Genomic DNA, 57,671 nt, shown 5'->3' on the forward strand with positions numbered 1-57,671 from the left:
GCGATCGACGAGTGGACCTCACACTGGAACGAGGACCCGCGACCGTTCGTGTGGACCAAGCCGGCCAACGACATCATCACCAAAGTCCGACGAGGCCGCGCCGCCCTGACCCACCAGACCAATTCCGCGACGGACCACTAGTTGCCCAAATGAGAATCCTAATCCGGTCGTTAGGGTTCCAAGGTATGTAGGAAGCGCCATTTTCGTCGCCTCAGGGCCGAGCTCGGCAAAGAACGTCCGCGTCAAGGCTTGAGTACCGAGGCCACCAAGGCCGACGGACGCAAGCCCCACAGTACCCTGAAACACGAGGCTTTCGTCGTCGGTTCGTATCCCCTCGGCGACCTGCACGGCACCAGCACCAAGGCTAGTGTATAGGACTGCCGGACCCACGACAGCTGCGCAAGTACCAGCTGTTACTACAAGACAAGCGGCTATTCCAGCGACGGCTGCTGTGAGTCCAACATAACCAGCGACTTCACCGACGCTGTCCACGTTGCATGTCCAGCTTCCGCTGCACTTGGTCTGGAGTGATTTCCAGTCGCCCGTTCCTTGGAGGTCGCATGCGAGGTTTTGGAAGTCGGCGCCGTAGAGGTTGTTGTTGCAGGCGGCGTTTACGTCGTTAGCGGAGACGTTGCCATCGTACCAGTCGGCAAGTAGGTCATTCGTGACGGCACCACCGTATTCGCTGGCCTGCCGTGCAGTGTCCAGGCGGATCACGTTGATGAGACCGACCAGAGTGCTGACGATGTCTTTGGCTGCGGCTTGGGTGGGATTGAGTAGCCGGTCTGTGTCCTGGATGCACTTGGCTTGCGCCCCAAGATCTGAGATCCGCTTGCATTCGGCGTAAGCTTCGCTCGCTATCTGGGCCGACGTGAGACCGGCGCCGCTTTGCGTCGTCGCTGGCTTCGGGGCTGCTGTTTCTGGTGGGCTCGTGTCGGGGGCCGCGTCGCGGGTGTCAACCGTGCCTTTCGGCAGCGGGTCTTCGAGTTTGCCGAGCTCCTCAGTTGCCCAGCCGGGTCCCTTCGCCGGCGACGCGGCAGCTATCCCGGTGACGTTGGCGAGGTAGTCACGCTTTGCGCATGCGCTTGAGCTCAACCCGGCCGTACATAGCGAGTGGCAGGATGCGAAGTCGTTGGCAGAACACCTGTCGAGTTTGTCGCGGAACTGCTTGTCGTTGGATTCACACAGGTCGAATGTCCCGCCGTTGGCGAGGCACTGTTCCATCGGCTGAGCTGCCATGCCGGTGGGGTCCCAGTGTTTGTTGGGGTTGGCGTTGCCGTAGAGGTACCGGTTCGTGGTCTTGGGCGAGCCGGTGTCGCCGGAGTAGGTGTCGCGGCTGGTGAAGGTGCCGGTGTCGGGGTCATACCAGCGGGCGCCCATGTTGACGAGGCCGGTTTCGGGGTCGGTGTAGTCGCCTTGGTAGCCGATGTCGGGGTTGGTGCCGGTGGATGTGACTGGTGTGCCCCACGGGTCGGTGATCTGTGTTGCGTCGGGGTTGCCGTTGGCGGGGTCGGTGAGATGTTGGAGGTCGCCGTGACGGTTCAACACTGCAAGGTTGGCGTCGGTGCCGTCATCGACCGCGAACAGCGTCCCTCCGGGCAGGCGGCTGTACCTACTGTCGCCGTCATAGGTCGGGTCGGCGTCGAAGCCGGCGAATTCGAATTCGGCTGAGGCGCCGTTTCGTTCCGCGAGGCGTCCGAGCCCGTCGTAGGTGTAGTTGACGGTCGCGGTGGGGGTTTGGACGGTGGCGAGTTCGCCGAGGCCGTTGTAGGCGTAGACGGTCTGGTCGACTCCGTCGTCGAACTCCAACAGGGTCCCGCGGGCGGTCCAGGTGTAGTCACCGTCAGGATCGGACAGGACCCGGTTGCGTTGGTCGTAGGTGAACGTTTCCACGGTCGTGTCCGGGAGCGTGACGGAGGTGCGGTTGCCGACGTCATCGTAGGCGTAGGTGGTGATGTCGGCGGTGTCGGGGTCGGCGAGGGCCCAGGCGACCGCGTTGTCGAAGAGCCGCCAGCCGGCGTCGCTCAACAGGTCGATCGCGTAGTCGCCGAGGAACCGTCCGTAGCCGACCGCTGCCCGCCTGGCGGGGGCGTTCGAGTTGTCGGCGAGCTTCTTGCCGGTGTCGTAGGTGAACGCGAGGGCTTCGCTGTTGGCGGGGTCGTGGTGGATCGCGACTTTGGCGCCGGATCCGAGGTCGGTGAGGGCGGCGTGTTGCATCGCACGGACCGTCGTGGTGGCGTCTTCGGCGCCGACGAGCGACGCGGCGAGGGGGTGGGCGGCGTCGGCGACGATGACTTCGCGTTCTGCGGCGGAGTAGGTGGCCTGGGTGTCGGTGAGTTCGTGTTCGTCCCAGGTGTGCCCCGCCAGGTTCACGACCGCGATGTCGGCGTTCTTGCCGTATTTGGTGCCGAGGTCGGCTTCGAGGACAGAGGTGGCGACCACGACGAGGTCGTAACCCGCGATCGTCTGTGACGAGTTGTCGTCGCGCACCGTCACGTTCGCCGCGAAGGACTCCTCGAGACGTGCCTGCAGGTCGTCGTCGGAGCTGTCAGGGCTCGACGCGTTGCCGACCACCAACAACACCTCGGGGGCGTCAGTGCGGGCCCACTGCGTCAACCTGTCCGCTGGGTCATAGCCATACGACGAGACGCCGCCGGCGGCCGAGTTGGCGGGCAGGTCGAGGGTTTCGTAGGTGAGGTCGCCGCGGGGGTCGAAGGCCATCCGGGTGCGGGCCTCGACGTTCGCTGCGGTGTCGGTTTGGGTGTCTTCGACGAGACGACCCACGGCGTCGTAGCCGAAGCTGCGGTCGAACGTGGTGCTGCCGTTGTCGTATTCAATGTTGGTCACGTCACCGGCGGTGTTGTATGTCCAGTCCGCGTCGAGGCCGGTCAGCGGGTCCGACAGCGTGTCGAGGAGACCGGCTGGGGTCCACGTGTAGGTGTGGGTGCCGGCGGCGTCGTCGCGTCCGGTCACACGCGCCGCGTCGTCGTAGTCGTAGGTGACGTCACCGGCGGGGCCCTTCGCGACGGCGAGCAGGCCCCGGTCGTCATAGACGAACTCCTGGTCCCCGGTGCCGGGGTGTGACACGGTAAGGATCCGTCCGACGAGGTCGTGGGTGAACTCTCGGTCACCGCCTGACAGCGAGGACTGGTCATAGAGCCGTCCGAGGCCGTCATAGACGTTGACGACGGTGACGGGGCCGGGTTGGATCTGGCTGGTGGGGAGCCCGCCGCCGTCATAGACGGTCGTGAAGGTCCGGTCCGCGACGTTGGGGTGCGCGGTCGTGGAGGGTTCGACGGTGGTTTCGGGGAGGTTCCACACGTTGTAGGTGTAGGTGGTGGTGTTGGAGTTGGCGTCGACCATGCGGGTCATGTTCCCCGCGGCGTCATAGCCGTAGCTGGTGGTCGCGGTGCCCGATGTGAGGGGTTCGTCGACGGCGGTGAGCCGTCCCAGGGCGTCGTAGGTGTAGTCGGTGTCGTTGCCCAACGGATCGGTCACCGTTGTGGGGTTGCCGTCCGCGTCGTAGGTGAAGGTCGTTTCGGCTGCGGTGTCGCCATCGGCGTCTTCGCGGCGGATCACGGTTTGGCGTCCGGCCATGTCGTAGTCGTACTCGGTGGCGCGGCCGAGGGCGTCTTCGACGTCTTGGAGCCGCCCGAGACGGTCGTAGCGGTAGTCGACGGTGCGCCCGTCGGGGTCCGTCACCGACGCGGGGTAGCCCAACGAGTCGTAGGTGGTGGTGGTCCACACCGCGGTGCCCGACACCCGTGGGACTGACTCGCCGGTGGGGCGGCCCAAGATGTCGTAGGTGTAGTCGGTGATGAAGTCTTCGTCGGCCACGGTGTGGGTGCCGCCGCCGACTGCGATGGATTGGGGGCGGACTTCTTGGGTCATCGATGTGCGGCGATACAGCGTGTCGTAGGTGTAGGTGGTGACCGCCCCGGTGGGGTCGGTGACCGATTCGACGTTGCCCAACAGGTCATAGGTGAACGTGGTGACGCCGCGGCCGTCGCCGACACGGGCTTCGGGGTCGGTCTGGGTCAATCTGTGACCGAGGTCGTCGTAGGTGAAGTCGGTCGTGTACCCGCGGCGGTCGGTGAACGCGGTGACCCGGCCGACGTCGTCGTAGTCGTAGCCCTCGGTTGGGGTGATGTTCGATCCGCCGCCGGGCGGGCTGTAGGTCGGACACGTGACCACGTCGGGGCGGCCCGCGTCGTCGAAGTCGGTGACGACCGTGTTGCCGTTGGGGTCGGTCGTATGGGTGCGCTCGGACCACCACTACCTCGGCGAACTCATCGGCGCCCTCCAACACGAACCCAGGTCCGGCGCGGACAACGAAGACGGCCTGTAGGGCCACCCGCACGCCACAAACCGGCCGATCGCGAGGGAGCGTCCGGCGCTCCCATCACCGGCGAGTAGCACCATCGACGCTGGCGGGGTCCGCCCGGCGTCAGGGCTGCAGACCGGCCCGCACCCGGGCTGAGCGTGGGATCCGTCTCAGGCCCCAGCGCTCGGAAAATACGTGCTGGGGGAAGCCCGCTGTTCAGCCCCAGCCGAGCTCGTGGAGACGGTCGTCCTCGATCCCGAAGTGGTGGGCGACCTCGTGCACCACGGTCACGCCGACCTCGTCCACGACGTCCTGTTCGGTCTCGCAGATCGCACAGATGGCGAGGCGGTAGATGGTGATGCGGTCGGGCATCGCGAGGCCGCCGTACTCGCCGCGTTCGGTGAGGGGGATCCCCTCGTAGAGACCGAGCAGGGTCGGGTCGTCGGCAGCGTCCTCGATGAACACGGCGACGTTGTCCATGAGCTCCCACAGCGCGTCCGGGATGGCGTCGAGTGCCTCGCTCACCAGTTCGTTGAAGCGGGCCTCCGGTACGACGAGCACGGCCGACAGGTTACGGCGCCCCTCGCTAGTGTCGACGTCGATGACGGACGCGCCCATCCACCCCGGTTTCCTCGACGGGCTCGACCGCCACCAACTCGAAGCCGTGACCGATCCGGCCACGCCCATGCGCATCATCGCCGGCGCCGGGAGCGGGAAGACCCGCGTGCTGACCCGCCGCATCGCCCACAGCGTCCAGAGGGGAGCCGCCGACGCGAACCACGTCGTCGCCGTGACGTTCACGCGCCGCGCCGCGCTCGAACTGCGACGGCGGCTCAACTCGCTGGGGCTGCGCGACGACGTGACCGCCGGGACCTTCCACTCCCTGGCCTGGGCCCAGCTCCACGACCTGTGGGACGAGCGCAACATCCGAGCGCCCGAACTGATCGAACGCCCCACGCGCACGATCGCGAAGTTGATGCCCGCCGCGCTGCGGGACCACGCGGGCGAGGTCGCCGCCGAGATCTCCTGGGCCGGCGCGCGGGCGATCGAACCCGACGGCCTCGCGGAGGCACGGCGCATCACCGGCCGCGACGCCAAGCTGCCGGCCGAGACCGTCGCCGCCGTCTGGCGGGACTACGCGGAGACCAAACGTGTCGGTCGCCTCATCGACTTCGACGACGTCCTACGGCTCGCCACCGCCGCGGTGATGGGCGACGAGGACCATGCCCGGACCCTGCGGTGGCGTTGGCGGCACTTCTTCGTCGACGAGTTCCAGGACCTCAACCGCCGCCAGCTGCGACTCCTGCGGGCCTGGCTCGGCGACCGCTCGGATCTGTGCGTCGTCGGCGATCCGCGCCAGGCCATCTACTCGTGGAACGGGGCCGACGCCCGCTATCTCACCCGCCTCGACGAGATGCTCCCGGGGCTCACGACCATCGAGCTGGGCACCAACCACCGCTCCAGCGCCCAGGTCGTGGCCTGCGGCCACGCCGTGGTCTCGCCCCACGGCGGCATCCCCCCGACGGCGAGCTCGGGACCGGGGCCGATACCGGTGGTCCACCGCTACGACAACGACCAGTCCGAGGCGACCCACCTGGCGCGGCGAATCCGGGACCGGCACCGCCCCTCGGAGCCGTGGTCGATCCAGGCGGTCCTCGTGCGGACCCACGCCCAGGCCGCGCCGATCGTGACCGCTCTGTCGCGGGCACGGATACCCCACCGCCTGCGGGGCACCCGTGCGTTGCTCGCGCGACCGGCCGTCGCGCGCTGGCTCCGCGACGACGGGTCAGCGAGACGGCCACTCGTCGAAGCCCTGCGCGACCTGACCGACGATGTCGCCGCCCTCAGCCGCGACGGGGACGAGGAGGCGGCCGCCGACCTCGGCCTCATCGCCGAGTTGGCCTCCGAGCACCTGATCGGCGACCCCGACGCCACCGTCGCCGCGTTCGCCGCGCTCCTACGCGCCGGCGCCGAACCCGACCTCGCCCCCGGCTCCACCGACGCCGTCGACGTCGTGACGTTCCACTCGGCGAAGGGCCTCGAGTGGCCGATAGTGCACATCGCCGGCCTCGAGGTCGGATTCTGTCCCATCTCCCACGCCCGCACCGACGCGCAACTCGAGGAGGAACGACGACTCGTCCACGTGGCGATCACGCGCGCCGAGCGGGAACTCCATCTCTCCTGGGCGGCGAACCGGCGCTTCGGCGATCACACGGTCGAACGACGGCGGTCGCCCTACCTCGACGACGTGGACCGGGCCCTGGCGCGGATGGGGGTCGGGGCGGCCACGGCGGACCGTGGAGCCGTACGGCGCGCGCGGCGACGCATGGACGAACGGGTCGCCGCCACCGAGACCGCACCGACGCCGTCCTCGGCAATCCTCGAAGAGCTGATCGACTGGCGTTCGCGTGTGGCGCGCGGCGCGGATGTCGCGGCCGGCGCGGTCATCGACGACGGCGCCCTGGCGGCGATCGCCCGGGCCATGCCGGACACGACCGAGACGCTCGCAACCGTCGCCGGGCTGGGCGCTCCCCGACTGCGACGGCTGGGCCCGGCGATCCTCGAGATCGTGGAACGCCACCGCTGAGGCGGGCGGCGGTTCAGGCGAAGTCGGCGACCACCGGGGCGTGGTCCGATGGCTTGGTGCCCTTGCGGGCGTTGCGGTCGACCATCACCCAGCGCAGGCGCTCGCGCAGCGGCGCCGTGACCAGGACGTGGTCGATGCGCATCCCCTCACGCTTGTGGAACCTGCCCGCCTTGTAGTCCCAGTAGGTGAACAGGCCCTCGGCGTCGGGATGGGTCTCGCGCAACGTGTCGTGCATGCCCCAGTCGAGGAGCGATTCGAAAGCGGACCGCTCGGGTTCGGAGACGTGGGTGAGCCCGTCGAAGACCCGCCGGTCCCAGACATCGACGTCCGAGGGGGCGATGTTGAAGTCGCCCACCACCGCGACCTCGTCGCGAGGGTCGAGTGCGGCGTCGAGGTGGGCGCGCAGGCGTGCGAGCCACTCGAGCTTGTAGGTGTAGTGGTCGTCGTCGAGCGCCCGGCCGTTCGGGACGTACGCGCTCGCGATCCTCACCCCACCACAGGTGGCCCAGACGATGCGTGCGTCGGTGTCGGCCCCTCCCCCGTCGGCGAAGTCCACCGCCGGGTCGCTCAGCCCGACCCGCGACAAGATGGCCACCCCGTTCCACTGTCCCTGACCGTGGTGGGTGGACGAGTAGCCCAGCGACTCGAAGGCCAGTGCCGGGAACGCGTCGTCGGCCAGTTTCGTCTCCTGGAGGCAGACGACGTCAGGCTGCACGGCCCGCAGCCACTCCTCGACACGGGGCATCCGGGCGTTCAGCGAGTTGACATTCCAGGTCACGATCCGCACGCCGCGGAGACTACCTGCGCCGGACCGGAAGAACCCGCCTCCGGGGAAACCTACACTCGGCCCCGTGACCGACCCAGCAGCCATCGGACCCAACGCCTGGCTCGTCGACGAGATGCGGGAGCGTTTCGACGCCGACCCGGCCTCCGTCGACGGAAGCTGGCGTGCGCTGTTCACCAACGGTGAGGGGCCAGCGGCGGACGACCCGAAGAACCCCGGCGCGTCGGCGCCGCAGCCTGTGGCGCCGACGACCGACCCGAAGAAGGACGCCTCCGCGCCGAAACCTGCGACGCCGGCCGGCGAACCCGCCCCCAGCGCCGATTCCACCCCCGGTGAGGTGATCCGGGGCGTCGGCGCCCGGATCGTCGAGAACATGGAGGCCAGCCTCGAGATCCCCACGGCCACCAGCTTCCGCGAGGTCCCCGCCCGGCTGCTCGAGGTCAACAGGGGCATCGTGAACGGCTACCTCGGGCGCTCCGGGGGCGGCAAGGTCTCCTACACCCACCTCATCGGCTACGCCGTCGTGCGCGCGGTCGCCGACCACGTCCCACGGATGAACGCCGTCTTCCACCGTGACGCGGAGGGCGCACCGCGCGTCGAGCGCCCCGAACACGTCGGACTCGGCATCGCCGTGGACATCGAGAAGTCCGACGGTTCACGGTCTCTGCTCGTGCCGTGCATCCGCGACGCGGACACGCTCGACTTCGCGGAGTTCGTGGACCGCTACGAGAAGCTGATCGGCAAGGTCCGGGCCAACAAGTTGAGCCCGGACGACTTCGCCGGGACCACCGTCACGCTCACCAACCCCGGGACGATCGGGACCTACCAGTCGGTGCCGCGCCTCATGCCCGGCCAGGGGCTCATCGTCGGCGTCGGTGCGATCAACTACCCGACCGGGTTCCAGGCGGCCGACCGCCACACGCTCGCGGAAATCGGCGTCTCCCGTGTGGTCACGCTCACCTCCACCTACGACCATCGGATCATCCAGGGGGCCGAGTCGGGCCTGTTCCTCAAGACCGTGCAGGAACTGCTCCTCGGCGACCATGACTTCTACGCCGACGCGTTCAGGGCCATCGGCGTCCCCTACGAGGCCGTCAAGTGGCGCACCGACGTCATGCCCACCGACCGCGAAGACGGCATGCTCGAAAAGCAGGTGATGGTCAACACCCTGGTCCACATGTACCGGGTGCGGGGTCATCTGATCGCGAATCTCGACCCGCTCGGCCTCAAGGGCCGCGGCATGCACGCCGAGTTGGACCCGGCCACCTACGGACTGACCATCTGGGACCTCGAACGGGAGTTCCTCGCGACCGGCCTGTTGGACTCACCCCACGGCGACGACAAGGAACGCCACCAGCTCGCCGACATCTTGAAGATCGTGCGCGACGCCTACTGCCGCAGCATCGGCGTCGAATACATGCACATCCAGGAGTACGACGAGAAGCGCTGGATCCAACAACAGGTCGAGGGCGTCGACACGAGCCTCGAGCTCGACGAGAAGTTGCACATCCTGGACCGCCTGAACGCCGCGGAGGCCTTCGAGAAGTTCCTCGCGGCCAAGTACGTCGGTCAGAAGCGGTTCGGTCTCGAGGGCGCCGAGAGCGCCATCCCGATCCTCGACGCGCTCCTGGGCGACGCCGCCGACGCAGGGCTCGACTCGGCGGTCATGGGTATGGCGCACCGGGGCCGTCTGAACGTGCTGGTGAACATCGTCGGCAAGTCCTTCGAGAAGCTCTTCGGCGAGTTCGAGGGACAGCTCGACGCCACGTCCATCCAGGGATCCGGCGACGTGAAGTACCACCTCGGCCAGACCGGGACGTTCCGGAGCCGCAACGACAACGAGATTCGGCTCGACCTCGCCGCCAACCCATCCCACCTCGAAGCCGTCGACCCTGTCGTGATAGGCATGGCGCGGGCCCGCCTCGATGAGCTCGACAACCCGCCGGGAGACCCCGTTCTGCCGCTGCTCGTCCACGGAGACGCCGCCTTCGCCGGCCAGGGGGTCGTGGCCGAGACACTGGCCATGTCGCAGATCCCGGGCTATCGCGTCGGGGGAACTGTGCACCTGATCGTGAACAACCAGGTCGGGTTCACGACGACGCCGGACGCCGCGCGCTCGAGCACGTACGCGACAGACGTCGCCCGGATGGTCCAGGCGCCGATCTTCCACGTGAACGGCGACGACCCCGAGGCGTGTGTGCGGGTCGCCCATCTCGCGTTCGAGTACCGCCAGAGGTTCCGCAAGGACGTCGTCATCGACATGTGGTGCTACCGGCGCCACGGCCACAACGAGGGCGACGACCCGAGCTACACCCAGCCGCTCATGTACCGCCGGATCGAGGAGAAGCGCACGGTCCGCGAGCTCTACGTCGAGTCGCTCGTCGCGCGCGGCGACATCTCCTCAGAAGAGGAGGAGCAGGCGATGGAGTCGTTCCGCTCCCTGCTCCAGAGCAAGCTCGAGATGACCCGGGACCGCCCCGACGAACCCTCCGTCCAGCTGCGTCAACCGAGACCCCGCGGTGTCCTCCCACCCGCGCAGACGGCGGTGTCACGCGAGGTCCTGGACCGGATCTACGCGGCCCTGGCGACGGTGCCGGACGATTTCACGGTCCATCCCAAGCTCGCCAGGCAGTTCGAGACGCGCGACGCACGTTTCCACGACGACGAGGTGGCCGACTGGGCGATGGGCGAGGCCTTCGCGTTCGGCTCCCTGCTCCTGGACGGTGTCTCGGTGCGCGTGGCCGGCCAGGACAGCCGACGCGGCACGTTCTCGCACCGCCACTCGACCCTCGTCGACAACCGTGACGAGACCGAATATCAGCCACTCACGGCCCTGGCCGAGCCCCCGACACGCTTCCGCATCTACGACTCGTTGCTGTCGGAGTACGCGGCCCTCGGTTTCGAGTACGGCTACACGGTGACCGACAAGAACTCACTGGTGGTGTGGGAGGCGCAGTTCGGCGATTTCGTCAACGGCGCCCAGATCATCATCGACCAGTTCATCGTCGCCGCCGAGGACAAGTGGAAGCAGACATCGGGCCTCGTGATGCTGCTCCCGCACGGCTACGAGGGGCAGGGGCCCGAACACTCCTCGGGCCGCATCGAGCGCTTCCTGATCCTGTGCGCCGAGGACAACATCCAGGTCGCGTACCCGTCGACCGCATCACAGCTCTTCCACGTCCTGCGCCGCCAGATGGTGCGGGACGTCCGCAAACCGCTCGTCATGTTCACCCCGAAATCGCTGCTGCGGGCACGCTCGGCGCAGTCGCCGCTGTCGGAGTTCACCCACGGGACCTTCCGCGAGGTGCTGCCCGACCCCCATGCGCCCGAGCCCGAGACGGTCGAACGGATCGTCTTCTGCACCGGCAAGGTCGGTCACGACGCCATCAGCGAACGCGACGAATCCGGAGCCGTCGCTGCGGTCGTGCGCGTCGAGCAGCTGTACCCGTGGCCGACGGGGTCCGTCGCCGAGCAACTCGCCGAGTACCCCAACGCTCGCGAGATCGTGTGGCTGCAGGAGGAACCCGAGAACATGGGGGCCTGGAACTTCGTCAAGGGGCACCTCTACGGCCCCTACGAGGACACGCACCGGATCTGGAGGGTCAGCCGGGCCGAGTCCGGCGCGCCCGCAACCGGCTCCGCCCGTATCCACGCAGCCGAGCAGAGCGACCTGCTCAGCCGGGCCTTCGCCGCGGACTGAACCGGTGCCGGTCGTGAACACGACACCAGCGCCCGCACACGGACGCGCCCGGCTGGTCGTCGCCGCGGCAGCGACCGCAGTCGTGTGGACGCTGGCGATCCTCGCGGTCACCACCGACGCAGTCATCGAGTGGACGGCCGACACGTGCGCGGACACCGCATGTGCGCCCGAAGCCGAGGCTTCGCTGGCCGATGCCCGCGCGACCGACCGCCTGTCCCGGGTCCTGGTGCTCGCCGCCGCCACGGCCGCCTCCGCTGTCATCGGAGGCGGCCTCGCCCGCACCGTGCGCTCGGAGCGCCGCCAGGAGGCCGAGACGCGCCGCGAGAGCGAGGCGGCTCGCCGACGGGCCCGCCGCGACTTCGACGATGCGGCCGCCACCCTTTCCGGCGTCGAACCCACGACGGCACGGGCCCTGCTCGAACGCCTCGACCGCGCCACGGACGCCGACCCGGTCCTCGACGGCGAGTTCGGTCGGATCACCTCTGGCGTCATCCGCCACTGGGACCGGTGCCGGCGAAGGTCCGATCCTGACGAAGCCGCCGAGTGGTGGGACACCCTCACCGAAGCCGTGGCGATGATCGCCGAGCGGGACCGCCCCACTCCGATCGACCTCTCCGACACCGACCTCGACGGGCTACGCCTCCAACCCGGAGGTTCACTGGCCGGTGCCGTCCTGCGGGACGTGGTCCTCACCGAGGCGGGTCTCGACGAGATCGACCTCTCCGGAGCGGACCTCACCGGGGCGCGCCTGACCGGCGCCCACCTGCAGCACTCACGACTCCACGGGGCCGTGCTGGAACGGGCCGACGTCGCCGTGGCCGTACTGCGCAACGCAGACCTCATGGCGATCGCGGCGACCCGGGCGGACTTCGACAGGTCCGACCTTCGGGACTGCGATCTCTCACTCGCGCACTGTCGCAACGCCTCGTTCCTGCGCGCCGACCTGTCGGGGGCGAACGCCTCGCACGCGGACTTCACCCGTTCGCGCCTGCACCGGGCCGACCTGACCCGAACGACGCTGACGGGCGCCACGCTGACCGAATGCGACCTCCGCGGTGCCATCCTCGTCGGCGCCGACCTGAGCGGAGCGGTACTCGTCGGTGCCGACCTCGCGGGCGCGGACCTGCGCGGCGCGGACCTGCGCGGGGCCGACCTCGGCGGTATCTGGCTCGGCGGGGCCGTCCACGACGGGACCACCCGCTGGCCCGCCGGATTCGTACCCGCCGGCTCGGCGGTCGCTGACGACCCACCGATCCCGACCGGTGTCGACGATCCCCTGCCACCGAACGAGTTCTGGGACGCGACGTCCGCCCCGGAACCGGAGGAGAACGGCGCCGGTCTCACCACCGACGCCGACCGGGCTGAACACATCTGACCTCCACCCGTCGGGTGGGACAGTGCCACCCAGATGGAAGACTGACGTCGTGAACGCCGAATACATCTTCACGATGCGCAACCTCAGCCGATTCGTCCCCCCGGATCGTGACGTCCTGCGCGACATCACCCTCGCCTTCATCCCGGGCGCCAAGATCGGCGTCATCGGCGCCAACGGATCGGGCAAGTCCACGCTGCTGCGGATCATGGCCGGCCTCGACGAGGACTTCACCGGAGAGGCACGGCTCAGCCCCGGATTCACCGTCGGACTCCTCGAACAGGAACCTGTCCTCGATCCGGACAAGACCGTTCACGGCAACGTCATGGACGGTGTCGGCGCCACCGCGGCGCTGCTCAGCGAGTACGACGAGGTCCTCGCCGGGTGGTCGGACCCCGACGCCGACTTCGACAAGCTCGGCGCCCGCCAGGCCGAGCTCGAGAAATCGATCGAAGCCGCCGGCGCCTGGGACCTGCAGCGGACCATCGAGATCGCCATGGACGCGCTGCGGCTGCCACCCGCCGACGCCGAGGTGACGACGCTGTCCGGCGGCGAGAGGAGGCGGGTCGCCCTGTGCCGCCTGCTTCTCGCCCGACCCGACCTCCTCCTGTTGGACGAGCCCACGAACCACCTCGACGCGGAGTCCGTCGCGTGGCTCGAACGAACGCTGCAGGACTATCCCGGCACCGTCGTCGCGATCACCCACGACCGGTACTTCCTCGACAACGTCGCCGAATGGATCCTCGAGCTCGAGAACGGTCGGGGACGGCCGTTCAAGGGCAACTACTCGCAGTGGCTGGACCAGACCAGGTCACGGCTCGAAGCCGAGGACAAGGCGGACTCGGCCCGGGCCAAGACGCTGCAGCGGGAACTCGAATGGGTGCGGATGGCCCCCCGGGCACGCCAGGCGAAGTCCAAGGCGCGCCTCGGTGCCTACGAGAAGCTCCTGGCCGAGGCCAAGGAGGCCGAGGGCCGATCCAGCAAGCTGGAGATCACGATCCCCGTCGACACCCGCCTCGGTGACCTGGTGGTCGAAGCCGAGAACGTGATGAAGGGCTACGACGACCGGCTCCTGATCGACGACCTGTCGTTCTCACTCCCACCGGCGGGCATCGTCGGCGTGGTCGGACCCAACGGTGCCGGCAAGACGACGCTGTTCAGAATGCTGACCGGATCGCCCGAAGGAGTCGAGGGAACGGTCGCCGAACCCGACGCCGGCACCATCCGCATCGGGCCCACGGTCGAGCTGGGCTACGTCGACCAGAGCCGCGACGCCCTCGTCGCCGACCGGACGGTGTACGAGGAGATCACCGACGGAGCCGACGTGCTCCACGTCGGCGGTCGTGAGGTCAACGGCCGCGCGTACGTCGCCTCGTTCAACTTCCGCGGCTCCGACCAACAGAAGCTCGTCGGTGACCTCTCCGGAGGCGAGCGCAACCGGGTCCAACTCGCCAAGGTGCTCAAGTCCGGCGCCAACCTGCTCCTGCTCGACGAGCCGACCAACGATCTCGACGTGGACACGCTGCGCGCGCTCGAGGACGGCCTCGAGGCGTTCCCGGGCTGCGCCGTCATCATCAGCCACGATCGCTGGTTCCTGGACCGCATCGCGACCCACATCCTCGCGTTCGAGGGCGACTCCCAGGTGCGCTGGTTCGAAGGCAACTACTCCGAGTACTCCGAGTTCCGACATCGCGAGCTCGGCGCCGAGGCCGACCAGCCCCACCGCATCGCCTACAAGCCGCTGACCCGGAACTGACCGTGGCGGCGGGTCCTGTGCGTGGACGGCGGGCGACGCCGTCGGGGCTCCACGCTGTGCGATCGACTGCGGCCCGCACCCTCGCAGACGCCGCCGGATCGCTCTCCCGCAGGCTCGGCCGGGGCGGCGGGACCGCCTTGCCGGGACGCATCCTGTTGGCACTGTCCCCTGACGCGGTCGAAGGTCTGAGCCGTTCGCTCGCCGACGGCGCGGTGGTCGTGTCCGCGACGAACGGCAAGACGACGACGACACGCCTCATCGTCGCCGCAGCTGAGGCCGACGGGCGCGTCGTGTCGACGAACAGGGCCGGTTCCAACCTTCTGCGCGGCGTCGCCACCACGCTCCTCGCGGATCGGCGGCGCCGACCACGACCCTCGCTCGGGGTGTTCGAGGTCGACGAGGCGGCCCTGCCGTCGGTCCTCGAGAGGGTGGACGTGCGCGTGGTCGTCCTCATGAATCTGTTCCGAGACCAGCTCGACCGGTACGGAGAACTCGAGAATCTGGTCACGCGGTGGCGGCATGCCGTCTCCTCGCTCGATCCGGGGACCCGGATCGTCGCCAACGCCGACGACCCGGCTGTGGCCACCATCGCCGCCCGTCACGATCTGGTCACGTGGTTCGGCATCGATGACCCCCGCGTCGGCCGCGACTCCCTGCCCCACGCAGCCGACGCCGTCCGGTGTCGCACCTGTGGGTCGCGGCTGGTCCACGACCTGGTCACCGTCGGACATCTCGGCCACTGGCGCTGCCCCGAAGGCCACGAACGCCGTCCCGACCCCGACGTGTCGGTCACCCGGGTGGGTCTGCACGGCGTGGAACGGGTGACCGCCACCATCGCCGTCGGGTCCGACCACGCCGAGATCGACGTCGCCCTCCCCGGCCTGCACAACGTCTACAACGTGGCGGCGGCGCTGGCGACGGCACACAGCCTCGGTATAGGCACCGACGTCGCCGCCGCGGCGATCGACGCGACGCCGGCCGCTTTCGGGCGCGCCGAGAGGATCAGCGTGGCGGACACGGACCTGGTGATCCTCCTCGCGAAGAACCCGACCGGGGCCAACGAGAACGTCCGCACCGTCGCATCGACCGACGGACCGCTCCACCTGCTCATCTCGCTCAACGACCGTACGGCGGACGGCCGCGACGTGTCGTGGATCTGGGATGTCGACTGGGAGCCGATTCTGGGCCGCGCCGCCCATGTCACCGTCACCGGAGACCGAGCCCACGACCTCGCGCTGCGGTTCCGCTACGCGGACACCCCTCCGGCGGCGGTGACGGTCGAACCGTCCGTCAGCGACGCGCTCGACAGCGCGCTCGCCCATGCCGGCCCCGGCGGGACCCTCTACGCCCTGCCCACCTACACCGCGATGTTGGACCTGCGCGCCGAACTGGTCCGTCGCGGCGTCGTCGACAACTTCTGGGCGGACCGGTGACGGCGACCATCCGGCTGTGCCACCTGTACCCCCGTGAGATGAACATCTACGCGGACCGCGGCAACATCGCCGTGTTCCGACGCCGGTCGCAGTGGCGCGACATCGCCCTCGAGGTGGTCGAGGCCGGACCCGGAGACCCGATCGACCCGGGGGCACACGACCTCTTCTACCTCGGCGGCGGCCAGGACCGCGACCAGGCGGCGGTCGCGGAGGACCTCGTCGCGACCAAGGCGGACGCGCTCCGATCCGCATTCGCGGACGGCGCCGTCGGGTTCTTCGTGTGTGGGGGCATCCAGCTCGCGGGCCACCGCTACGTGGCGGTCGACGGGTCGACGATGACCGGTATCGGTGTCCTGGACCTCGAGACGCGTGCCGAACCGGATCGACTCATCGGTGACGTCGTCGCCGAAGCGACGCTGAACGGCGAGACCGAGACGGTGGTCGGCTACGAGAACCACGCCGGGCGCACCGAGCTCGGCGCGGGCGCCGAACCGTTCGCTCGGGTGATCACCGGCCACGGCAACAACGGGGCCGACGGGACCGAGGGGGCGGTCTCGGGACGGGTGCTCGGCACCTACCTCCACGGCCCGCTGCTACCCAGGAACCCGTGGCTGGCCGACACGCTGCTCGGATGGGCGCTGCAGCACGGCACGGGCGAGACCGTCCATCTCACGGCACTCGACGACGACCTGGAACAGCGGGCCCGCGAGGTCGCCCGGCGCAGGGCCGGAGTCCGCCGCTGAGCGGGGTCCCACCGCTCACGCGTCGGGTTCGGTGATTCTCCTGACGGCCTCGATGACCATCGCCACCTGGGAATCCAGGTCTCCGTCGTCGGGCGTCAACCACAGTTCGGGGGCCTCCGGCGCCTCGTAGGGGTCGTCGATGCCGGTGAAACCGGTGATCTCGCCGGCCCGGGCCTTCGCGTAGAGGCCCTTCGGGTCCCGCCGTTCGCAGACTTCGATCGGGGTGTCGACGAAGACCTCGATGAAGTCGAGACCGGCGACCTCGTGTATCCGCCGCGCCCGACCTCGCGCATCGCGGTACGGGCTTATGAGCGGAACCAGTGCGACGACTCCGGCATCGGCGAAGAGTCGGGCGACCTCCGAGACGCGTCGTACGTTCTCGTCTCGATCCGACGCGGTGAAGCCGAGGTCCGCATTCAGGCCGTGACGGAGGTTGTCACCATCGAGCAGGTAGGCCGGCGCACCGCTGTCGACGAGGGCGGCCTCGACGGCGACGGCAAGGGTCGACTTCCCGGACCCCGAGAGACCGGTGAACCAGACCGTGGCGCCACGATGACCGATCGAGGTCCAGCGTCCGGCCCGCGGAAACGCAGACTCGTGCCATACGACGTTGGGGCTGCGGTCCCCCGTCGACGGCCCCGTCACGACGACGGCGGCAGGATCATCCCCGCACCCATCGTCGCGTGGGTCGTCTCGTCGACGAGGATGAAGCTCCCGGTCAGGCGATTGCGGCGGTACTCGTCGTGGAACAGCGGTTGAGTGGTCCTCAGCCGGACACGTCCGATCTCGTTCAGCGACAGCGAATCCGCCGCTTCGTCACGGTGCAGTGTGTTGACGTCCAGGCGGTATCGCAGATCCTCGACGAGGGCTCGCGCCCAGCGGGTCGTGTGCTTGATGGCGTACTTGGCACGGGGCCGGAGCTCGCTCTGTTCGCTCATCCAGCAGATCATCGCGTCGATGTCCTGACCGACGTGAGGCCGATTGTTCACCCGGCACAACATGTCGCCGCGCGAGATGTCGATGTCGTCGGTGAGGCGCACGGCGACGGACATGGGCGGAAAAGCCTCGTCGATCGGGCCGTCGGGGCCGTCGATGGCGGCGATGGTCGTCGTGAAACCGGATGGAAGCGCCACGACCTCGTCGCCCACCTTGAGGACCCCACCGGACACGCCGCCTGCGTAGCCGCGGTAGTCGTGGTGCTCGTCGCTCTGAGGGCGCAGGACGTACTGGACGGGGAAGCGGGTGTCGATGAGGTTGCGGTCCGAGGCGATGTGGACCTCCTCGAGGTGGTGCAGCAACGACGGCCCGTCGTACCACGCCATGTTGGCGGACCGTTCCACGACGTTGTCGCCGTGCAGAGCCGACACCGGCACGACGGTGAGGTCGTTGATGTCGAGCTTCATCGCGAAGGCCCGGAACTCCTCGCGCACCTTCTCGAACGCCGCGCGGTCGTAGTCGACGAGGTCCATCTTGTTGACGCAGAGCACGAGGTGCGGAATCCGCAGCAGCGACGACAGGAACGCGTGCCGCCGGGACTGTTCGACCACCCCGTTGCGCACGTCGACCAGCACCAGCGCGAGATCCGCCGTGGACGCCCCGGTGACCATGTTGCGGGTGTACTGAATGTGCCCCGGGGTGTCCGCGATGATGAACTTCCGGCGCGGCGTAGCGAAGTACCGGTAGGCGACGTCGATCGTGATCCCCTGCTCGCGCTCCGCCTTGAGGCCGTCGGTCAACAGGGCGAGGTTCGTGTAGTCGCTGCCCATCTGGACGCTGGTGCGCTCCACCGCGTCGAGCTGATCCTCGAAGATCGACTTCGAGTCGAAGAGCAGCCGTCCGATCAACGTCGACTTCCCGTCGTCGACCGAACCCGCCGTCGCCAACCGCAACATCTCCATCAGAAGTACCCCTCCGTACGCGCTGCCATCAGAAGTACCCCTCCCGCTTGCGGTCCTCCATGGCCGACTCGGAGAACCGGTCGTCCGCCCGGGTGGCGCCGCGTTCGGTGATCCGGGTCGCTGCGACCTCGGCGATTATGTCGGCGGTCGTCGACGCGGAGGACTCCACCGCTCCGGTACAGCTCATGTCGCCCACGGTGCGGTAGCGAACCGTCTCCTCGTAGGGCTCCTCGCCGTCCATCAGTGAGATGTACGGCCCGGTCGACAGGAGCATCCCGTCGCGCTCGAACACCTCCCGGCGGTGCGCGTAGTAGATCGACGGCAGGTCGATGTTCTCCTCGTCGACGTACTGCCAGATGTCGAGCTCGGTCCAGTTGGAGATGGGGAACACGCGGATGTGCTCGCCCTTGCGGGTGTGGCCGTTGTAGAGGTTCCACAGCTCGGGCCGCTGGTTCTTCGGATCCCACTGGCCGAAGTCGTCGCGGAAGCTGAAGACGCGTTCTTTGGCTCGTGCCTTCTCCTCATCGCGGCGTCCGCCGCCGAACACGGCATCGAAGTCGTATTCCGCGATCGCATCGAGCAGGGTGGTCGTCTGCAGGCGGTTGCGGGTGCCCCTCGGTCCCGTTTCCTCGGCCACCCGACCGGAGTCGATCGACTCCTGCACCGAGGCGACGATGAGACGCCCTCCCACCGACTCGACCAGGCGGTCACGGAACTCGAGGACCTCGGGGAAGTTGTGACCCGTGTCGACGTGCATGATCGGAAAGGGGATGCGGCAGGGCCGGAACGCCTTGACCGCGAGCTGGACCATCACCACCGAGTCCTTGCCACCGGAACACAACAGGACCGGTCGTTCGAACTCGGCGGCCACCTCACGCATGATGTGGATCGATTCCGCTTCGAGAGTCCGCAGGTGCGACAACTCATATGACATGGTCATAGAGGCTACGCGGGGCCCAGACCGATGGTGGACATCACCTCGTCGACACAGCGACCCGCGCCGGACGGTCGCCGAGTCACCGCACAGCTCGGGTCTCCGCCCTACAGTCGCTTCCTCGCGAACACCCCCGGAGCAGATGTGAGCACAACCGAAGACCACCGACTCGCGACACGTCTCGCAACCGAGGCCGGAGTTCTCCTCGTGGCGCTGCGGTCCGAGCTCGAGGCCGCGGGGGCCGACGTCGCCGAGATGCGCGCCGAAGGCGACCGACGATCACACGACCTTCTCATGGACGCCCTGGCCGAGGCGAGGCCCGACGATGCCGTGCTCTCCGAGGAGGGCAGCGACGACCAGGGCCGGCTCACCGCTGAGCGTGTCTGGATCATCGACCCCCTGGACGGCACACGCGAGTTCGGTGAGCCACCCCGGGTCGACTGGGCGGTTCACGTGGCCCTCGTCGAGGGTGGGGTCGTCACCGCCGCAGCCGTGAGCCTCCCCGCGCGCGACCTGACCCTGAGCACCGCCGATGTCGCACAGGCCCGCGCCGGCGACGGGAGGCGCCCCCGCGTCATCGCGAGCCGCACCCGCCCCGGCCCTGCTGCCGAGGCCATCGCCGAGGCCCTCGACGGTGAACTCGTCTTTCTCGGATCGGCCGGGGCGAAGACGATGGCGATCGTGCTCGACGAAGCCGACATCTACGCCCACACCGGCGGCCAGTACGAATGGGACTCGGCGGCGCCCGTCGGCGTCGCGGCGGCCGCCGGTCTGCACGCGAGCCGCATCGACGGCAGCCCGCTCGTCTACAACCGCCCCGACCCGCTCCTCCCGGACCTCCTCGTGTGCCGGGGCGACTACGCGCAGGCCGCCCTCGAGGCAGTCTCGGCGCTGGACTCGTGAGGCTCGTCGTCGCCCGGTGCTCGGTCGATTACGACGGCCGTCTCACGGCGCACCTCCCCGAGGCCGTGCGTCTGATCATGGTGAAGGCCGACGGGTGCGTCGCGATACACGCCGACGGCGGCGCCTACAAGCCTCTCAACTGGATGAACGCCCCCAACCGGCTCATCACCGACGAGGGCGTCTGGACCGTCACGAGCCCGAAGGGCGAGAAGCTCGTGATCACGATGCACGAGGTCCTCACCGACGAGGTCCACGACCTGGGGGTCGACCCGGGCCTCACCAAGGACGGGGTGGAGGCGCATCTCCAGGAGCTCCTGGCCGCGGATCCGGCCCACCTGAGCGACGGTCTGCGCCTCGTCCGTCGCGAGTATCCGACCGACATCGGCCCCGTGGACCTGCTGTGTCGCGACACCGACGGCACCGCTGTCGCCGTGGAGGTCAAGCGGCGCGGGGAGATCGACGGGGTGGAACAACTCGCCCGGTACCTCGAGTTCCTCAACCGCGACCCGCGACTCAGGCCGGTCAGAGGCCTGTTCGTCGCCCAGGTGATAAAGCCGCAGGCGAAGGTGCTCGCAGCCGAACGCGGAATCGACTGTCGCGAGGTGGACTACGACGAGCTGCGCGGGATCGGCTCGAACGAGCTCCGGCTCTTCTGAGGTCGCCCGGAACGGGTGCAGCCAACCTTCGGGCACCAGCAACTAGCCTGAGCGCATCGAGAATGACGATCGCACCGTCCAGCTCGAGTTCCCCGATGATCAGTTCCGGCCCGGCGACGCCGCGCGCCACCGGAGGGTCTTCGGATCGCTCGACCTTCCGCCCTGGGCATGGGGCGCCGTGGCCGCCGCGCTCGTCGTGGTGGTGTTCCTCGTCGCGTTCACGGTGGACACGGCGATCCACTCCGGCCAGGTCACCCGCAACGTCGAGCTCAGCGGCACGGCCGTCGGGGGGCTGTCCGAGGACGACCTCCTCGCCGTCGTCGAAGAGAAGGAGACGGCTCTCGCCGCGACCGAGGTCGTCATCGTCACGCCGTCCGACGAGCTGACGACCACCGCAGGCGAAGCCGGCGTCGGAATCGACCGGGCGGCCACCGTCGATACCGTGCTCGACGTCGGACGCGACGGCTCGGTGCTCACCCGCCCCTTCTCGTGGCTCGGGTCGTTGTTCTCGTCCACCGATGTGCATCCGATCGTCACGGTCGCAGACGACGTCACGGACACGTCGCTGGCCTCGATCACCTCCGAGCGTCTCTCCGAGCCGGTCGAGCCCGAGTTGGTCTTCGCCGACGGCGCCTTCGCCGTCCAGGCCGGGGTCCCGGGGTCCGCCATCGACGCTGCATCGGTTCTCGCCCAGCTCGCCGAGGTGGTCGACGCCGGAACGAACCCGATCGTGTTGCAGGTGGAGCCGGTTCCTGTCGCCCCTGCCACCCCCGACAGCGCCATCGCTGCGATTGCTGACGACATCAACTCCGCCACGGCGCGCGGCATCGAAGTGACCGTCGACGGTCGCACCGAGACGATCGGAACGGCCGACCTGCGCAGCTGGGTCTCTACGGACTTCGGCGAAGACGGCGGTTTCGTGGGCTGGACGGTCGACCCCGAGGCCGCTCAGGCCTTCGTCGAAGCCGTCTTCACCGATGCCGGCGAGCCTGGCGAGCTGGGAGAGGTCACCGTCATCGACGGTGTGCCGACTGCCGCCGGCGGTGGGACACCGGGGACACGGTGCTGTTCGCCCGAGGCGGGAGCGCAGGTCGCCGACGCGGTGACCGGCGGTCGTGGGTCGGTGACGCTCGAGCTGACCGAGGATGAGTCCGTCAACCAGGAACTCCTCGAGGAGATGGGCGTGATCGAGCTCATCGGCGAATTCACGACCGAGCACGCCGCCGGCCAGTCACGGGTGGAGAACATCCACCGCATCGCGGACATCGTCCGGGGCGCAATGATCGAACCGGACGGTGGGCGGTGGACCATCAACGACTTCGTGGGCCGCAGGACGATCGAGAAGGGCTTCGTCTCGGCGGGGGTCATCGAGAACGGCGTCTTCGTCGAAGACGTCGGTGGCGGTATCAGCCAGTTCGCCACGACCATCTTCAACGCCGCCTTCTTCGGGGGGCTCGACTTCGGCGAATACCAGGCGCACTCGATCTACATCTCGCGCTACCCGTACGGGCGTGAGGCGACCGTCTCGTTCCCGGCACCGGACCTCGAGCTGATCAACAACACGCCCCACCACGTGATGATCTGGACCTCCTACACGGACACGTCGATCACCGTTCAGCTCTACTCCACGCGCTACGCCGACGTCGTCGAGACCGGCCAGTCCTCCCAGGCCCAGGGCCAGTGCACGCGTGTCTACACCTACAGGGAACGGACCTACCCCGACGGCTCCGTCGACGAGGACTCGGTGACGGCGCTGTACCAACCCGGAGAGGGCCTCAACTGCCAGGGGGAACCCTTCATCCCACCCCCTGACTGCGACTTCGACGAGCGGGCGATCGACACCAACGCGGACCGGTACACAGACAGCTGCGTCTTCGTGGATCCACCCGCATGCGACTTCGACCAGGTTCTCGTCGACACCAACGACAACGGCAACCCCGACACCTGCGAGGGTGCCGACCCGCCCAACTGCGGTCCCGACGAAATCGCCGTGGACACCAACGGCAACGGTGTCCTGGACGCGTGTGAGCCGGCACCGACTCCCGAACCGACTCCCACCGCGGACCCTCCGAACCCCGACCCTTCGGCGACACCGACACCGAATCCCACGGTGGACCCGTCGGCCACGCCGGTGCCCAACCCGGAGACCTGACCGTGGGCGTCGACGACACGTCGGTGCACGCGGACCGAATGAGCGACATCGACGCCGTGGTCTGGGGCCTCGACGCCGATCCCAGACTCCACGCCCCGATCGGTTCCGTCTCGTTCTTCGCCTCGCCGCTCGACCCGGACCGGGTCACCGCCCGGCTCGATCGGGCGTCACGGGCGGTGCCGAGACTGCGCCAGCGTGCCGTCGCCTCCCGCCTGGGGCTCTCCGTCCCCCGCTGGGAGATCGACCCGGCCTTCACGATCGAACGCCATGTGGACGTTGCCGACGGCTCCGCCACACGCGGGGAGGTCCTCGAGCGCACGGGCGACGAGTTGGCGAGACCCTTCGACCGGGATCGGCCGTTGTGGTCCACCGTCATCTACCCGGATCTCGGCGACGGAACCGCCGCCATGATCTCGAGGGGCCACCACGCCCTCACCGACGGGCTCGGCGCTTTGCGGATCCAACTGGAGATGTTCGACCTCGAGGCGGAGCCCGAACCGCCCTCCGACGAACCGCCCGCGCCTGACTCCACGCCGCCGACCCGTCAGGCCCGGGTTGTCAGCGCCATCGAACATGATCTGGCCAACCAGACACGGTTCCTTCACGGAGCGGCACGGTTCCTCGGGACTGCGCTCGCGGATCCCACCGGCGCACGTGACGAGATGGTCGATGCCGTCGGCTCCGCACTAAGACTCGCCGGACCGACCGGCGAGGCTCTGAGCCCGCTCATGACACACCGTTCGTCGCTACCGAAGGTGCGCACCCTCACCCTCGATCTCGAGACCATGAAGGCCACGGCTTCGGCCGCCGGGGTGAAGCTCAACGACGTGTTCGTCAGCGGCACGTGCGCCGGAATGCAGATTCTGCACGAACGTGCGGGGCTACCGACCGAACGACTCCGCATGGCGATGCCGATCAGCACACGCGGCCCCGACGACGACGTGGAGACGAACCGGTTCGTCCCGCTTCGTTTCGAGATCCCCCTCGGCGCGGACAGCGCCGCTGCCCACCTCGAGATCGTGCACGCACTGGTGGCGGCCGCCCGGCGCGAGCCGGCGATCGGTCTGGTCGAACCCGCGGCGGGCATCGCGTCTCGTCTACCCCGCGCCGCCCTGTTGCCGCTGTTCGGACGGATGGTGGACGGCACCGACTTCGTCGCCTCGAATCTGCCGGGGTCCCCGCTACCCGTGTGGTTCTGCGGGAGCCGCCTCGTGGCCCAGTACCCGTTCGGTCCCCTGACCGGGGCGGCGGTCAACGTCTCGCTACTCAGCTACTGCGACGACGTGGCCATCGGTGTCGTGGCGGACACCGCTGCGGTCGACGACCCGGACGAACTCGTCGATTGCCTCAGGCTCGGCTACGCCCGGGCGCTGGGCGCCTGCGACGATTGACCACGATGCCAGCCAACACCCTCACCAGCGACGTGCTGATCGTCGGCGGCGGCCCCGCGGGCTCAGCATGTGCGATCGAAGCCCGCCGGTTGGGCCTGCGCGCCACGATCGTCGACAAGTCCACCTTTCCGCGCGACAAGTTCTGCGGCGACGGCCTGACAGCCGACGCACTCCGGCGTCTCGAGGAACTCGGCGTCGATCCGAGGCCCATGTCGTCGTTCTTCACCGTCGACCAGGTGAGCGTGCGGACGACCAGCGGTCGCCAGGTCAGCTATCCCCTGCCTCGCGACGGCATGTTCGGCGCGGTCGTGCGTCGCGACGAACTCGACGTCGCCATCCTGGACCGTGCCCGGGAGATGGGCGCCGACGTGATCGAAGGGGTCGCTGTCACGGGACTCGGCACCGGAGACGACCGGATGACCGCGACCCTCGGCGACGGACGGTCGGTCCAGGCCCGCTACGTCATCGGCGCTGACGGAATGTGGTCGCCGACCCGCAAGATGCTGGGCCTGGGTGACCGCACCTACCGGGGCGAGTTCCACGCCTTCCGGCAGTACTACTCGAACGTGTCAGACGAGCTGGCACGGGGCCTGTGGGTCTGGTTCGAACCGGAGATCCTCCCGGGCTACGTCTGGGCGTTCCCGGAGTCGGGGGGCCGAGCCAACGTCGGTTTCGGCATCCACCGGGACTGCAACGCCACCCGCGAGATGAAGGAGTTGTGGCCCGAGCTCCTGTCCCGACCCCACATCGCGCGGGTCCTCGGCCCGGATGCGACCCCCGACGGCCCCCACCGGGCGTGGCCGATACCGGCGCGCCTCGACGGAATGGAACTCACAGCCGACCGCGTGCTGTTCGTCGGGGACGCGGCCGCCGCCACCGACCCGATGACCGGTGAGGGCATCGCCCAGGCGCTGCTCACGGGGACGCTGGCCGCCCGGGCCGTCGCGGCAGCCGGACCAGGAGATCCGGCCGACGCCACGCACCGCTACGAAGCAGCCGTACGACGGTCCCTGCTGCCGGACTTCCTCATCGCGAAGTGGCTGGGCCGCCTGATGCGGACCGAACTGGGGGTGCGGGGCGCCGCGCGGGCCTCGGGGATGACCGACTGGACCCGTCGTAACTTCGCAAGATGGCTCCTCGAGGACTACCCCCGGGCCGTCGTCTTCACGCCGACGCGGTGGCACCGCGAGCTCTTCACCGCGCCCGGCGCCTACCGCACCCCGGGCCCCGCTCCCCTGCCGTCCTGAGCTCCCGGCGCAGCCGCACCTTGGGCCGCGCTCGCCTACCGTCCTAAGCTCCCGGCGCACGCGAGCGGTCAAAGGAGACCACGTGAATCCTCTCAGCTTCGACGGAAGGGTCGTCATCGTCACCGGTGCCGGCGGTGGCCTCGGGCGGGCGCACGCCCTCGAGTTCGCTCGACGTGGGGCGAAGGTCGTCGTCAACGACATCGGCGCTCCCCTTCGCGAGGAAGGTTCGTCGGTCGGTCCGGCGCAGGCCGTCGTCGAGGAGATCGTCGCCGCTGACGGGGAGGCCGTCGCCAACACGGACAGCGTGGCGGACGCCGAAGGTGGCGAGGCCATCGTCCAGACGGCGCTGGACGCCTTCGGACGGATCGATGTGATCGTCAACAACGCCGGGATCCTGCGGGACAAGTCGTTCCACAACATGGACGCAGCCATGGTCGGTGCCGTCATCGCGGTGCACCTCGAGGGAGCTTTCAACGTCACGCGGCCGGCGTGGACGCACTTCCGCGAGCAGAACTACGGCCGTGTCCTCTCCACCGCATCCAACGCGGGCCTGTTCGGAAACTTCGGGCAGGCCAACTACGGGGCGGCCAAGCTCGGTCTCGTCGGCCTGACCCATGTGCTGGCCCTCGAGGGAGCGAAGTACAACATCAAGGCGAACGCCCTCGCACCCATCGCCACCACCCGCATGACCGAGGAACTGTTCGGCGACGACATCAAGGAACTGTTCGACCCGGCCAAGGTGAGCCCGATCGCGGCCTACCTGTGCCACGAGGACTGCGAGGTCACCGGCGAGGTGTACTCGGTGGGAGGCGGTCGGGTCGCACGGGCCTTCGTCGGCCTCACGAAGGGTGTCGTCCTCGATGAGATCACCGCAGAGGCGATGGCGGAGAACCTCGAGGCCATCCGGGACACGACCGACTTCGAGACCTACGGCTCGGCCTTCGAAGAGGTGGCTGCCGTCGCCGAGAGGCTCGGCAAGGGCGGCTGAACGGCAGATCGCTCAGCGGCGCATGACCGGGGATCCGTGGTGGGCCACCATCAGCCACGAACCAGCGCGCCTCTCGAAGATGTTCAGAGCAGCCACGGTCCCGCCCGGACCCTCCGCCGACACGAGGTTCTCGTCGCCGGTGACCCAGGCGGTGTCACCGTGGCGGCGCACTCGCGTGTCGGTCAGGATGAACTGGAGCGGATCGCCACCCGAGAAGATGGACTCCCACGACGCGGCGACCGCCTTCCAGCCATGACGCGTCGGCCACCCCGGATGGGTGCACGCCACCGCCTCGGACTGTTCCCAGACCTCCGCCATCGCGGCCATGTCAGCGGCCTCGAACGCTTCGTAGAAGGAGTCGTTCGCCATGATGATCTCGTCGTCGCCGGCGGGGCCTTCCACGGCGACGACGGTAGCCCGACCGGTGGCGACCCCGGGGGGTCATCAGGCACGGGGGTGTCGGTCGGCGACCCGGTTAGCGTGACGTCGTGTCCGCACCGACACCGAGCGGCCGCGCGCCGATGCTGAACTCGAAGAGGATCCGCTCCGCCGTCGAGACCTTCGACAGCGCGGTGGATGACTGGTTCGCGCGCAACCTGCGCGGCCGGCGCGGCGCCGACCGACTCTTCTACACCGCTGCCAACGTCGCCGACCACAGCCTCATCTGGCACACCGTCGGAGCCGTCAACGCCCTGAGGGGGGGTCGCGCGGAGACAGCCGCCATACGCACCGCGATCGCCCTCGGCGCCGAGTCGGCGATCGTCAACGGTGTCCTCAAGTCACTGACGCGACGCGAGCGACCCGTCCCCGACGCCCCCCGTCCGCTGTACCTGCGGATCCCGCGCACCACGAGCTTCCCGTCCGGACACGCCTCGAGCGCGACGCTCGCGGCGGAACTCCTCGCTGATGCAGGTGTACCCCGCGCGTTCACATGGCCGGCAGCGGCCGTCGTGGCGGCGAGTCGCGTACACGTGAGGATTCACCACGCGTCAGATGTCATCGGAGGTGTCGCGACCGGCATCGCCCTCGCTGCGCTGGTCCGCAGATTCGCGCCACTGCGCTGATCAGATCGAACCCGCGTGGCCTCAGGCCTCGAGAGGCTGCTTCTCCGCAGACGCTGCGAGCAGAAGGCGGATGTCGAGGAGCAGGTCGGACACCTCGGACGCCGCCACGAGATCACGTGAACCGAACACGCCGAGGTTGGTGTCGATCACGGCAATCGCCTCTCGAACGCTGTCGACGGTCGGTGTCTCGGTCATCTCGCTCCTCACGGGTTGTCCCGGTCGGTCGGGGCCCCTGTGGGCGAGGGTACATCCCGGCGTGGTGGCTACCGTAGCCGGGCAGATCCCACTGTCGTGCGCGAGTTGTCCACCACCGCCACGACCACCCGGCATGACCCTGACCGACCTATCGGACCACCGAGCCGACGACCTTCCGCTGGCGCTCGCGCGGCTGCACCGGGCGACCGACGTCGGCGACCGCCTACACGTCACCTTTCCGGAAGGGCTCGACCATGACGTCGCGGCCTCCGGGTTCACGCGTGGCGACCTCATCACCGGAGGCGGGTTCCGAGCCGACGGTTGCGACGATCCCGTCGGCGACGACGCGGGCGGGTGCCATCTCATTCGGCTCCGCACCCTCCCCGACACCGTCGCCGCCGACATGACGATGCTCGTGGTTGGCCTGAATCCGAGTGTCTACTCCGCCGACGCGGGTGCGGGGTTCGCCCGCCCCGGCAACCGCTTCTGGCCCGCGATGATCGAAGCCGGACTCGTGACCGTCGCCCGGGACACGATCGCCACGCTCGTGGACCACGGGATCGGGATGACCGACGCCGTCAAGCGAGCGACTCCACGTTCGGCGGAACTGGCCCGCGACGAGTACGTCGAGGGTTTCGAGCGACTCGAACGCCTGGTGACCTGGCTGTCGCCGGGGGTGGTCTGCATGGTCGGCCTGGAGGGTTGGCGCCTGGCAGTGGACAGGCGCGCTTCGGTCGGACTGCAAGATGATCGACTCGGCGGCCGTCCGGTCTACGTAATGGGCTCGACGAGCGGGCTCAACGCCCACCAGCAGCTACCGGCTGCGGCCGCTCACCTCGAGGCGGCATTCGCAATCGGCGCGGACGGCGGTTGAAGGCTCGGGGCCGGCTCTAGGCGGTCGGGGCGAGCGCCCGCACGGCTTCGGTCGGGTCGAGCCCACCGAAGGGCATGAGCGCGATCACCGGGGTGGTGACGCCCGCTTCGACATAGGCGCGGACCCCGGCCCGACACTGATCGGGCGTCCCCGTGACGAACAGGTCGTCGACCACGGACTCGGGGATCTCGTCGAGTGATCCGCGCCGGTCCCCCGCGTCCCACCGCTCCCAGTGCGCACCGAGAGCCTCCCCACGGCCCAGCCACTCGTGATAGGCGCGGTAGACCCCGACGTTGAGGTACGCGGCGATCATTCTGCGCGCGCCCGCAACCACAGCCTCGCGGTCCGTCGTCGGGCACACGAAGATGCGGGCGACCACCTCGATGTCGTCGCCACCGGCGTCGCGGGCGATCCCGGCACAACGGCGGGCATCGGCGGCGGAGAGCCAGTTGAGAATCGGACCATCGCCCACCGAACCCGCGAGTTCGAGCATCCGGGGGCGAAGTGCCGCCACCAGGATCGGAATGCGCCGGGTCATGGGGATGCCGAGGCGGAAGCCTCGGACCTCGAAGGTGTCACCGGCGAAGTCGACCCGTTCCCCAGCCAACGCCTCCCGTAGGAACCCGACGAGATCACGAACCCTCGACAGCGGCCGCTCGAACGCGACAGCGTTCCAGTTCTCGACGATCACCTGCGAAGAGGCGCCGATGCCGACGACCATCCGACCGGGAGCGGATGCCTCGAGTGAGGCGATGCTCTGTGCGATCAGCGCCGGCCCCCGCGTGAACGCCGGGATGATGGCGGTTCCGAGCCGGAGGTCGTCGGACCACTGCCCGGCGAGGGCCAGTGGCGTGAAGGCGTCGGTGGCGGAGGCCTCCGCCGACCACACGTCGGTGTAGCCGAGACCGGCGAGCTCGCCGATCAGGCTTCGCTGAGCAGGCAGGGGCCCGTCCAGAGGAATCGTGAGGCCGAGTCGGTCTTGCACACGGATGAGGTTGCCAGTTCGGCGACTCGGGAGGAAATCGCCGCCCGTGGGTGTTGTCCATGTCGAACAGCCGGCGATGACCGGGGTCCCTGGGCGACTGTCACACCCTCCCGTCAGGATGAAGGCATGAAGAAGACACAGCTCGTGTTGATCGAGTCCCCCGAGACGCCCAACCGGGCTCCGTGGCGCATCGACGAGACGACCCGCGCGATCGGCCGTGAAGGTCTGCGGGAGGCCCGCGAGGCCCTCCGGGCCGCCCGGCGCCATGAAGCGACCGTCGCGGCGAACCCTGCGGCGTGAGCAGAACACTGCGGCGCGCCGGGCTTCGCCGTCCGTCGTGGCGGTGGCTGACGACGATCCTCGGCGCGCTCGCGCTCGTCATGACCGCGTGCGGGACGTCGACCGAACCCGGAGCTCAGGCCACGCAGACGCCGCTGCAGAACGTGACCGACGCACCTGCGCCGACTGAGACGACATCGCAGTCTCCGGGCGAATCGAATCCCGGACCTCCCGCCGACGCGCTACCCGGGACGGTGGTGGACGTCATCGACGGAGACACCGTGCGGATCGACTTCGGCGAGGCCACCGAGTCCGTGCGGCTCATCGGCATCGACACCCCTGAGCCGTCCGGTGGCTTCCAACCGACCGAATGCTTCGGAGACGAGGCATCGGCGTTCACCCGGGGGCTCATCCCGGAGGGATCCGCGGTTCTCGTCACCTTCGACGCCGAGTTGCGCGACCGCTTCGATCGGCTTCTCGGCTACGTCTACCGCGCCGACGACGGCCTCTTCGTCAACCTGTCGATCATCGAGAACGGCCTGGCGGGCCAGATGACAATCGAGCCCAACTCGACCTTCTCCGGCCTCTTCGGCGCAGCTGCGGCCGAGGCGGACAGAGCCGGCCTGGGGCTCTGGCGGGCCTGCGACGGCCCCGACGACCTGGTCGATTCCTGAGTCCCGGACCGGGGCAGACGGATAACCTCGCACGGTGACCTCGCTCGCCGACCGCCTCGGCTACGGACCCGACGATCGTCTCGTCATCGTCTCCTGCGAGAACCTCGGCTGGACCCACGCCGCGAACAGCGCCGCCTACGAGGCGCTCAGGTCGGGAGCGGCGACCACTGCGTCCCTCGCCGTGCCGTGCCCGTGGGCACGCGAGGCCGCGTCCACCTACCGGGGCGAGGACGTGGGGGTCCATCTGATCCTGACGTCACCGCTCGAGACCTACCGCTGGGGGCCGATCACCCAGGCACCATCGCTCCTCGACGGCGACGGCGGGTTTCCCCGCACCGTCGCAGATCTCTGGGACCACGCCGACCTCGACGAGGTCCGCCGCGAGTGCAGGGCCCAGATAGAACGGGCCATCCTCTGGGGGTTCGACGTCGATCACCTCGACGCGCACCAGGGGGTTCTCGAAGCGAGGCCGGAGTTCTTCGACGTCTTCCTCGAACTCGCCATCGACTTCCGCCTCCCCATCCGCCTCGGCGACGCGGCGGCGGAGGCCCGGTACGGGTTCCCGTTCCGTCGCCTCGCCGCCGAAGAGGGCATCGTGAGTCCGGACCACGTCATCCACGTGTCCGGTGGCGACCCCGCGGTCACGCTCGAGCGGGCGCTTGGCGCTTTGGCTCCGGGCGTGACCGAGATCGTCTTCGCTCCCTCCGCCGACACGCCCGAGGCCCGCGCCGCCGATCCGGACTGGGCCACCGGCGTCGCCCAGAACGAAGTACTCAGCGCACCGACCACCGCTGCGGCGATCACCGCGGCGGGCGCTCGGCCCATCGGCTACAGGGAACTACGGGCCGCACAACTCACCGGCTGATACCGGAACCTCGCCGCCGGACGCGCGGGACTTTGTCCCATTGCGGCTCAGGCCTCGCAAGCGGATGATCTGGACAGAAGTCCAGCGCGTTCACGAGGAGGGAGTGCCCCATGTCCCGTCGCCTGGCGTGCATGTGGGTGGTCGTCGCTCTCGGCGCCGGTCTCGTCATCGCACCGTTCGCCTTCGAGATGTTCGATCGGGCCCCCGGCGGCGGAGAGATGATCGACGAGTTCGCGCCCTACATGACCGTCGACGAGGTGGCGAAGTTCCGCGGCTACCTCGACGAGATCGATGCCGCTGAGGCCGAGTCGGTCGACGGTCTGCGCTCCGACCTCGAACGCTGGGAGGCTCTGGACGCGGCTGAGCAGCGCGAGAACCTGGCGGCTCTCGTCACCTTCAACGAGACGTGGCCGGCGATCGACGACGACATGACCGACCTCGTCGACCGGATGGAACGGAACCTCGACAACTACGACGCCGTCGTGGCGCTCCCACCGTTCAAAATGTTCCCCTGGTTCTTCCTCGCGCCGGGCGTCCTTCTGATCGGGACCGCGGGCGTGGTCCTCATCCGTCGGCGACACGACAGCGCAACTCGACTTCTCGTCGCCACGATCGGCGTGGTCGGTCTCGGCCTGGTAGCTGCGCCCTTCGCCTTTCAGATGTTCGAACGCGCGCCACTCGGCGCGGAGATGATCGACGACTTCGGCCCGATGATGACACCCGAGCGGGTGTCCGGGGTGCAGGGCCACTTCGTGACCATGGGAGCTGCAGAGGGCCAACTCCGGGTCGTCGCCCTACCCCTGGCCGAGGAAGCCGGCGGCATCGACGCCGCTCAGCGGTATCCGAGCATCGTCCAGATGTCACAGGACTGGCCGACGATCGTGAACGACTTCTCGCCGATGATCGCGACCATGAACGACAACATCACCGAGTTCGAAGGCGTCGAGGCCCTACCCCCGTTCTCGCTCTTCCCGTGGTTCTTCGTCATCCCCGGTGTCGTGACGGTGATCCTCGCATCGGTCGCCCTCGCACCGAGAGACAACCACGTGGACATGTCCCCGTCCGGACCCGCCATACCGGCATCCACCGCCGAAGGGTCCGAGCCCCGATCCTCGGAGATCGCCGACTCGGGCGCCCCGTCGATGGCCGGCGGGGGTACCCCGGCCCGAGGCACTCCAGACCGCCGGTAGCCCGGCACGAGATCTCACCAGCCCTCCACCAAGGATCCTGAAATGACATCCTCACGATCGGTTCGATTCCTGCTCGCCCTACTTGCCGTGTTCTCGTTGGTCGCGGCCGCGTGTGGAGGTGACGACGACGACGCCTCTGATGGCGCCGACGACACCGGAACCACGACCACCACCGCGACCCCCGACGATGCGACGCCTGAGCCCACCGCAGAGCCTCCCGCAGGTTTCGAAGGCGACCTGACCGGCACCTTCACAATCACAGCCGGTACCTGCGACGCCACGGGCGTGTCCGGGTCGTGGTTCCGCATGGTCCAGCCTCAGGGCTCGCTCCTGGACGGTCCCTTCATCGAGAATTTCGACAGCGCCTGCGACGACTCGACCTACTCGCTTCTGACCCCGGGTACTGATGGCGGCCTCACGACGGGAGCGCACCAACCTGCTCCCGATCCTGCCTTCGACGAGCGTGGGAACGGTCTCGCCGCGGCAATTGTGGCCCCGGTCACCTTCTTCGGCGTCGACTTCGCCGTCGGCACCGACCCAACGCTGGACCCGGTGACCTTGACCGCGACCGACGGGTCTCTCACGGGCTCGACCGGTGCCTTCACCGCCTACTACGGCGGAATGGCATTCAATCAGGGCGCCCCGGCGGCGACCCCCTCCGACAGCGGCATCACGACCGACCCTTCGGGAACGATCGACCCCGAAACGGGCGAGTTCGTCCTCGAGTGGACGAGCGGGATCGAGGGTGGAGCCTTCGGCGGTTTCACCGGAGTCTGGCACCTCGAGGGGGTGTTCACCCCCGCGGGTTGAGCCGACGACTCAGTCGGTCAGAGCGGCGATCCCGTCGACGAGATCGCCGACGGGTTCGGACGAGAGCCAGGCCCGCTGCTCGAAAATGAACGTCTCGTACGCGCCGTCGACTTTGAGGCGCCCCTGCATGAAGGCGAGGTCAGCGGCGAGTTCGCCCCGCAACACCCGCTCGAAGTCGGGCCACTTCGCCTCCACCGTGACATCAGGCGCATCGGCCTTACCCGTGTCGGCGGCAGTGGGCGTCCCGTCGGCGAGTGTCGCCCACCAACGGACCTTTCCGTCGGGAGATCCCGCCACCTCGAACTGCACCGTCAGCGACGGTCCGTCGCCGAGATCGTGGCCTCCGGCAGCCGCCAGGCATGCCTCCAACCACTCGGGTGTGCCGATCGACGCCATGTCAGCGGGTGAGAACGGCCTCGACCGCCGCGAGCGGCTCGAGACCTCCGATGCCTGCGAAGAGGTCGTCTTCGGGTGTCGTCGTGGGAACGCGGCTGTCGGCGAGGATGTAGTCGTCGAACGGGTACACGCCCCGGGCGACGTCGTCGGGTAGACCGAACCAGAACGGCGAGGCGGGATCCACCTGGGTCGCATGGGCGCGCAGCGCACCCACGCGACGGTCATACCACGGGCCGATCTCCACCCGCGTCGTGATGCGGTGGTCGTCCCACTCACGCTCGAACCAGTCGTCGTCGTAGGGCGATTCGAGACCCAGCTCGCCGAACTTCTGGTGTGTCGCCACCACCCGGGTCTTCGACCACGTGGTGAAGTAGAGCTTGCTCGGCGTCCAGGGCTCGCCGGCCTCCGGATAGGCCTCCGGGTCGCCGGCCTTCTCCCAGGCAGGGGCGGTGACGTCGTACACCCGCAGATGGTCGGGATGCAGGTAGCCCAGCTGGTTGTCGCTGTAGGTGACGATCACGTGCGGGCGCTCTGCACGGATGATGCGGACCAGGCGACCCACCGCCTCGTCGATGTCAGCATTGGCGAAGGCGTCGCTGCGGGCGTTGGCCTCGCTGTCGGGCATGCCCGAGTCGCGGTAGCCGAGGAGGTGGGTTGCGTCGTAGCCGATGATCCGCGTCGCCTCGGCGAGCTCGCGACGCCGCACCTCGACCAGATCCGCTCGTATCTCAGGGCGGTCCAGGGCGGGATTGAGGATGTCACCCTCCTCGCCTCCGGTGCAGCACACGAGGACAGCGCGTGCACCCTGATCGGTGTAGCGGGCGACGGTGGCGGACCCCTTCGAGGCCTCGTCATCGGGATGGGCGTGGATCGTCATCAGACAGGGACGGTCGGCCATTACACGAACGCTATCGGCCGACGCACCGGCCTCGTCAGATCGAGTAGCCGGTCACGCCCTCAGGCCGGTACATCGGCCGCGGGGACGAGGACGTGCTCACCCGTCTCCTCATCGCGCTCGAACACCCATCCGAACAGATGGGCCAACGCCTCACGCCCTTCCTCCGGCCCGCTGGCGATCACCTCGTCGCCCGCTTCGAGAGCACGGCCGCCGCGTGGCCTGTAGGCGTACCGCTCACCGGCACGGATGGCGAGCACCGTGAAGCCCGGCTCGATGTTGAGGGCGAGCTCCGCCAGGGTCGCCCCCTCGGCGGTGGAGCCGACGCAGACCTCGACCATCATCACCACCTCGTCGGAGTCGCCCAGGGCGATCTCGAGGATCGGATGGATCTCCTCGCCCTCCGCGATGAGCCAGACCATCTGCTTGGCCTGATCACCGATGTCCTCGGCCGCATTGGCCAGGTGAAGCAGTCCCCGCAGGGGTGAAGGATCGATCGCCTCCGATGCCGCCCGCAGGACCCATAGTTCGAGGCGGTCGTTCATCTGGTCGAGACGGCTCTCGAGGTGCTCGACCTCGGCGGCGAGACCCCGATCGCCGAGCACGAGCGCCGAGTAGGCGAGCCCCACGGCCACCTCCGAGAGGTTCTTCATCTCGACGAGGACGTCGACGGCCCGATCCAGGTCGGACAGCCACGGGTCCTCGGGCGGTTCGGCGGGCTGCCACGGGTCCGCCGCGGCAAGCTCGCGGAGGCGCACGATCCCCTCCGGTGCGCCCCGTAGGAACAGGGCGTCTCCCGAGACGAGGATGACGTCGCCGTCGATGTCGGTGATCCAGTCACGGTCACGCTTCACGGCGACGATGCGCATGCCGGTCTGCACCGGCAACTCGAGCGCCGAGATAGGCATGTTGGCCATGTGCGAGCCTTCTCGCACGAGAACCCGGTGCGAGACCTCCTCTGCTCCGGAGAGATCGGCCACCAGTTCGGCGGGAATCCCGATCTCGTGCGTGACGATACGGGCGATGTCGACCGCGTCGTTGGCGATGCGCTCGACCGCGGAGACGACCTGCAGGACCGACGACATGCCGTCCGCGTCACGGGGATGGCGCACCGCCATCACACAGATGGCGCGCATGTCGTGGACGAGCTCGTTCATGTCCTCCTCGAGCTCGCCGACCTCCTCGGCCATGTCGGGGTCGCCGAAGAAGAGCGCCGCGTAGGCGAGGTCCACCATCAGCTCCGAGCGGTCCTTCGCCTCGGAGAGCATCGTGCGGAGATTGCGTGGTCTGTCGTCCATCAGGTCCCTGTGAGGTTAGTCATGGCAGCACGTCGAAGGCTTCGAGCGCGAATACGAGCGTGAATGCACCGACGAGATCGAGAGTCGACGTCACCAGCGGGATCCCGTAAGTGTCGGGATCGAGGTTGAACCGGACCGCGAACATCGTCCCGTAGTAGGCGACCACCATCACGACGACGGTCGCGACGAGTCCGCCGACGAGAGTCACCGCCAGGAGGTCGGCGAGGCCCGGCCCGCTGAGATCGGTGAGTTGCCCCGCGCCCGAGGACAACAACGCGACCAGCAGGTAGACGGGCAGGGCCAGAAGCAAGGTGGTCCGCAGATCCACCCGTGCACCGCGATCGGGGACGGCGCCCGCCCTGGTGAGGCCCAGGTGGAGTTTCGAGGAGAGCCGACTGGACAAGATCCCGCCCAGAGCGCCGGCCGCCGCCAGGTACCCGGGTAGCAGCACGAGCAGCACCGGCAGTGCGGCGAGATCCTCGCGCTGCTTCTCGACGGTCACCCCGGCGACCAGGTCCAGAACGATCGCCACCGCGAGAACGGGGATCGACTCACGCATGATCTGGTGGATCGACGGGCGACGCAGCCGGAGCGTGACGACCAGCCCGACGACGGTGATCGCACCGAGCAGCGCAGCCAAAGTGGGTGCGAGACCGCTGTGGTTCACCAGTGGCACGGCGACGAGCAGCGCCGGAAGGGTGATCGCGTCGCCAGCCGCGGTGACGAGCGGGGCCGTCACATTGTCGGGATTCCAGCCGAAACGAACCGAGCCCGCAGCCAGCCCCAGAGCGATGACGACGACGAACAGCGACGCAAGCAGACCCCCGACCACGCTGATGACGGCGAACTCGTCGATCGAGATCGAACTCTCGACGTTGAAACCGACTGCGGTGGCCTTGGCGAGGATCGCGAGCACGAACGACAGCAGCAGCGTGAGGACCATCGACGCGATGACGTTCTCACCCACGACGGTTCCCGGGCGCAGCGAGAGCCGGTAGGTGCCGGCATGGATCGCCGTGCCGAGTCGCGAACCGAGCGCACCGAAGATGTTGCCCCGCAACGCGATGGCGGCTGGGACCATCAACAGGAGTCCGGGGAGCTCCTCGAGTTCTCCGGTGCTCTGCCCGAGGACGACCCCGGCGACCACGGCGGTGACAGCCAGGAGCCCGAGCGCGACGAAGCTCTCCGTCGCCTCCGAACCGCCGAGGCGTTCGGAGAGACTGCGCGCCTCGGCGCGATCGTCGTCATGTCGTCGCAGTCGTGCCATGGGGGATCGGCCGACCAGTGTGTCGCATCGGCCGCGCCGCCCCGCGCACGGCACCGCCTCCTACCCTCCCGGGGGTGAGGTCGATCCGTCCCGTCGTGGTCACATGCGCCGTGGTGATCATGATGGCGACCTCATGTGGGACCTCAGGGCGCGAGCTGACCACACCGGACGGGACCGTGACGCCGGTTCCGACGGTCGGCGTCGTTGCGAACCTCGCGGACGGCCCCGGCGGGATGGCGATCCGCGGGGTCGCCTTCCAACCCGGCGACGTCGTCGACCCGGGGCTTACCGGCGTCGACGGCGAGCCACCGGACATCGTGTGGACACACATTCCGGCCGGGACCGCCGAGTTGGCCCTCATCGCCCGCGACGCCGACGCCGCGCCTGATGAGCGGGTGCGCTGGGCGGTGGCGGGGCTGCCCCCGAGGAGCGCCGGCATTCGCACAGGAGCGCTCCCCGCCGGGGCGTTCGAGGTGGAGCGTCCGGATGGCGTCACCACCTGGGCGGGTGTGTCGACAACCGGCCACCGGGTGCAGTTCGTGTTGTGCGCCCTGCCGGGACCCGTACCGGCCGACATCGACGTGGCCGGGCTCCAGGACCGGTGCGACACGAACCCGATCGGTGTCGCCTCGGTCGCCGTCATCGTCGGTGGGAGCTGAGCCTGGCCGCCGGCACCATCGGGTGCGGCGACCAGGCTCAGTCGACCAGGTGGCTCAGTACTCGATGCCGTACTCGCCGTCGAGTGCGTCCGAGTAGAACTCGAAGGGGTGCGCCGGCACGAGACCCTCGGAGTCCGGCGATGCGGTGAACGCCGCCGCGCACGGGCTGTGCTGGCTGTTGGTCCAGTCGATAGGACACGTCAGACCCTGGGGGTCGAACGTACCGTGAAGGGCATCGGTCAGCCCGGCGCGTGTGAGCTCGCCGGTCGCGTCGACCGCACGGGTCGCCGCCTCTTCGAAGACCATCGCGGCGACCCAGCCCTGAGTGAAGATGATGTCCTTGAGGGCGTCGGTGTGACCGGCCAGCTCGGCACAGCGTGCCATCTCCGCGGACTGGGGGCTCTCGACGGTGGGCGGCAGGAACGAGTGGGCGCCGTAGACCTGGTCCACGACGTCAGCAGGACCTTCACTGAAGACCGTCGGGATGGCCACACCCTGATTGCCCACGACGGGGAGCTCGGTGAGACCCGCGTCGGACATGCCCTGGAGAGCGACGAGTGCCGAAGCCGCGGAACCGTGGAGGGTGACGTAGTTGACGCCCTCCTCGTCGACGAGCTGCTGCAGTTCGAGCATCTGGGCGGTCACCTCGGTGGCGCCCGGTGCCATGAAGAGCGCCTTCGTGTACGTACCGCCGCGCTCCTCGACCTCCTGTTGGATGTAGGCCTGATACTCCTGACCCGATGGCACCTCGAGGCTGATGCCTGCGACGACGGCGTCTTCCACGCTGCCGAGGTCCGCGGCGATCTGCACCATCGCCATGTCGGCCATGTCGCCGTAGTGCGCAAGGGTGTTGAAGAATTGCGGGCTGGAGACCTGGATATCGATGGTCTGCAGGATCCCGATCACCGGCAGGTTCAGCTCCTCGACCTGGGGTGTGAGCTGCGTCGCGATATGCGAGCCGTTGAGCCCGAAGAGGGCGAGCACGTGGTCGTCCCCGGTGAGCTTGGCGAAGTTCACCGTTGCGGCCTCAGCGGAATACTGGTCGTCCTCGGCCAGGTACTCGATCTGGCGGCCGAACAGGCCCCCACGCTCGTTGAGGCACGTGAAATAGGAATCGGTGCCGGAGTTCGCCGACACCTGTGACGACGCCGTCGGGCCGGTGAGATCGCCCATCCAACCGACGGTGATCGTGTCATCGGTCACGCCCTCGTCGGGGTTGGACGGCACCTCCATCGCGCCGTCGTCGCCGCCGTCATCTGAGGCCGCACTGTCGTCGGACGCCCCACCGTCGTCGGACGCCCCACCGTCGTCACCGCCCGCCGACGTGTCGTCATCGTCACCACACGCTGCGGCGAGCATCGCCAACACCGCCAGCAACGCCAGCATCCTCAGGACTGATTTCTTCCTCATGGTTCCCCCTATGACAGCGCCGATCGCGTCGGTCTGTTCGATTCATACGACTAGATCCAGGTTATTGTAGCGAAGGCTCGGGTTCGACGCCGTACGCAACGTCAGCGCCCCTTCCAGCCCGGAGAGCACCTCGAAGCGATCACCTGGTTCACCCTCGTCGAGCGCCCCGGTCGAGCGTTGCTCAGCCACCACAGTCGACCGAGACGGAGCCCTCGACAGGCGAGAAGTCCAACGCGTTCGACCACCCGCCGGAGATGCCGAATGACATCTGGTCGGCGGAGACCACGGCATCCGCGGCGGCAGGCGACGTGAGCGTGACGGCGTACTGGCGGATCTCGTCGCCGATGAACTGCACGAAGCCCGAACCCGTCGTCGGATCACCCAGTGTGAAGACCTCCAGTGTCACCGTTGGGCCACCGTCCTCGCCGAACGCCTCGAAGGAGTAGTCGGCGCCCTGGATCCGACATTCGCCCTGCGCGGTCTGGGTCTCGCCGTCGAAGGTGACGGTCGCGACCCCGGAGGACTCCACCGTCTCGGCGGCGTCCTGACGGTCGAAGGTCACGTCACGCATGCTCTGCTGCAACTCGAAAGCCCCCCGAGCGGCGTCGAGGTCGATCACCCGGCCGGCACCGTCGACAGCAGAGAGGCGGAAACCTCCTTCGCCGAGGCCTGACGTGATGTCGTCGAGGACCTCGTAGCCGTTCGCGTCGAGCCAGCTCAACACGGCCCCGCGATATCCGTCGGGAGCGGTGTCGCCGTCGAGTCGACCGAGAATCGTCTGGACACCGTCCTCGTCCACTGCGAGCTGGATACTCAGCCCCTCGGGTAGGGGGAAGCCCTCGGGGACCCAGCCCGGCGTGTCGAGATTCTCCCCCATGGTCCCCTCACCGTCGTCGAAGCCGAAGGAGACGCCTCCGTCGTTCTCATCGATCTCGATGTCGCCGTCAGACAGTGATCCGACGAGTTGTTCCTCCGGAGAGCCACCGCCGCAGGATGCGGCAAGGAGTGCAAAAAGGACGAGCAGTGCACAGACAACGCGGTAGGGCACGAATTACTCCTCGGGGAAGGGGTTGCTGATCGTGATCCTTTCTATCCCGCTTCGACGATGTCGAATCCCGCCGGGGTTCAACGCCCCTTGTAGACCGGTGGACGCTTCTCGAAGAAGGCGGCAACCGCCTCCTTGGAGTCCGCGGTGCCCGACATCACGTGCGTGAAGGACTGCTCCCGCTCGTAGCCGAGCTTCAGATCCATGTACTCGGTCTCGTTGAGAGCCTTCTTGGCGTAGCGCAGCGCGATCGGACTGTGCCGCGCGATCGCCGCGGCCCGTCGACGTGCCTCGTCCTCGAGTTCGTCGTCCGCCACGATCGCTGTGATGGCCCCGTAGGGCTCGAGTTGTGCGACCGGCACGGGTTCACCGCTGAAGAAGAGGCGGCGCACCACCATGTGGGGTGCGAGACGCGCCGCGTGACGCGCTCCTCCCATGACCCCGACGGTGATCTCCGGCAGACCGAACCGCGCCGTCTCGCTCGCGACGATGACGTCGGCCGACGCGGCGAGGCACAGTCCCGAGCCGATCGCCACGCCCCGCACCGCCGAGACGACCGGTACCGCGCAGTCGTACACCGCCCAGAACGCCTCGCGGACGTGCCACATCCGTTCCGGTGAGTTCTCGGGCGTCAACGTGGCGAACTCGTCGAGGTCGTTTCCGCCGCAGAAGTGCTTGCCCTCCCCGCGCAGGATCGCGACCACGACATCGCCGAAGTCGTCGATGTGGGCGAAGACCCGGTTGATCTCGTCGTACATCGGCTGGTTGATCGCGTTGACCGGCGGCCGGTTCAACACGACCTCGGCGATGCCGTCGTGAACGGTGACCTTCACGTAGTCCAGATCCATCGTTGCCTCTCCAGTCGGAATCGTGTGCAACCATACGCCCTGATATCGACACGAAGGGAGTCTGTGGTGCGCGTCATCGACCTTCTCGAACGCAACGCAGTTCTCCATGCGAATCGCACCGCCGTCGCCGTGGTCGACGGCGCGTCGTTGACCTACCGAGCCCTCGCCGACAGGGTCCGTCGCGTGGCCGGGGCAATGGCGTCCCGGGGCGTGGGGCGCGGCGATCGTGTCGTGTTGATGGCCGACAACGGCCTCACCTACTTCGACGTCTATCTCGCTGTCGCACACCTCGGCGCCGCGGCGGTTCCCGTCAACACCCATCTCGCAGACCCCGAGATCGCCTACATCGTGGGCGACGCCGACCCGGTGCTCGCGATCGCCGATCACGACCACGCCGTAGCGCTCGGGCGCGCCGCCGACCCGACGCCGCTGATCGACACCTCCGGGCCGGAGTGGGCCGAAGCCCTCCGAGCACAACCATGGGACGGCGATATCGCCCACGAGGACGACGTGGCACTGGTGATCTACACCAGCGGGACCACGGGACGGCCCAAGGGCGTGTGCCTCACCCAACGCGGCCTGACCTTCAACGGGCTGACGATGGCCGTCGTGCAGGAGTTCCGGACCACCGACGTGTTCCTCTCCTCCACGCCGCTGTATCACGCTGCCACCGGCACGAGGATCACTTCGATGATGGTCGACGGCCAGACCCACGTCGTACTCCCCCGCTTCGATGTCGAGGACTGCCTGCGTGCAGTCGAGACGCACGGGGTCACCATCGCCGTGTGGGTCCCGGTGCAGCTACGTCGGATCCTCGACCATCCGGGACGCGCCGATCATGACCTCTCCAGCCTGCGCCTCATCGTCTACGGCGCCGCTCCGACGGAGACGCCGCTGATCGAACGGGCCCACCGCGACCTCGACGCCGGCCTCTACCAGGGGTACGGCCTCACCGAGGCCGTCACCAACCTCACGGCGTTCACCCCCGCCGACCACGACCATGCGATCGCACACGAACCGGGCCTGCTCGCCTCCTGTGGCCGTCCGGTTCCCGGCGTCGAGATGGAGATCCGTTCCGAGGCCGGCGAGACACTCCCTGCCGGCGATGTGGGCGAGATCTGCGTCCGCACCGAGAAGGTCATGGCCGGCTACCGCAACCGCCCCGACGCGACGGCAGAGGCGATCGTCGACGGATGGCTCCGCACGGGCGACCTCGGCCGGATGGACGAGGCTGGCTACGTGTTCATCGTCGGGCGGGCCAAGGACATGTTGATCTCGGGCGGTGTGAACGTCTACCCGAGCGAGATCGAGGCCGTACTCCACGAGCACCCCGCCGTCGGCGAGGCGGCCGTCGTCGGCGTTCCCGACGCGACCTGGGGGGAGGCACCGGTCGCGTTCATCGTGGGTGCGCCCGGCGCCCATCTCGTGCTGGACGACATCCACGAGCACTGCGCGTCGTACCTCGCCCGGCTCAAGGTTCCCCGCGAGATACACGTGGTCGACGACCTCCCGCGCACGGCCACCGGCAAGGTCCGCAAGGTCGAACTACGGGCGAGCCTCGCCGGCCACTGACCCGGTCAGTCCCGCCCGATCGCGGCCCAGTCGACCAGGAACCGCTCGTCGTCGAAGGTGTCGTTCATCACCATTCCGGCGATGTTGTTGTCGGCATGGGGATGGGGACCACCGGTCCAGCGGGTATCCGCCGGAATGAAGATCATCGTCCAGCCCCGTCGTGGCGTGTCGGTCAGGTTCGGGCCGGCCCCGTGCAGGGTCAGCCCGTCGTGGACCGTGGCCTCGCCGGCGGCGAGGGGGACCGTGACGGGTTCGCCGACCAGGTCGCGGTCCTCGGGCCTCAGAGCGAAGTCCCAGGTGTGCTCGTCGCCCACGAGGTCGAAGCGTCCGAGCGGACCCAGCCGGTGCGAGCCGGGGACGAAGCGCATCGCTCCCATCTCGGCGGTCACGTCGGTGACGGCGAACCACACGGACATGAAGCCGCGCCGGTCGATGGGGTTGTAGGGGAGATCCTGGTGCCAGACGGATTCACGGGTCCCCTCGGCAGCCGTGGGCTTCGTGAACGTCTTGTCCCAGAAGACGCGCACGTCGTCGGCGCCGAGTAGCGAACGCGCAACGATGGCGTAGAGGGCGACGATCCGTTGGAGCTCAGGCCACCGGAGACGCAGGTCGATGCGGTTGGACCACATCTTCGTCATCTTCGGATCCCGCTGGTACGCGAACCGGTCGTCGTCGTCACCGGTTACGTCGCCCATGAGCTTCGACGTCCCGGTCTCCTCCTCGATGGCGTAGATCTCGCGCACCCGCGCAACTTCGTCGTCGGAGAGCAGTCTCGGTAGCCGGATCCACCCCTCGCGCCGGAACCGGGAGACGACGTCGGCGGTCACCGCCGAGCGGACCGTGGCGAGCGCATCGGCAGTCGTGTCTGTCATCGGTTGCTCCTGCTCAGACGTCGATGTCGAGGATCAGGTTCTGCATGGACTTGCCGTGCGGGTCGGCGCGCAGACTGATGGACACGCCACCGTCGAGAGCGCCGTACATCACGAAGTTCAACCCGCACGTTCCCGGGAGTTCGTAGCGAACGATGTCACCGGTGACGAGCGCCCCGTACTTCTCCCGGACCACATCGACGGTCAGCGCCGCTCGCAGTCGGTCGTAGTCGGCATCGTCGTAGGGGAAGACGCACACGTTGGAGATGTCGCCCTTGTCCCCCGAACGGCTGTACGCGATCTCACGGAGCTTGGTCATGCCTCGATCACCTCGGTACGGAGCTTGACATCATCTCGCGGCAGGAAGGCAGGCGTCACGCCGATCGCAGGCACGGTCCGGGTGAAGATGCCCCCTGCGCCGTTCGGTCCCATCCAGAGATGGTCGGCCTCCGCCGCGACGGCGTCGGCGGTCACCTTGTCGTGCGTACGGGCGGCGATGCGAAGACGAACCTCGACCGGCTCGCCGCCGGACATGCGGTCACCGAACAGCGAGTCCACGCCGATCAGGTCGGTGCGCAGGTCGTCGATCCCGGCCGCGAGGCTCTCGAGCCGGACACGGACCAGATCGGCTGCGGATCGGGCCCGTTCGATACAGCCGGGGCCGCCGAAGCTCGACTCGCTGATGACCTTGAACCCGAGGTCCACGCCGACGAGCACCTTCAACGTGTCCGGCCGGGGGTTGCCCGTGGCGCCCGAGACCCGCACTCGGTCGGGGCCGACCTGCTCGAGGGTGACCTGGGAGAAGTCGGCGCTGATGTCGGGAGTGAGGTAGGCAGCCGGGTCGTGGACCTCGTAGGCGAGCTGGGTCCGCTGGGTCCCGATGTCGACGGCACCGCCTGTCCCGTCGAGCTTGGTGATCACGGCCTCGCGTTCGTCGACGACCGCCATCGGGAACCCGAGGCGGGTGAGGTCGAGCTCGCGGTAGGGCGGATCGGTGTAGTTGCCGCCCGTCGAGTGTGTGCCGCACTCGAGGAGGTGGGCGACGACGGTGGCCCGGGCCACACGGTCCCAGTCGTCGAGAGCCCAGCCGAGCTTCCAGCAGATCGGGGCGACGAACAGCGACGGGTCCGCGATGCGACCCCCTAGGACGAACCTGGCCCCCTCCTCGAGGAGGTCGACGATGGGCTCCGCACCGATGTAGGCGTTGGCCGAGACGATCTTGTCCCGGATCGCCCTGGCAGACGTCCCGAGCTCGTCGAGCTCGAGGTCCTGGTCGAGAACGTGATCCAGTACGTCGTCGCCGTACACGACCCCGATCCGGATGCCCTCGAGGCCCGCCTTCCGGAGGCCGGCCGCCACGTCGTCGGCCGCGGCGGCGGGGTTGGCCGCGCCGAAGTTGCCGATCATCGTCCCACCTCGCGCCAGGAAGGGAGCGAAGGCCTCGGTGATCTCGGGGAGGAACGGGTCCTGACCAGTGGTCTCGTCGTTCAGGCGGCGGATCTGCGCCAGGGCGAGAGTCCGCTCCGCGAGGCGGTCGAAACACATGAAGTCGACCAGTCCACTGTCGGCCAACTCGACGGCCCAGTCGAGGCGGTCCGTGGCATAGGCCGATCCACAACCGATGGCGATGCTTTGCGACATCCTCTCCCCCCGTAAGCCGTGATGTGTCGCGATATTGTAGCGAATGTTTCGCATCAATTGCCGACCGGAGGGATCTTCGATGAGCGACGGGAACGGCCCGGGACTGGGGCTGCTGCTGACATCGGTTCATGACCGCTCGGTTCCGATCGAAGACCAGATCGCCGAGCATCACGAACTGATCGGTCTCGCCACCGACATCGGCTTCGGCCTGGTCTGCGCCGGCCAGCACTTCGCCGCACCGGCGCTGCGCTACATCCAACCCATCCCGTGGCTCGCTTCGCTGGCGACGATGTTTCCGACGCTGCGGGTGGCCACCGGGATCCTGCTGCTGCCGCTGCACCATCCACTCGCCGTCGCCGAGGAGGTCGCCACCCTCGACGGCATCAGTGGGGGGCGGGCGATCCTCGGTGTGGGCATCGGCTACGCACCGAAGGAGTTCGACGCCTTCGGTATCGACCGGAGCCGCCGCACGGACCGTTTCGAGGAGTCCATATCGGTCATCCGTGCCCTGTGGTCAGGCCAGCCCGTCACGCACCATGGGGAGTTCTTCCAACTCGATGAGGTCGAGACGTCAGTCCTCCCCGTCCAGGACTCCCTGCCGATCTGGATCGGCGCCCAGGCGGAGGCCTCGGTGCGGCGCGCCGGGCGACTCGCCGACGCGTGGTACGTGCCCCCTTTCCCGACGCACCGGGAGCTCTTCGACCTCTACGAGATGTACCTGGAGGAACGCGCCGCCCGCGGATTGTCAGGGCGATCCCCGATCCCCGTCCGGCGTGAGCTGTACCTCGCGGATTCGATGGCCGAGGCCCGTGAACTCGTCGCCGTCGGCGCGGCGTCGCGCTACGGGACCTATTCGTCGTGGGGGCTCGACCTCGATGATGGTCTCGGGGGCGACTCCTGGCTCGACACGCGTTTCGTGCTCGGCGACGGCCCTGCGGTCGTGGACCAGCTCGGTGAGATCGCGTCACGGGTGCCGATGTCGGACTTCGTCCTCAAGGTCCAGTGGCCCGGCCAGTCCCATGCGGACGCGATGGCGCTGCTCGAGCGCTTCGGCGCCGAGGTCGCCGGACCGCTCGGCTGGGGCCGCTGACCACGCCGGGCCCACTCGCCCCGCGCGGACGGCGCCGATCCGTCCTTGGACCGGTGAGATAGCTCGAGCGGCTAGGCACATGCCTCGCGCCAGTGTCATAGCGAAAATCCCCTTCCGTGCTTCGTCGCAGCAGGGGCCCCCGGTGAGGGCGTCCGGATGCGAACCACCCGTCCGCCGCGACTTTCGCTATGACGTTGGCGCGGCACAGGCCTGCGAACCCGACGCGAAGCGCCAGCGCACTGTTTCGCTATGACATTGGCGCGGCCCAAGCCTGCGAACCCGACGCGAAGCGCCAGCGCCGAGACTCAGGCGCCACCGGCGCTGTCGATCGCCGCCAGAACCTCCGAGGGGCCCATCGGGAGGCGGTCGATGTGGGCGCCGAGGGGGGCGATCGCGTCGTTGACGGCGTTGGCGACGCAGGCGATCGCACCGATCGTCCCGCCCTCACCGACGCCCTTGAAGCCGCCCTCTGACGCCGACGGGGACTCGATGTGGCCGATCTCGATCTCGGGCATCTCGGCTGCACCCGGCAGGACGTAGTCGAGGAAGGTGGACGCGAGCGGGTTCCCGTCCGGGTCGTAGGCCATGTTCTCGTACAGCGCGGTGCCGATCCCCTGGACCACACCACCGACGATCTGACCCTCGACCACGGTCGGGTTGATCATCGGGCCGCAGTCCTCGCTGACCACGTAGCGGTCGAAGGTGACCATCCCCGTCGCCGCGTCCACCTCGACCGTGCACATGTGACACGAGTTCGACAGCGTGAAGAGGCTGGGTGGCCGGTAGCGGTGGACGGCCTCCAGGCCGGGCTCGACGCCGGGTGGCAGACGGTCCGGAGCCAGGTAGGCGGCGGCGGCGATCTCGGCGAAACCGACCGACCGTGACGGCGTGCCGGCCACGAACGCCTCACTGCCGACGATCTCGATGTCGTCGGGCGACGCTTCGAGCAGGTGGGCAGCGATCTCCGCCACCTTCTCGCGAAGACGCTTGGATGCGCCGATGGCCGCTCCGCCGAAGATCACTGCGGTGCGACTCCCCGCTGTGCCCGACCCGTGCGGCGTGGCCGTGGTGTCGTGCTGGGAGTAGGTGACGTCGTCGATGTCGCACCCGAGGTACTCGGCGACCAACTGGCGCATCGTCGTGGCGGTGTTCTGACCGTGGTCCCCGGATCCCATCATGATCCGGACCTTGCCGGCGGCGTCGATGCGGATGTTGGCCTGCTCTGTGGCCAGCGCACCGAAGGCGATACCCGACGGCTCGATGTACGCGCTGATACCCAGCCCCAGGTGGCGCCCTTCCGAGAGGGCCGCAGCCTGTCGGACACGGAAGCCGTCGTAGTCCATCATCTCGGCCGCCTGGTCGAGCACCTCGGTGAGCGACACCCGGTCGATCGGCACACCACCGGGCATCGAGAACGGGAACTCGGCTGCGGTGACCGTGTTGCGACGCCGGAACTCGAGAGGGTCCATACCGATCGCCCGCGCGACGCGGTCGACCATCTGCTCGCGGGCGGTGGTCTCCATCAGCCACGGCCCGCGGTAGGCCGCCCGACCGACGGTGTTCGTATAGGCCGACGTCGACGAGAAGCCGAGATGGCCGATCCGATAGGGGCCGGTGATGAAGTTGGACATCGAACCCGACGCGCTCGCGTGACTGTTGATGGCGTAGGCCCCGACGTCCTCGACATGCCGGGCCTTCATCGCCACCATCGCGCCGTCATCGTCGACGGCGACCTCGAGGTCCACGATCTCGTTGCGGGCCTGGTTCGCCGCGATCAGGTTCTCGCGCCGGTCCTCGATCCACTTCACCGGACGGCCGAGAAGCTTGGCCGCAACGGCGACGCACGTCTCGTCGCGCGAGACGAACACCTTCTGGCCGAACCCTCCACCGACCTGGTCGGTGAGAACCCGGACCCGGTGATGGTCTATGCCGAGCACCCGGGCGAAGTGGGCGTGGTACTCGTGGGGATTCTGAGACGACACGTGGGCCGTGAACTCGCCCGTGCCCGGCTCCCACGATGCGACGAGGCCGCGCGGTTCCATCGGCACGTTCGTTCCGCGGGACTGCGCGAAGCGACCCGTGACCACCTGCGCCGCGCCGGCGAACGCGGCGTCAACGTCCGGGCCGCCGGTGTCGGGCATCGCCTGGGCGACATTCGTTCCCTTCTCGGGGTGGACCAGGTTCTCGGTGTCGGTCAGGGCCGCAACCGGATCGACGACTGCGGGCAGGGCCGCGACCTCGACGACGACCATCTCGGCGGCGTCCTCGGCGACGGCGCGACTCTCGGCGACCACGACCGCCACCGGTTCGCCGACGAAACGCACGTCGCCTTCGGCCAGCGCCCGCATCGGCGGCATGGGCGCGTTCGGCCCCATCAGCGTGGAGTGGATCGGCCCACAGACCGTGTTCAGGTCTGCGGCCAGGTACACCGCGAACACCCCGGGGACCGCCTGCGCGTCCTCGACGTCGATCGCCGTGATGGTCCCGCGCGCCACGTCGCTGCGGACGAATGCGGCGTGGGCCATCCCCGCGACGGTCACGTCGTCGACGTAGCGGCCATGACCCGTCACGAGCGGGCGGTGTTCGCGTCGGGCAACCGACTGCCCGACGTAGCGTCCGGCGGTCATGACGCACCCCCTTGGGCCTCGGCGAGTTCGGCGGCCGCCTGGCGCACCGCCGCGTAGATTCCGCCGTAGCCGGTACACCGACACAGGTTGCCCGACAGGGCCTCACGTATCTCCCGGTCGTCTGGTTCGGGGTTGTCACGCAGGAAGGCCGTGACCGAGACCACGAAGCCCGGCGTGCAGAACCCGCACTGGAGGCCGTAGCAGTCCTCGAACGCGCGCTGGACAGCCGTGGGCTCGCCAGGGGCCTCCGCGAGACCCTCGACGGTGGTGATCTCCGCGCCCTGCGCCTGGACCGCGAAGACGAGACAGGACCGCTGCGCAGCGCCGTCGACCAACACGGTGCACGCGCCGCAGGCGCCGTGTTCACACGCGAGATGGGTACCGGTGAGGCCGCACTCGCTCCGTAGGTAGTCGGCCAGGGTCAGCCGCGGCTCGATCGTCGCCGCCCTGTCCTCGCCGTTGACGGTCATCGTCACCGGGATCTCGTTCACGACCGGCCCCCTCTCGCCTCGTCACGTGCCGTGCCCAGCGCCCGCGCGACGATCGCCGCACCGGCCCTTCGCCGGTAGTCACCACTCGCGTGGACGTCGTCGTTGGGGTCGACCCCGGACAGGGCGAGTCGGCCGATCTCGCCGAGGTCGGCGTCGGGGCCCGTGCCTACGAGCGCCTCCTCGGCTGACGCGGCCCGGACCGGCGTGGGCCCCACCCCGAACAGCGCGATCGCCGCGTCGGTGACAACCCCTCCCCCGTCGACACTCACGGCACACGCGGTGCCGACGAGAGCGAAGTCCCCGTGGCGTCGGGCCACCTCGGAGACAGCGAAGCCCTGCAACTCGCTCCGTACGGGGAATCGCACGGCCGTCAGGATCTCGTTGTCCGCGAGAGAGGTCGTCCACATGGAGGTGAAGAAGTCGGCCGCGCGAACCTCACGGGCACCCTCCGGCCCGCCGACCTCCATGACGGCGTCGAGCGCCATAGCCACGGCTGGGAGCTCCGCAGCCGGGTCGGCGTGGGCGATCGACCCGCCGACCGTGCCCCGGTTGCGGATCTGGAAGTGACCGATGTGAGGCGCAGCGGCGGCAACGAGAGGAACCCGGTCGGCGATCATCGGGTCATGTTCGACGGCGGACTGGGTGGTCATCGCCCCGACCCTCACGTGGCCGTTCGCGGCTTCAACCCCTCGAAGGCCGTCGACCCGGTTCAGATCGACGAGGTGCCCGTAGCGCCCGAGGCGCAGGGCCATGATCGGAACGAGGCTCTGTCCGCCGGCGAGCACTTTGGCCTCGTCGCCGTGCTCGGTGAGCAGATCGACCGCCTCGGCGACCGTGCTCGGCGCGTGGTACCGAAACGGTGCAGCCTTCACGAACCCTCCGGCGGCGGCGTGGCCGCGGCCATCAGGTCACCGTCGTAGCGGATGTCGGACTCCGGGACGAACTCGATGATCACCCGCTCGGGGGTGTCGAGGAACTCGACGAACTGGTTCATCTTCGCCTGACCCCGCTCGCCGTGGAGGCGCTCGGCAAAGGCCGGGTAGAACCACCCCTTGATGTCGGCGTCGTCGTCGTGGATGATGACCCGCCCCTTGTAGGTGATCGTCTTCTTGGGACCCATGTCCGTCCCGACCGAGGTGATGACGAGGCTCGAACGCGGATCCCGCTTGAGGGCGGGAACCCTCTTGCGGGACCTGGTGGCACTCAGCCAGAAATGGCCGTCGCGCTCGAGATAGCTCATGATGACCGCCAGCGGATGACCCTCGCGGTTGTTCCAGGTCAGAGTGCACTCGGTCTGCTTGGCGATCATCTCACGCTCACGCTCGGGCGACAGCGTGTAGATGCTGACGTCGTCGTAGTTCTGCGCGTAGCCGGTCTCGGTCTCGGACACGGCGGCTCCTCTCAGTTCGGTTCGCGGGGCAGGCCGAGCAGGCGCTCACCGATGATGTTGCGCTGGATCTCGGCGGTGCCGCCGTAGATGGACGACGCCCGGGAGTACAAGAAGCCGTCCGTCCAGGGGTGCATCCCCCCTGACCATGCCACACCGGCCGGACCCAGGACCTTCTGGGCCACTGCGTGAACGGACTGGTCCGCCTTCGTCAGCAGCGCCTTGGTCATCGCTGCGGCCGGCCCCATGGACTCGCCTGATGCGAGCGCATCCACGACCCTGTCGATTTGGCGGTCGAGAACGTGCAGGTCGATCGCGGCCAGGGTGATCTCGTCACGCGTGAGCGGGTCCACGCCGCGCTCACGGGCGGCCGCATAGACCCCTTCGAGGGTGGCCCGCACGACGCTCGCGCGACGGACCGCGTAGGGCCCGCGCTCGCCGGCGAGCATCTCCATGGCGACACCCCAGCCGTCCGCCTCGCCTCCGACCATGTCCGCGTCGGGGATCCTCACGTCGGACAGGAACACCTCGGCGAACTCCGCCTCACCCGTCATCGTGCGCAGCGGACGCACCTCCACGCCCGGCGTGTCCACGTCCATGACGAACGCGGCGATGCCCCTGTGCCGGCTCTCGGCGGTCCCGGTCCGCGCGAGCAGCAGCGCCTTGTGGGAGTACTGCCCCCAGGTCGACCAGACCTTCTGACCGTTCACGACCCAGTCGTCGCCGTCGCGCACGGCCCGCGTCGCCAACGATGCCAGATCCGATCCGGCGTCGGGCTCGCTGAACAGCTGACACCAGACCTCATCGGCCCCCGGCATCGCAGGGAGCCATCTGTCGAGTTGTTCCTCCGATGCGAAACGGAACAGCGCAGGGGCCACAACCTCCAGGGCGATGAAGTTGATCGTCTCGGGCGCCCCGCCCAGGCCGAGCTCCTCGGACACGATCGCCGCTTCGACCGGGCCGAGTCCCCGGCCTCCGTAGCGCTCGGGCCACGAGACGACGGCGAGGCCGGCGGCGTGGAGCTTCTGTTCGTACGCGACGAGCGCCGCGAAGCGTTCATCGAGGTCCTCGGAGGCGACGACGGGTTCGATGCCGGCGAGAAACGCTCGCGTCTCGTCCACGAGCGCCCGCTGTTCGTCCGTGACGGCGCGACTCACTACGTGTCTCCCTGCGGCTCGGTGGCCTTTCCGGCCGCGATCATCGCATCGATCTCGTCGGTTCCGTAACCGAGCTCCCCGAGGACCTCACGGGTGTGCTGACCCAGCAGCGGCGGCGCGCCGGCAATCCGCCCGGGCGTGTCACGCAGGAAGATCACGGGCCCGAGCTGGGGGAACTCACCGGCGACGGGATGGTCGGTGGACTGGATGAGGCCCGACTGCACCACGTGGGGATGGTTCAGGATCTCCGAGAAGGTGTGGACCGGACCGAACAGCGCGCCGTGTTCACCGAAGGACTCCTGCCACTGCGCGGTTGTCCGGGTGATGAAGACCTCGTCGAGATGGGCGCTGAGCTCTGCTCGCCGCTGGACCCTCTGCTGGTTCGTGAGATAGCGCTCGTCGTCGGCGAGCTCCGGCTCACCGACGGCCCGGCAGAACTTCGGCCACCCCTCCCCGGCGCCCCACACGCCGGCCACGGCGTAGCCGTCGGCGGTCTTGAACGCCTGGTACGGGCAAACCACCGAGTGAGCGGAGCCGTAGCGCTTCGGGTCCTCGTGGTCGGTCCAGTAGGACGCGAGCCGTGTCGTCAGCGAAGACAGGAGCGCGAAGAGCATCGACACGTCGATCTTCTGACCGCGACCGGTCCGGTGGCGGGCGAGCAGGCCCAACATGACCGCCTGGGCCTGCACCATGGCGCCGGTGAAGTCGGCCACGGGGACGCCGACGAGGAGCGGCCCGCCGTCGGGTTCGCCGGTGACCGACATCACCCCTGACATCGCCTGCACAACCGGATCGGTCCCCGGGTACGGGGAGAGTGGACCCTCCCCGAAGGCGGACACGGACACGTAGATGAGACCCTCGTTCTCCGCGGAGAGCTCCTCGTAGCCGAAGCCGATCTCGTCGGCCACGCCGGGCTTGTAGTTCTCGACGAGGACATCGCACTCGCGTGCGAGGCGGCGTACGACGGCCTTGCCCTCATCGCTTCGCAGGTCGAGCGCGAGTGAGCGCTTCCCCCGGTTCCAGATCAGGAAGAGGGCACTCTCCCCGTTGACGAAGGCCGTTCCGGTGCTGCGGCTCGGCTCACCGCCGGGAAGCGACTCGACCTTGACGACATCTGCGCCGTAGTCGGCCAGGAACATCGTCCCGTAGGGCCCGGCCATGTGGCGTGTGAGGTCCAGTACGCGGACGCCGTCCAGCGGACCGGCCTGGTCGCCGCCCTCGGAGCTCATGCGATGCGCCGCTCGCCGCGACCCGGCACGTCCGATGCGAGGGGGCTGAGCGGTTCGGCCGCGAGGCGGTCCTTGTCCGCAGGGTCGATGACGCGGAACTGGGCTGCGATGTTGAGCGCCTGGATTCGGCGACGCTCGTCGTTTGGCACGCCGGCCATGGAACGGGCGAGCACCTCGCGCGAGTACGGCCAGTCGCTGACGCTGTGCGGGAAGTCCGACGCCCAGCAGATGTTGTCCACGCCGATCATGTGACGCAGCGCCAGCCCGGCGTGGTCCTCCTGGAACGAGAACGTGAAGTGGTCCCTCACGTACTCGATGGGGCGACGCTCGAGGTTGACCTTGGCCCAGAAGCGATGGCGGTCGAAACGGTCCTCCATCTGCTCGAGCCAGTAGGGGAGCCAGCCGATCCCCGTCTCCGCGAAGTGGAACCGGAGGTTCGGGTGTCGGTCCAGCGGTCCACCCAACATGAGCTGGAGAACGGTGACGATCGGCAGCGTCGGCAGCGGTAGGTCGCAGGTCAGGAGCCATGCGAAGAGGCCCAGATCTGCGCCGCCACCCATGTCCATCGCCTTCTCCTTGCGGAGACCGGGTAGGGGGTGGGACTTCTGCTTCTCGTCACCGCCGAAGTTGTGGTGGGCGACGATGCACACGTCGAGGTCGGCCGCGGCCGCCCAGAACGGCTCGTCCGCGTCGGTGAGAACAGGCTTCCCCGACGGGAACTGGAGCAACATCGCTCCCCGCAGACCCGGCAGCTCCGCGATCCGGTGGAGCTCTGCGACCGCGTCGTCGATACCGGTGAAGGGAATGATGCCGACGCCGAGGAGTCGTTCGATGTCATGCGAGCAGAACTCCGACGCCCACGAGTTGTAGGCGGTGGCGATGGCCACCTGGACGTCGCGATGGTCGCCGACCTTCTTCAGCGCCGTGGCGACGACCGAGGAGAACAGCACCTCGGCGTCGACACCATCGCGGTCCTGTTCGGCGAGACGTTGCTCTGGTCCACCGGCACCGGGCAGGTCGTCCGCGTAGGACTGCCCCCGCTCGATGAACTCCGTGTACTTCTTGCCGCCCGTGAGCTGGAGCCCGAGCGGTGCCGGCTCGCCGTCGCCGAGTTGCCAACCGTCGCCGCCGTCGGGCAACGCGACGATGCGCGGGGCGCGGTCGCGCAGATGCGCGGGGATCCGTTCGGCCCAGACCGGTGGCGCCTCGATGTGGGCGTCGGCGGAGATCACCTCGTAGTTGCGTGTCATCGTCGTCCTTTCCGGGGTGAGGTCTTCGGTCGCATCGCTGCGGTCATCGTGAGAGGTCTTCGCCGATGAGATCGGTGAGCCCGATCTCGGCGAGCAGGTCGTCGTTGTGCTGTCCGACGTCGGGCGGTGGGCCGAGAGGCGCAAGGCCAGGCTCCAACGCGCTGTCGAGGTCGGGGTCGAGACGCAGTGGCGACGCGGCGACGCGGACCTCGTCGCCGGCCGCGGTGGTCGTCGTGCGCAGAACGTCGTTTGCCGCCGCGTGGTCGCTCGACATCGCCTCCTCGAGGGTCAGCACCGGAGCGAAGGGGATGTCGGCCGCCAGTAGGGCCTCCCGCCACTCCCCCATCGTCCGCCTACGCATCGCCGCGGCGATCACGGGCATCTCGTCGTCGAAGCCGAACTCCATGGAGTGGGTCCAGTCGCCGCGGTCCCGCAGCTCGTCGGGCAGCTCGGCGAGATCGCAGAAGACGTCCCAGAACCGCTTCTCGACGGGGCACACGAGCACGGCCCTTCCATCCTCGGTGGCGTAGACGTTGTAGCGCGATCCCATGTCGCGGTACTCGGTCCACCCTTCGCCGATGTTGGCGAGGGTGTTGAGGTCCCGCCAGTTCCACCACATCGCCGACTGCCAGATCGAGGTGTGGACGAACTGGGGCCCGCCGCCACGGTCCCGGCGCACGACACCGGCGAGGACCCCCATGGCACCGAACATGCCGGCGAGAGTGGTCCCGGCCGAACGCCAGCCCAGCCGGGTGACGGGTTCACCCTCGTCCCAGTCGAGCTCCACACGGCCCGCATAGGCGTCCATGTTCTGGCCGTGGGCGCTGTAGTCCGCCCAGGGGCCCCGGAGTCCGTAGCCCGAGATGACGCAGTACACGAGCCGGTCGTTTGCCTTCAGCAGCGTCGGGAAGTCGAGACCCCGTTTCGCCGAGTCGCTCGGCCGGTTGCCGACGATCACCGCGTCGGCCCAGGCGACGGCGGCCTCGACGACGCCGGACCAGTGCGGCGAACGGGTGCTCACCGCGAGGCTGCGTGTCCCGGGGTTGAGCGCGAGGTGCATGTCGCTGACACCGGCGAGTTTCGGGTCGTTCCCCCGGTTTCCGTCGCCACGCACCGGGTGTTCGATCTTGATCACGTCGGCGCCGGCCTCGACGAGCAGATGGCTCGCCATCGGGCCCGAGAGGTGGGTGGAGAAGTCGACCACCCGCAGCGGTTCGGGGTTGCCCCCGGCGGGAGGCGTCACGGGTCCGTCACCGTGCCTGCTCCCCTGTTCCCGCGTCCCGTCACGACGACCCCCGTCCTGCGACATCAGCGCCGCACCAAATGTGTCGGTTCATAGTAATCAATTGAATCAGTGGGGTGCATCGCCCGGAGATCCGTCAAGCCCGTGGACGCGCTGCGTAGCCTCTGAACTGACACGACACGCACCGAGGTTCACAATGGAAGGCACCGCTGACGCCGTGACGGGCGACGAGACGACCCCACCGAGCCCGGACCGCCGGCGCCGCCGCACCGAGAAGACGGCGGAATGGGTCGCCCGCGAAATCCTCTCGGACATCGTCGACCGCGAGCTCGAACCCGGCTCGAAGCTCGCCCCCCAGGCTGAGATGCTCGAAGACTTCCAGGTCGGCCGTGCGTCCCTGCGCGAAGCCCTGCGGATCCTCGAGACCCACGGGCTGATCACGATCAAGCCGGGACCGGGTGGCGGGCCCGTCGTCTCCGGTGTGCACGGGGCCGACTTCGGTCGCATGGCGACGGTGTTCCTGCACGCGAGCGGGGCGACCTTCCGGGAGCTCGTCGCAGCCCGCCTCGTGATCGAACCCCTCATGGCCCGCCAGGCCGCCGAGCGTCAGAGCCGCGACGCCCCGCCCGAGCTCCATGAGGCGCTCCAACGCAGCCGCGAGGTGTCCGACGACGGGGACCGTGGCTACATCAGCGCCTCCACGTCGTTCCACGATGTCGTGACGAGCCATTCGGGCAACCGGGTCCTCGACCTCATCGCACGGGCGCTCAAGGAGATCTACGTCGAACGCATCCGCGAGATCGCGTACGAGCCGAGCGAGAGAGCGCGGATCCTCGAGGCCCACGAGGCCATCGCCGACGCGATCCTCGCCGGTGACGGCGACACGGCCGAGACGCTGATGCGCGAGCACATGGTCGAGTACGTCGAGGTGATCTCGGCGAAGTTCCCCGGCGTGATGGACGAGACCGTGGAGTGGCGCTGAGGCAGCGGGCGAGTCGGCACCCGGTCAGTCCGGTTCGGGCATCCACTCGGGCACGTCGAGGTCACAGACGTCGGGGCGGCGCAGCCCCATCGCCTCGAGAAAGGTGGGCACCGTTCCACCCCACCAGCCGACCACCATCACGAGCTCGATGAACGTCTCGAGGCCCCATGTGTCGACGGCCGCCTCGAACGTCTCCGGTGGCAGCGCATGATCCCCGAGCAGTTGCGCTGCGACGACGACGGCGAGTCGCTGCTCGTCGGTGAAGAGGTCTCCGTCGAGATCGTCGCGCTCGATCGCGTCGATCTGCTCGTCGCTCAGCCCGACCCGGCGGGCGATCAGAACGTGTTCGATCCACTCGTAGGAGTGCGGTCGGTTCCGGCCCATCCACAGGATCACGACCTCGCGAACCTTCTCGGGCAGCGCGCCGTCGTACATCAGGGTGCTCGACAGCCTGACGAAGGGCCTGAACACAGTCGGCGAGTTCGCAAGGAGGCGCAGAACGGTGAGGTCC

Annotated in this window: 52 protein-coding genes (1 of these 52 running past the window's edge); 24 read left to right on the forward strand and 28 right to left on the reverse strand. The window is 68.6% G+C overall.

Translation table 11 applies throughout. From position 1 onward, the window contains the following. Positions 1-18: 18 nt before the first annotated feature. Positions 19-4,194 carry an RHS repeat-associated core domain-containing protein gene (locus tag RIE08_12215; GenBank protein MEQ8718365.1) on the reverse strand — a complete coding sequence of 1,392 codons (4,176 nt, stop codon included), beginning with the start codon at positions 4,192-4,194 and terminating at the stop codon, positions 19-21. Here RIE08_12215 and RIE08_12220 point away from each other — a divergent pair. Further along, entirely contained in the window at positions 4,187-4,348 is a 162-nt protein-coding gene (locus tag RIE08_12220) for a hypothetical protein (GenBank protein MEQ8718366.1), read from the forward strand. The genes RIE08_12215 and RIE08_12220 overlap by 8 nt on opposite strands. Before the next feature lie 192 nt (positions 4,349-4,540). Here the strand turns inward: RIE08_12220 and RIE08_12225 are convergent, their stop codons facing one another. Beyond that, complete coding sequence (locus RIE08_12225) at positions 4,541-4,885, reverse strand: metallopeptidase family protein (protein ID MEQ8718367.1); 345 nt, start codon at positions 4,883-4,885, stop codon at positions 4,541-4,543. Positions 4,886-4,925: 40 nt separating this feature from the next. Here RIE08_12225 and RIE08_12230 point away from each other — a divergent pair, with 40 nt between their 5' ends. After that, positions 4,926-6,911 carry an ATP-dependent DNA helicase UvrD2 gene (locus tag RIE08_12230; GenBank protein MEQ8718368.1) on the forward strand — a complete coding sequence of 662 codons (1,986 nt, stop codon included), beginning with the start codon at positions 4,926-4,928 and terminating at the stop codon, positions 6,909-6,911. A gap of 13 nt (positions 6,912-6,924) precedes the next feature. On the opposite strand, the gene RIE08_12235 is transcribed toward RIE08_12230, so the two are convergent. Beyond that, on the reverse strand, positions 6,925-7,698 hold the full coding sequence (locus RIE08_12235) for an exodeoxyribonuclease III (GenBank protein MEQ8718369.1): 774 nt from the start codon (positions 7,696-7,698) through the stop codon (positions 6,925-6,927). Between the two features lie 64 nt (positions 7,699-7,762). Between RIE08_12235 and RIE08_12240 the strand changes: the two genes are divergently transcribed. The 5 genes from RIE08_12240 to RIE08_12260 are packed head-to-tail and all read left to right on the forward strand — an operon-like array spanning position 7,763 to position 16,699. Further along, positions 7,763-11,395, forward strand: a complete 3,633-nt coding sequence (locus RIE08_12240; GenBank protein MEQ8718370.1) for a multifunctional oxoglutarate decarboxylase/oxoglutarate dehydrogenase thiamine pyrophosphate-binding subunit/dihydrolipoyllysine-residue succinyltransferase subunit — start codon at positions 7,763-7,765, stop codon at positions 11,393-11,395. 13 nt (positions 11,396-11,408) lie between these two features. Then, complete coding sequence (locus RIE08_12245) at positions 11,409-12,770, forward strand: pentapeptide repeat-containing protein (protein MEQ8718371.1); 1,362 nt, start codon at positions 11,409-11,411, stop codon at positions 12,768-12,770. Between the two features lie 49 nt (positions 12,771-12,819). Beyond that, positions 12,820-14,523 carry an energy-dependent translational throttle protein EttA gene (ettA, locus tag RIE08_12250; protein MEQ8718372.1) on the forward strand — a complete coding sequence of 568 codons (1,704 nt, stop codon included), beginning with the start codon at positions 12,820-12,822 and terminating at the stop codon, positions 14,521-14,523. Positions 14,524-14,525: 2 nt separating this feature from the next. Beyond that, positions 14,526-15,956 (forward strand): MurT ligase domain-containing protein, encoded by a 1,431-nt coding sequence (locus RIE08_12255; protein MEQ8718373.1) that lies wholly within the window; start codon positions 14,526-14,528, stop codon positions 15,954-15,956. Further along, entirely contained in the window at positions 15,953-16,699 is a 747-nt protein-coding gene (locus RIE08_12260) for a hypothetical protein (protein MEQ8718374.1), read from the forward strand. The genes RIE08_12255 and RIE08_12260 overlap by 4 nt, the downstream gene beginning before the upstream one ends. Positions 16,700-16,714: 15 nt before the next feature. Here RIE08_12260 and cysC read toward each other — a convergent pair whose 3' ends face one another. From cysC to cysD, 3 genes are read right to left on the reverse strand one after another with little or no spacing between them, the layout of a single operon-like run. Continuing rightward, positions 16,715-17,344 (reverse strand): adenylyl-sulfate kinase, encoded by a 630-nt coding sequence (cysC, locus tag RIE08_12265; GenBank protein MEQ8718375.1) that lies wholly within the window; start codon positions 17,342-17,344, stop codon positions 16,715-16,717. Continuing rightward, a complete protein-coding gene (locus RIE08_12270; GenBank protein ID MEQ8718376.1) occupies positions 17,341-18,597 on the reverse strand; it encodes a GTP-binding protein in 1,257 nt (418 codons plus the stop codon). Before RIE08_12270 ends, cysC begins: the two co-directional genes overlap by 4 nt. A 28-nt stretch (positions 18,598-18,625) precedes the next feature. Then, positions 18,626-19,537, reverse strand: coding sequence for a sulfate adenylyltransferase subunit CysD (cysD, locus tag RIE08_12275; GenBank protein MEQ8718377.1), 912 nt, complete (start codon positions 19,535-19,537; stop codon positions 18,626-18,628). Between the two features lie 138 nt (positions 19,538-19,675). Between cysD and RIE08_12280 the strand changes: the two genes are divergently transcribed. The 6 genes from RIE08_12280 (at position 19,676) to RIE08_12305 (ending at position 26,868) form a co-directional block, all read left to right on the forward strand. Then, positions 19,676-20,434 carry a 3'(2'),5'-bisphosphate nucleotidase CysQ gene (locus RIE08_12280; GenBank protein ID MEQ8718378.1) on the forward strand — a complete coding sequence of 253 codons (759 nt, stop codon included), beginning with the start codon at positions 19,676-19,678 and terminating at the stop codon, positions 20,432-20,434. Then, positions 20,431-21,090, forward strand: coding sequence for an endonuclease NucS (nucS, locus tag RIE08_12285; GenBank protein MEQ8718379.1), 660 nt, complete (start codon positions 20,431-20,433; stop codon positions 21,088-21,090). Before RIE08_12280 ends, nucS begins: the two co-directional genes overlap by 4 nt. Before the next feature lie 178 nt (positions 21,091-21,268). Then, positions 21,269-23,242, forward strand: coding sequence for a VanW family protein (locus RIE08_12290; GenBank protein ID MEQ8718380.1), 1,974 nt, complete (start codon positions 21,269-21,271; stop codon positions 23,240-23,242). 2 nt (positions 23,243-23,244) lie between these two features. Continuing rightward, positions 23,245-24,633 (forward strand): wax ester/triacylglycerol synthase family O-acyltransferase, encoded by a 1,389-nt coding sequence (locus RIE08_12295; GenBank protein ID MEQ8718381.1) that lies wholly within the window; start codon positions 23,245-23,247, stop codon positions 24,631-24,633. 5 nt (positions 24,634-24,638) lie between these two features. Beyond that, positions 24,639-25,880 carry a geranylgeranyl reductase family protein gene (locus tag RIE08_12300; GenBank protein MEQ8718382.1) on the forward strand — a complete coding sequence of 414 codons (1,242 nt, stop codon included), beginning with the start codon at positions 24,639-24,641 and terminating at the stop codon, positions 25,878-25,880. An 82-nt stretch (positions 25,881-25,962) separates the two neighbouring features. Next, complete coding sequence (locus RIE08_12305; protein ID MEQ8718383.1) at positions 25,963-26,868, forward strand: SDR family oxidoreductase; 906 nt, start codon at positions 25,963-25,965, stop codon at positions 26,866-26,868. Between the two features lie 12 nt (positions 26,869-26,880). Here the strand turns inward: RIE08_12305 and RIE08_12310 are convergent, their stop codons facing one another. Further along, the gene (locus tag RIE08_12310) at positions 26,881-27,270 is read right to left on the reverse strand and encodes a nuclear transport factor 2 family protein (GenBank protein MEQ8718384.1); all 390 of its coding nucleotides are present in this window, start codon (positions 27,268-27,270) and stop codon (positions 26,881-26,883) included. 86 nt (positions 27,271-27,356) lie between these two features. Here RIE08_12310 and RIE08_12315 point away from each other — a divergent pair, with 86 nt between their 5' ends. Then, positions 27,357-27,932, forward strand: a complete 576-nt coding sequence (locus tag RIE08_12315; protein MEQ8718385.1) for a phosphatase PAP2 family protein — start codon at positions 27,357-27,359, stop codon at positions 27,930-27,932. 21 nt (positions 27,933-27,953) lie between these two features. Here RIE08_12315 and RIE08_12320 read toward each other — a convergent pair whose 3' ends face one another. After that, a complete protein-coding gene (locus RIE08_12320) occupies positions 27,954-28,127 on the reverse strand; it encodes a hypothetical protein (protein MEQ8718386.1) in 174 nt (57 codons plus the stop codon). A gap of 133 nt (positions 28,128-28,260) precedes the next feature. On the opposite strand from RIE08_12320, the gene RIE08_12325 reads away from it, so the two are divergent. After that, a complete protein-coding gene (locus tag RIE08_12325; GenBank protein MEQ8718387.1) occupies positions 28,261-29,001 on the forward strand; it encodes a mismatch-specific DNA-glycosylase in 741 nt (246 codons plus the stop codon). A 16-nt stretch (positions 29,002-29,017) separates the two neighbouring features. On the opposite strand, the gene RIE08_12330 is transcribed toward RIE08_12325, so the two are convergent. Beyond that, positions 29,018-29,986: an LLM class F420-dependent oxidoreductase gene (locus tag RIE08_12330; GenBank protein MEQ8718388.1), complete on the reverse strand. Its 969-nt coding sequence runs from the start codon at positions 29,984-29,986 to the stop codon at positions 29,018-29,020. A 126-nt stretch (positions 29,987-30,112) separates the two neighbouring features. Between RIE08_12330 and RIE08_12335 the strand changes: the two genes are divergently transcribed. The 5 genes from RIE08_12335 (at position 30,113) to RIE08_12355 (ending at position 33,804) form a co-directional block, all read left to right on the forward strand. Continuing rightward, positions 30,113-30,286, forward strand: a complete 174-nt coding sequence (locus RIE08_12335; GenBank protein ID MEQ8718389.1) for a hypothetical protein — start codon at positions 30,113-30,115, stop codon at positions 30,284-30,286. Beyond that, positions 30,283-30,939 carry a thermonuclease family protein gene (locus RIE08_12340; protein MEQ8718390.1) on the forward strand — a complete coding sequence of 219 codons (657 nt, stop codon included), beginning with the start codon at positions 30,283-30,285 and terminating at the stop codon, positions 30,937-30,939. Before RIE08_12335 ends, RIE08_12340 begins: the two co-directional genes overlap by 4 nt. Positions 30,940-30,973: 34 nt before the next feature. After that, positions 30,974-31,804 (forward strand): ChbG/HpnK family deacetylase, encoded by an 831-nt coding sequence (locus RIE08_12345; protein ID MEQ8718391.1) that lies wholly within the window; start codon positions 30,974-30,976, stop codon positions 31,802-31,804. Positions 31,805-31,914: 110 nt separating this feature from the next. Continuing rightward, positions 31,915-32,994: a hypothetical protein gene (locus tag RIE08_12350; protein ID MEQ8718392.1), complete on the forward strand. Its 1,080-nt coding sequence runs from the start codon at positions 31,915-31,917 to the stop codon at positions 32,992-32,994. Between the two features lie 42 nt (positions 32,995-33,036). Next, positions 33,037-33,804: a hypothetical protein gene (locus RIE08_12355; GenBank protein MEQ8718393.1), complete on the forward strand. Its 768-nt coding sequence runs from the start codon at positions 33,037-33,039 to the stop codon at positions 33,802-33,804. A gap of 9 nt (positions 33,805-33,813) precedes the next feature. Here RIE08_12355 and RIE08_12360 read toward each other — a convergent pair whose 3' ends face one another. From RIE08_12360 to RIE08_12375, 4 genes are read right to left on the reverse strand one after another with little or no spacing between them, the layout of a single operon-like run. Further along, positions 33,814-34,200: an SCP2 sterol-binding domain-containing protein gene (locus RIE08_12360; protein MEQ8718394.1), complete on the reverse strand. Its 387-nt coding sequence runs from the start codon at positions 34,198-34,200 to the stop codon at positions 33,814-33,816. A gap of 1 nt (position 34,201) precedes the next feature. Then, on the reverse strand, positions 34,202-35,098 hold the full coding sequence (mca, locus tag RIE08_12365; protein MEQ8718395.1) for a mycothiol conjugate amidase Mca: 897 nt from the start codon (positions 35,096-35,098) through the stop codon (positions 34,202-34,204). Positions 35,099-35,157: 59 nt separating this feature from the next. Beyond that, positions 35,158-36,393: a PhoU domain-containing protein gene (locus RIE08_12370; GenBank protein ID MEQ8718396.1), complete on the reverse strand. Its 1,236-nt coding sequence runs from the start codon at positions 36,391-36,393 to the stop codon at positions 35,158-35,160. Positions 36,394-36,412: 19 nt separating this feature from the next. Then, positions 36,413-37,660, reverse strand: coding sequence for a magnesium transporter (locus tag RIE08_12375; protein MEQ8718397.1), 1,248 nt, complete (start codon positions 37,658-37,660; stop codon positions 36,413-36,415). Positions 37,661-37,734: 74 nt separating this feature from the next. On the opposite strand from RIE08_12375, the gene RIE08_12380 reads away from it, so the two are divergent. Then, a complete protein-coding gene (locus RIE08_12380) occupies positions 37,735-38,319 on the forward strand; it encodes a hypothetical protein (GenBank protein MEQ8718398.1) in 585 nt (194 codons plus the stop codon). A 54-nt stretch (positions 38,320-38,373) separates the two neighbouring features. Here RIE08_12380 and RIE08_12385 read toward each other — a convergent pair whose 3' ends face one another. From RIE08_12385 to RIE08_12395, 3 genes are all read right to left on the reverse strand, one after another. Next, the gene (locus tag RIE08_12385) at positions 38,374-39,729 is read right to left on the reverse strand and encodes an ABC transporter substrate-binding protein (protein ID MEQ8718399.1); all 1,356 of its coding nucleotides are present in this window, start codon (positions 39,727-39,729) and stop codon (positions 38,374-38,376) included. A 181-nt stretch (positions 39,730-39,910) separates the two neighbouring features. Beyond that, positions 39,911-40,777, reverse strand: coding sequence for a hypothetical protein (locus RIE08_12390; GenBank protein MEQ8718400.1), 867 nt, complete (start codon positions 40,775-40,777; stop codon positions 39,911-39,913). 77 nt (positions 40,778-40,854) lie between these two features. Further along, positions 40,855-41,622 carry an enoyl-CoA hydratase-related protein gene (locus RIE08_12395; GenBank protein MEQ8718401.1) on the reverse strand — a complete coding sequence of 256 codons (768 nt, stop codon included), beginning with the start codon at positions 41,620-41,622 and terminating at the stop codon, positions 40,855-40,857. Between the two features lie 66 nt (positions 41,623-41,688). Between RIE08_12395 and RIE08_12400 the strand changes: the two genes are divergently transcribed. Further along, complete coding sequence (locus tag RIE08_12400) at positions 41,689-43,194, forward strand: AMP-binding protein (protein MEQ8718402.1); 1,506 nt, start codon at positions 41,689-41,691, stop codon at positions 43,192-43,194. A gap of 5 nt (positions 43,195-43,199) precedes the next feature. Here RIE08_12400 and RIE08_12405 read toward each other — a convergent pair whose 3' ends face one another. The 3 genes from RIE08_12405 to RIE08_12415 are packed head-to-tail and all read right to left on the reverse strand — an operon-like array spanning position 43,200 to position 45,704. Continuing rightward, complete coding sequence (locus RIE08_12405; protein ID MEQ8718403.1) at positions 43,200-44,066, reverse strand: phytanoyl-CoA dioxygenase family protein; 867 nt, start codon at positions 44,064-44,066, stop codon at positions 43,200-43,202. 13 nt (positions 44,067-44,079) lie between these two features. Then, entirely contained in the window at positions 44,080-44,382 is a 303-nt protein-coding gene (locus RIE08_12410) for a hypothetical protein (protein MEQ8718404.1), read from the reverse strand. Then, positions 44,379-45,704 (reverse strand): acyclic terpene utilization AtuA family protein, encoded by a 1,326-nt coding sequence (locus tag RIE08_12415; protein ID MEQ8718405.1) that lies wholly within the window; start codon positions 45,702-45,704, stop codon positions 44,379-44,381. The genes RIE08_12410 and RIE08_12415 overlap by 4 nt, the downstream gene beginning before the upstream one ends. Positions 45,705-45,783: 79 nt before the next feature. On the opposite strand from RIE08_12415, the gene RIE08_12420 reads away from it, so the two are divergent. Then, positions 45,784-46,794: an LLM class flavin-dependent oxidoreductase gene (locus RIE08_12420; protein ID MEQ8718406.1), complete on the forward strand. Its 1,011-nt coding sequence runs from the start codon at positions 45,784-45,786 to the stop codon at positions 46,792-46,794. A 305-nt stretch (positions 46,795-47,099) separates the two neighbouring features. Here the strand turns inward: RIE08_12420 and RIE08_12425 are convergent, their stop codons facing one another. The 8 genes from RIE08_12425 to RIE08_12460 are packed head-to-tail and all read right to left on the reverse strand — an operon-like array spanning position 47,100 to position 56,178. Continuing rightward, entirely contained in the window at positions 47,100-49,421 is a 2,322-nt protein-coding gene (locus RIE08_12425) for a xanthine dehydrogenase family protein molybdopterin-binding subunit (GenBank protein ID MEQ8718407.1), read from the reverse strand. Further along, positions 49,418-49,912, reverse strand: a complete 495-nt coding sequence (locus tag RIE08_12430) for a (2Fe-2S)-binding protein (protein ID MEQ8718408.1) — start codon at positions 49,910-49,912, stop codon at positions 49,418-49,420. The genes RIE08_12425 and RIE08_12430 overlap by 4 nt, the downstream gene beginning before the upstream one ends. After that, positions 49,909-50,784, reverse strand: coding sequence for a xanthine dehydrogenase family protein subunit M (locus RIE08_12435; protein MEQ8718409.1), 876 nt, complete (start codon positions 50,782-50,784; stop codon positions 49,909-49,911). Before RIE08_12435 ends, RIE08_12430 begins: the two co-directional genes overlap by 4 nt. Beyond that, positions 50,781-51,302 (reverse strand): pyridoxamine 5'-phosphate oxidase family protein, encoded by a 522-nt coding sequence (locus RIE08_12440; GenBank protein MEQ8718410.1) that lies wholly within the window; start codon positions 51,300-51,302, stop codon positions 50,781-50,783. Before RIE08_12440 ends, RIE08_12435 begins: the two co-directional genes overlap by 4 nt. A gap of 11 nt (positions 51,303-51,313) precedes the next feature. Beyond that, on the reverse strand, positions 51,314-52,456 hold the full coding sequence (locus tag RIE08_12445) for an acyl-CoA dehydrogenase family protein (protein MEQ8718411.1): 1,143 nt from the start codon (positions 52,454-52,456) through the stop codon (positions 51,314-51,316). Continuing rightward, the gene (locus RIE08_12450) at positions 52,456-53,685 is read right to left on the reverse strand and encodes a CoA transferase (GenBank protein MEQ8718412.1); all 1,230 of its coding nucleotides are present in this window, start codon (positions 53,683-53,685) and stop codon (positions 52,456-52,458) included. Before RIE08_12450 ends, RIE08_12445 begins: the two co-directional genes overlap by 1 nt. Then, positions 53,682-54,935: an amidohydrolase family protein gene (locus tag RIE08_12455; protein ID MEQ8718413.1), complete on the reverse strand. Its 1,254-nt coding sequence runs from the start codon at positions 54,933-54,935 to the stop codon at positions 53,682-53,684. The genes RIE08_12450 and RIE08_12455 overlap by 4 nt, the downstream gene beginning before the upstream one ends. 43 nt (positions 54,936-54,978) lie before the next feature. Then, positions 54,979-56,178 carry a CaiB/BaiF CoA-transferase family protein gene (locus RIE08_12460; GenBank protein MEQ8718414.1) on the reverse strand — a complete coding sequence of 400 codons (1,200 nt, stop codon included), beginning with the start codon at positions 56,176-56,178 and terminating at the stop codon, positions 54,979-54,981. Positions 56,179-56,374: 196 nt separating this feature from the next. On the opposite strand from RIE08_12460, the gene RIE08_12465 reads away from it, so the two are divergent. After that, positions 56,375-57,160: an FCD domain-containing protein gene (locus RIE08_12465; protein ID MEQ8718415.1), complete on the forward strand. Its 786-nt coding sequence runs from the start codon at positions 56,375-56,377 to the stop codon at positions 57,158-57,160. A gap of 24 nt (positions 57,161-57,184) precedes the next feature. Here the strand turns inward: RIE08_12465 and RIE08_12470 are convergent, their stop codons facing one another. Further along, positions 57,185-57,671: the 3' portion of a carboxymuconolactone decarboxylase family protein gene (locus RIE08_12470; protein MEQ8718416.1), read on the reverse strand. The gene runs 89 nt beyond the window's last position; the window shows 487 of its 576 coding nt (coding positions 90-576); its start codon lies beyond the right edge, outside the window — the gene reads right to left on this strand; it ends in the stop codon at positions 57,185-57,187.

It is taken from the genome of Acidimicrobiales bacterium (assembly GCA_040219085.1).
GTDB lineage: Bacteria > Actinomycetota > Acidimicrobiia > Acidimicrobiales > JAVJTC01 > JAVJTC01.

Excerpts from the sequence above, each read along its gene's own strand:
- RIE08_12415 (MEQ8718405.1), bottom strand. The coding sequence starts at position 45,704 with ATGTCGCAAAGCATCGCCATCGGTTGTGGATCGGCCTATGCCACGGAC.
- mca (MEQ8718395.1), bottom strand. The coding sequence starts at position 35,098 with ATGGCCGACCGTCCCTGTCTGATGACGATCCACGCCCATCCCGATGAC.
- RIE08_12395 (MEQ8718401.1), bottom strand. The coding sequence starts at position 41,622 with ATGGATCTGGACTACGTGAAGGTCACCGTTCACGACGGCATCGCCGAG.
- RIE08_12320 (MEQ8718386.1), bottom strand. The coding sequence starts at position 28,127 with ATGACCGAGACACCGACCGTCGACAGCGTTCGAGAGGCGATTGCCGTG.
- RIE08_12375 (MEQ8718397.1), bottom strand. The coding sequence starts at position 37,660 with ATGGCACGACTGCGACGACATGACGACGATCGCGCCGAGGCGCGCAGT.
- RIE08_12360 (MEQ8718394.1), bottom strand. The coding sequence starts at position 34,200 with ATGGCGTCGATCGGCACACCCGAGTGGTTGGAGGCATGCCTGGCGGCT.
- RIE08_12385 (MEQ8718399.1), bottom strand. The coding sequence starts at position 39,729 with ATGAGGAAGAAATCAGTCCTGAGGATGCTGGCGTTGCTGGCGGTGTTG.
- RIE08_12355 (MEQ8718393.1), top strand. The coding sequence starts at position 33,037 with ATGACATCCTCACGATCGGTTCGATTCCTGCTCGCCCTACTTGCCGTG.
- RIE08_12350 (MEQ8718392.1), top strand. The coding sequence starts at position 31,915 with ATGTCCCGTCGCCTGGCGTGCATGTGGGTGGTCGTCGCTCTCGGCGCC.
- RIE08_12410 (MEQ8718404.1), bottom strand. The coding sequence starts at position 44,382 with ATGACCAAGCTCCGTGAGATCGCGTACAGCCGTTCGGGGGACAAGGGC.
- cysD (MEQ8718377.1), bottom strand. The coding sequence starts at position 19,537 with ATGACCATGTCATATGAGTTGTCGCACCTGCGGACTCTCGAAGCGGAA.
- RIE08_12455 (MEQ8718413.1), bottom strand. The coding sequence starts at position 54,935 with ATGACACGCAACTACGAGGTGATCTCCGCCGACGCCCACATCGAGGCG.
- RIE08_12325 (MEQ8718387.1), top strand. The coding sequence starts at position 28,261 with ATGACCCTGACCGACCTATCGGACCACCGAGCCGACGACCTTCCGCTG.
- RIE08_12425 (MEQ8718407.1), bottom strand. The coding sequence starts at position 49,421 with ATGACCGCCGGACGCTACGTCGGGCAGTCGGTTGCCCGACGCGAACAC.
- RIE08_12465 (MEQ8718415.1), top strand. The coding sequence starts at position 56,375 with ATGGAAGGCACCGCTGACGCCGTGACGGGCGACGAGACGACCCCACCG.
- RIE08_12420 (MEQ8718406.1), top strand. The coding sequence starts at position 45,784 with ATGAGCGACGGGAACGGCCCGGGACTGGGGCTGCTGCTGACATCGGTT.
- RIE08_12370 (MEQ8718396.1), bottom strand. The coding sequence starts at position 36,393 with ATGGACGACAGACCACGCAATCTCCGCACGATGCTCTCCGAGGCGAAG.
- RIE08_12300 (MEQ8718382.1), top strand. The coding sequence starts at position 24,639 with ATGCCAGCCAACACCCTCACCAGCGACGTGCTGATCGTCGGCGGCGGC.
- RIE08_12405 (MEQ8718403.1), bottom strand. The coding sequence starts at position 44,066 with ATGACAGACACGACTGCCGATGCGCTCGCCACGGTCCGCTCGGCGGTG.
- RIE08_12335 (MEQ8718389.1), top strand. The coding sequence starts at position 30,113 with ATGAAGAAGACACAGCTCGTGTTGATCGAGTCCCCCGAGACGCCCAAC.
- RIE08_12450 (MEQ8718412.1), bottom strand. The coding sequence starts at position 53,685 with ATGAGCTCCGAGGGCGGCGACCAGGCCGGTCCGCTGGACGGCGTCCGC.
- RIE08_12270 (MEQ8718376.1), bottom strand. The coding sequence starts at position 18,597 with ATGGAGATGTTGCGGTTGGCGACGGCGGGTTCGGTCGACGACGGGAAG.
- RIE08_12230 (MEQ8718368.1), top strand. The coding sequence starts at position 4,926 with ATGACGGACGCGCCCATCCACCCCGGTTTCCTCGACGGGCTCGACCGC.